Below are 57,671 nucleotides of genomic sequence, written 5' to 3' on the forward strand. Positions count from 1 at the left end.
GATGTTCAAAGTCCGGTGGCGATAGCGAAGAGGTCACACCCGTTCCCATGCCGAACACGGTCGTTAAGCTCTTCTGCGCCGATGGTAGTTGGGGGCTTCCCCCTGTGAGAGTAGGACGTTGCCGGGCAATAAAGTACAATCCGATAGGGTTGTGCTTTTTTTATGTGCACAAAAGGGAGTGCTCAAGGTGCAGACGAGCACTGTTCCGGAAGGGACAGCATCATCTGTGAAAGAGCCGATGGATCGCCGTGAAGAAGGATCAAGAAAAGCAACATGTCCCCTGTGAGACGAATGGTTACTCTTCGTCAAGCAACAAGAGGGAACATCGAAGCGGAGTCTCCAAGAGGATCATCCCCGTAGAAGAGAAAGCAAGAGCCAGGACGTTGCCGGGCGAACAAGTACAATCCGATAGGGTTGTGCTTTTTTTATGTGAGCAAAAGGAAGGCAAATAAAAGCTCTCATTAATAAAATCTCTACGTGAAAATCAAACTGTATCTTTTTCCAATAAACCATGATACGTTATAAACAAACGATATGTTGTCAGCAATGAGGGAGACATTTCATGATTGGGAATTTTTTATTTGCACTATCCATTATTATTATCGGTCTGTTATTTGGAAGAGGATTAAGAGTTTTACTTGATAAAGGAAAAATTGAATCGGCAGCAAAGATGCATTGGATTTTAAAAAATTGTACGATGTCGGCATTGTTGGTTGTGAATCCGTTAATTATATTAGGAGCCTTTTGGTTCGTTGAGATGGATGACATTCGATTAATGTACATCCCAATACTTGGTGCTCTATCGCTTGGAATTGGTGGTGTATTAGCACTGTATGCTGCTAAACTTTTAAAGCTATCGAGAAAAAAGCAAGGAGCGATGTTTGCTTCGGGCACATTTACGAATTTAGGTAGCTTTGGTGCTTTGTTTTGCTTTGTATTTTTAGGAGAAGCGAGCCTTGTTTTTGTGGCGTTGTTTCGCCTGTTTGAGGACTTGATTTATTATGCGGTTGGCTTTCCAGTAGCTCAGTCTTATGGTGATCGTCAAAAAGGAACAAAGCCCCCGTCTGTTTTAAGTAAAGTGATGAGAAATCCTTTTTTTATTGTGACGATTGTTGCCATTGGGATTGGAGGAGCTTTAAATGCTTCGCCCATTGATCGGCCCGAGTTCTATATACATTTAAATAGTTTGCTAGTTCCCATTTTTACGATATTGTTAGTCGTTCCAACAGGGTTTAACTTGCAGGTGACAAAGGTTAAGGGGTTTTTAAAAGAAAGCCTATCGATAGCGAGTATTAAATATGTTATTGTACCGGTTACGGTCACATTCTGTGCCTTTTTGTTCGGGTTAAAGGAGTATTATGAGGGGATTGCATTTAAGACGATATTAATTTTATCGGCGATGCCACCTGGTTTTACTTCGTTAGTACCTCCACAGCTCTTTAACTTAGACAAAGATTTAGCCAATTCAAGCTGGTTTATTAATACGATTTTATTAATCGTTGTATTACCTGTCTTATTTCTCATTGTGATGATTTTGTAGAAACAGTCAGCAGATCATATTCATATTTTATCTAAAGAAAAAGACAGCAATTATATATAAATAGATAACGAATTTAGTTAACATGATTGAAGCAGACAGAGCTTTTATTTATTACGATTATAGTAGTAAATGAAAGGAAGTGTTACCAGTGGATAATGTTCGGATTGGGTTAATTGGAGTCGGTTCAATGGGTTCTGCTCATGCCATGTATTTACATCAAGGTGAAATAAAAGGTGCTGAACTACGGGCTGTTTTGGATGTGAATGAAGCACAACGAAAATGGGCGAGACAGTATTTAATAGGAGTAGAAGTCTTTGCTGATGAGGATGCTTTTTTTTCAAATGATGATATTGATGCGATTTTAATAGCTACTCCTCATTATGACCATCCTCGCTTAGCGAATAAAGCATTTAAGCACGATAAACACGTGCTTTGTGAGAAACCCGCGGGTGTGTATACGAAGCAAGTGAGGGAAATGAATGAACTAAGTCAATCAAAAGGTCTCGTATTTTCAATGATGTATAACCAACGAACGAATCCACTTTACATGAAGGTTCGAGATATGGTCCAGTCAGGTGAGCTAGGTGAAATTAAACGAATGAACTGGATTATAACAAATTGGTATCGTTCGCAAAGCTACTATGACTCGAGTAGCTGGAGGGCGACATGGAAAGGTGAGGGAGGAGGCGTTTTGATTAACCAATGTCCTCATCAGCTTGACTTGTGGCAATGGATGACAGATCTTGTGCCAACAAGGATCCGCGCGTTCTGTCAATTTGGAAAACATCGTGCAATTGAAGTGGAGGACGAGGTAACGGCCTATATCGAACACGAGAACGGAGCAACGGGTGTTTTTGTGACGACAACAGGGGAGGCTCCAGGCACTAATCGACTTGAGGTTGCAGGAGATCGTGGAAAAATAGTTGTTGAGGAATCACGATTATTGTTTTGGCGCTTGCGTATTGCTGAAAGTGAATTTAATCAGCAATATAAAGGGGGATTTGGTAGCCCTGAATGCTGGGAATGTACGGTTCCTGTTGAAGGGGTCGAGCTAGGTCACAAAGGAATTACGCAAAACTTTGTTGATGCGATAGTAACAGGGGAAAACTTAATTGCACCGGGAGTAGAAGGTATTAAAGGCTTAACAATTTCCAATGCGATGCAGCTGTCAACATGGATTGATGATTGGGTGACGTTACCACTTGATGAAGAACACTATTATCAACATTTACAAGATCGCATCAAGCAATCTACTGCTGAAAAGAAAGAGACAATGAACGTACTAGATGTGAAAGGATCTCATTAGAAAAGAGGGAGAGTAATGGACAGACAAGAAGGAATGAATTATGCACCAAAAGGGCAACGGTCTCCTGTCGTAGACGAGAATGAATTTATATTTGCGGCGGTTAGTCTAGATCACGGTCATATTTATGGGATGTGTAATGGACTAGTGGAAGCAGGAGCTACCTTGAAGTGGGTCTATGATCAAGATGAACAAAAGGTTGCAGATTTTTTGAAAGCGTTTCCTTCTGTTCGAGTTGCTTCATCAGAAGAAGAGGTGCTGAATGATTCTGACGTACAGCTCATAGCAGGAGCAGCGATACCGTCATTACGTTGTGCATTAGGTGTGCGAGTAATGGAGCATGGAAAGGATTACTTTACAGATAAGGCTCCTTTTACAACGTTAGAGCAATTAGCGCATGCTAGAGAGGTTGTTGAACGAACAGGTCGGAAGTATATGGTCTATTATAGTGAGCGGCTTCATGTTGAAAGTGCAGTGTATGCCGGACAGTTAATCCAGAATGGCGAAATTGGTAGAGTCATTCAAGTGACAGGCTTCGGTCCCCATCGTTTATCAGCCTTTAATCGACCGGGGTGGTTTTTTAAAAAGAAAGATTATGGTGGCATTCTCTGTGATATAGGTAGCCATCAAATTGAACAATTTTTATATTATGCTGACTGTAAAGATGCTAACGTGTTGCATAGTAAAGTAGCTAATTATCATGCAAAAGATTACCCTGAGCTAGAGGATTATGGTGATGCAACATTACTAGGAGATAATGGAGCAACCAACTACTTTAGAGTCGATTGGCATACACCTGATGGATTAGGGACTTGGGGGGATGGACGTACGTTTATTCTGGGCACAAAAGGATATATAGAATTACGCAAATATACAGATATTGCAAAAAGTAAAGAGACAGATCACCTCTTTTTAGTGAATGATCGAGGAGAAAGCTATTTGTCACTGAAAGGGAAGGTGGGTTTCCCCTTTTTTGGTGAATTGATCGAGGATTGTCTTAATCGTACGGAACATGCTATGACACAAGAACATGCCTTTAAAGCTGCGGAGCTATGTTTGGTCGCTCAACAAAAAGCGATAAAGGTTGAGTAGTGATATGAATGCGAAAGGAGACTACGATGGAATGAACAAACAAATTAGCATAGGCTATTGTCAAAATAATAAAGTAGATATTCCTTTCCATTCACATCCGCAATATGAAATTTTCTATTTTCACGGTGGACGATGCAATTATTTAATTGGTGATCGTATATACGTCCTTAAGCCTGGGGATGTCATTTTAATGAATGGTATGACTCTTCATCGTCCAAAGCTATTTGAGAGTGCGGACTATATCCGTACGACTATTCATTTTGAGCGCCATTATATTGAACAGATTCTTAGTTCTATGAATATGCCAGGTTTACTTGAGCCATTTACCTCATTGCCATCTATTCGTTTTCATTTGAAGGAGAGCGAGAGAGCAGAGGTGGAGGAGCTGCTTCAGAAAATCAATCAATTTTCATGTCAATCTGATTCATTATCTCAATTTCAGGTTGATGTGCACGTATTAGAGTTACTAGCGCTATTGTATCCATTGTGTAAACAATATTTAAGGAAGACTCCTTTGATTAATAGTCAGAAGGAAAATCATGTACAGCGCGTCATTTCATTTATCGAAGAGCATTATATGGAGCACCTTGAATTAGAGCAAATTGAAGATGAGATACATGTCAGTAAATATTATTTAGCGAATTTATTTAAAGATGTCACAGGCATTACGATTTTTAATTATGTGAAGCAGAGAAGGGTGAATCAAGCCAAAATCCAGTTAATGCTTGAGAAGAATATAAGTGTAACAGAGCTCGCCTATCAATTAGGCTTCAAATATCCATCTCATTTCAGCAAAGTATTTAAGCAATTGACAGGTGTAACACCTGAACAGTATAGAAGAAGCATGTTATAGGGCAGAAGGAGTGAGCAACGGTTATGTCAAAGTATTCTGTATTTTCGGTGATGACACCGGAATGGACACCTGAGAAATTGCTAGAAAAATTACACCAGTATGGCTATTCGGCAGTGGAATGGCGCTATAAAAGAATGGGGCCAGAGTTAAGAGTAGAAGCACCAAGTTTTTGGGGAAATAATCTTTGTACGATTACACCAGCAATGTCAGATCAATATTTAGCTGATTTACATGAAAAAGCAACGGAGCTCCAAGTGTCTACGTTAAGCATAAACGCTTATTTAACGTGTGGCGATCTTCAAGAAACAGAAAATGTATTAAAGGTTGCAAAGAAGTTAGGAGCTCAAATGATTCGTTTAGGTGTGCCTTCTTATGATGGTAGTCAGCATTATGATGATTTATTTAAAAAGGCTCGTCTGTATATTCATCAGGCAGAGCAGCTCTGTGAGCAATATGAAGTAAAAGGATTAATTGAAACTCATCATGCAACAATTGCTCCAAGTGCATCAATGGCATGGCGGTTAGTTGATGGATGTCATCCAGATTATATTGGGGTATTGTATGATCCTGGTAATTTAGTTCATGAAGGCTATGAGAATCATAGAATGGCTTTACAGCTTCTGGGACCGTACTTAGCGCATGTTCATGTGAAAAACGCGAAGTGGCAGCGAGAAGATGGGAATATGAAGTGGAACGTCCAGTGGGAGCGTGTGGATCATGGAGTCGTTTGTTGGGAACAGGTTTTGCTTGATTTAGAAGAGGTAGGTTATCGTGGTTATTTAGGTATTGAGGATTTTAGTCGAGCTTTTTCAGCGGAAAAATCGTTGGCGTTTCATGAGGCCTTTTTAAAAGAAGTTGTTCAAAAGAGCGGTTTTTCCCTTTTTGAATGACCTTGCCACAAGACGCTTATCGAACGGAGCCATTGCCACATTATCTCTTCTTTTGAACAGGCTTTAAAAGAAAAGAGAGTGTAGAATAGCAAGGTCATTGGAAAAATATATTTTTCAATGACCTTAATCATACACGATACGTTACACAGCTTACGTTATAGTATAATCACCATTTTTTCCACCGGTTTTAGATAGTAGCTTTGTTTCCTTAATAACAATCGCTTTATCAACTGCTTTACACATGTCGTAAAAGGTCAGTGCAGCAGCTGATACAGCAGTTAGAGCCTCCATTTCAACTCCTGTATTCCCTTTGCATGATACACAAGCGTCAATGATTAACTGATAACCGCTTTCGACTTTTTCATATTGAAAGGTGAAATCTACACCTTGAATGGCAATTGGATGACACATGGGGATTAGATCATGCGTTCTTTTAGCTGCCATAATTCCGGCAATTTGTGCGACTTGAACAGGGTCGCCTTTTTTTAATTGTTGTTGCTCTATCGCATCATATAATTCAGAACTAAATTGTACATAGCAACGAGCTATTGCCGATCGTTTCGTTTCATTTTTCGCTGAAATATCGACCATCTTTGGTCGCCCTTCTTCGTTCCAATGGGAAAACTCACTCATTCTTGTATCGACTCCATTCTGTTTGGGTGTTGATATTAATAAAATCTTGATGGGATTTATGAAATTCGACGCGCTGAACAGGGAACTGTTCAAATAAGAGCTTCATGCTTCTTTTTTGTTCTGATAGTAGCTTTTTTATAACTGGTAAGCAGCTTGCTGGATATAGACTATGTAAGGGATGCTCAAAGTTATTAGCAACAGGTACAATGATGGCTGATTGATCACTTCGATAGGAAAGCAGGTTTTTAATAAAGGTAGATGTAACAAAGGGTGTATCAGCAGGTAACGTAAAATACCAATTTGCCGCTCCTTGTTTCAACATTGCCTGATAGAGTGCATGTAGCGGCCCTTCATATGGAGGGTTTTCAATTAAAACAGATGTACGAGAAAAGGATACGTTGAAATGAGCAGAGAGAGCTTCATTTGTCACGATCGTAATCGATTCAATATCAGCCTTTTGAAAAGCAGTGATCGCATGCTCGTAGAATGGCTTCTCTTTGTAGCACTCAAACATTTTAGGCTTGCCAAAGCGAGATGATTTCCCTCCAGCTAACAGAACTCCTTCTACGTCCATAATACCCCTTCTTTCTTTTTCAAGCGCGTCTCTTTATGCTAAAATAAAGTACAATTCATTTATTATCATAACATTTTGACATTATAAATCATACAAAACCGATAAACAAGAATGGAGTGAGGGGATTGGTTGAGAGGCGAACACCGATTCAAGTAAGGGAAGCTGTAAAAAGAGTAATGGAATTTTCGTTAGAAGCTACGTTTGAACGAGTGAAATTGGAACAGGCGATGGATCGTTTTTTAGCTGAGGATTTAATCGCTACACATGATGTGCCATCCTTCGATCGTTCTCCGTATGATGGCTTTGCGATTCGGTCAGAGGATACGAATCGAGCAACAGTCGAGACACCGGTTTCCTTTGATGTCGTTGGTCATATTGGTGCTGGCTTTGTATATGATGCAGAAGTGAAGACTCAGCAGGCGGTCAGAATCATGACAGGGGCTCCGATTCCGAAGGGGGCAGATGCTGTTATTATGCTAGAGCTTGTGAATGAACGACCAAATGAAACGATTGAAATTAAACGAAAAGTAAAGAAGCATGAGAACATTTCATTTCAAGGTGAGGATACGAAAAAGGGAACCGTACTAGTCGAAAAGGGAACACAAATCAATCCTGGAATCATCGCCTTATTAGCGACGTTTGGTTATAGTGAGGTCGCAGTTGCAAAGCGAGTGAGAATAGGTGTAATGGCAACCGGAAGTGAGCTGTTAGACGTTGATGAAGAGCTCGTACCAGGAAAGATCCGTAATAGTAATACACATATGGTGATGGCTCAGATTGAGCGAGCGGGTGGTGAAGCTGTTTATCTTGGGAAGCTAGATGATGATTTTGATTCCTGTTATGAAGCTGTTAATAACGCCTTACATGAAGTGGACGTGCTCATTACGACTGGCGGAGTTTCTGTTGGAGACTTTGACTTTATTCCAGAAATTTTAAAGAAGATTGAAGCGAATGTACTCTTTAATAAAATTGCCATGAGACCTGGTAGTGTGACGACAGTAGCGCTGTTACGAGAAGGAAAGGTGATTTACGGTTTATCTGGTAATCCATCTGCTTGCTATGTCGGTTTTGAGCTATTTGTTCGACCTATTTTAAGGAAAGCCTTCTATAGTAAGAAGCCTCATTTGCGAAGGGTGACAGCTACGTTAAATGTTGATTTTCCTAAGCCGAATCCATTTATGCGTTTCGTTCGATCGCAGCTAATATTTGACGAAGGAGCATTGTATGTTGAGCCATCAGGGCTCGATAAATCAGGAGTGGTCAGCTCTCTCTCAGGCGCCGATGCCCTTATGCTTCTACCTGGTGGAACGAGAGGGTATGAGCGTGGAATGAAAGTGGATGTTCTATTACTTGACGATCAAGTAGGAAGTGAGTGGCCGTGGGATCAGATTGTCGCGTCTTACAAGTAGTCGGCTTTTCAAATAGCGGAAAGACAACGTTAATGAGAAAAATCCTTGAGAGGTGTAAGGAAGAGCTTGCATGGAATGTAGCAACTATTAAGCACCATGGTCATCGAGGAGAGCGGCTATATGATAGTCGAGAAGCGAAGGATAGTGATCGGCACCTGAAAGCTGGGGCAATCATGACGGTTGTCGAAGGTGGGGGAGACTTAATTCTTCATAAGCAAAACCATGTTGAAAGCTTGGAACAGACGATTAAGCTACTACAGAGCTTAGAGGCAGATTTTATATTAGTGGAAGGGTATAAAAGAGAATGTTATCCGAAGGTCGTCATATTGAAAGGGAATGAAGATCAACATATGTTGAGTCAAATGGAAAATGTGCAAATAATCATTACATGGGGACGACCTTTTGAAGCAGATGTACCTGTGTTTACCATTGGTGAGGAAGAAGAGTATGTATCATTTATTGTGAAACGAATAAGGAGCTTATAATGAAATATTCAATGTTTGAAATTAGCCAAGAACCGTTATCGGTAGAGGAATTAGTAGCAAAGGTCACACGTCGAGAGTGTGGTGCGATTGCGACTTTTATCGGAACTGTTCGAGAATTTACACAAGGGAAGCAGACACTCCAGCTGGAGTATCAGGCGTATGAATCAATGGCCGTGAAAAAATTGCAGCATATTGGTCAAGAAGTGGAGGAAAAGTGGCCTGGAGCAACGGTCGCGATCTCTCATCGAATTGGCTTACTGCAAATTTCCGATATTGCGGTCATTATCGCTGTTTCAACCCCGCATCGTAAAGCAGCATATGAAGCGAATGCATATGCAATGGAAAGAATTAAGGAAATAGTTCCAATTTGGAAGAAGGAGTATTGGCAGGATGGTACGAAATGGGTTGGTGATCAGTCAGGTGAAACGTCCTATCCTTTAGGTGAACCGGATGGTGGAGGTGAGTCTCATGATTAAAGTATTATTGTTTGCACAACTACAAGAGGAGAGCGGTCAGGACGAAATTAGTTTAGAGCTAGCACCGGTCACCATTAAAGAATTAAAGGAACTGCTCATTCGTGATTACTCGATACGTACGTTTGATAACGTCATGGTTGCTGTAAATGAGGAGTTTGCTAATGAGGAAGACGTTGTGAAAAGTGGTGATACCGTTGCTTTTATCCCACCGGTTAGTGGGGGTTAGAAGAGCTGGTCATAATAGAATAAAAGTATTGAGAAAAATGCTTCATTAGGCTAAAGCCTATTGGAGCATTCTTTTTGTTTATTGGAGCTATTCACGATTACGTACGTTACTGATCGAGCATTGAAAAAGGTGTATGTATATACCTTCTTTTGTAATAGTATCGTTCATTCATACTTTTTTAAATATTATATGTTGTTTCTATATGTAGCATGCAAAGGAACCTTTGTTATTCTTTAAGTAAGCGTTATCAACAAAGAGGTGAGATTTAGAAATGTCTATTCGCTGGTTTCGCACCTTACGTAATCAAATATTGGTTGTTTTTGTGATGGCAATGGCGATTGTCATGTCGTTTGTTGCAGTGATGACTTACAATATGGTCGCATCGATGTTAACGAATAATGCAGAAAAGCAAATTCAACAAACAGTTACACAAGCGAGTGGTCGTGTAGATGCTCTCTATCATCAGCTTGATATGCTTACAAATCAAGTTGCAACAAATGCTTACGTTCAAGACCTCTTGTTAGAAGAAGTACATGGACAAACAACTCTGTTTCATCAACGTCAGTCACTCATGCAAGTCGTCGATTCATTCCAAGCATATTCGAACGGGATTGATGCTTTTGAATTATATTTGTCTAATGAACGTCGGTTGTTTCCATTGAATGAAGCTTCTCTTTCAGAACGAATTGACGATAGGTGGATACGAAAAGCAGAAGAGGAAAAAGGACGACTCATTTGGATCGGAAAGGATCGAGATAAGCCTGGTTATTTCCTTGCATTGAGACAAGTGAATTTAATGAATAGGTGGTTTTCGAAAGGAGGATATTTATTAGTTCGTATAAAGCCTACTTATTTTGAAGTGCACGATTCCATGATGGAAAGTGAATGGATGATTGTGGTCGATGAACAATATGAGCCGGTTGCTTCGAACTATCCGGGTCATGAACAAAAGCTTCTTAGTCAAGATGAATCAACGTTTACTGTGCATCAACAAGACTACATAAAAGTTCACCATGAATCAGTTGAAACGGGCTGGCGCACGTATATGTTTACTCCAGTTCAAATGATTACACGTGAAGTATCAGCATTACGACTAGCTCTCATTCTTTCAGCAGGGTTGGGTTTTTTTGTATTTATGTTATTTTCTTATTTGCTAGCAACGTATGTAACGAAACCTCTTATTCGATTAACAAATACGATGCGACAAGGAAAGGATGGTGAATTAAAAACGATTCCTGTTCGTTCAACTACGGTGGAAATGAATGAGTTAAATCAATCGTATAATCAAATGGTTGAGACGATTAATCATTTAATCGAAGCGGTATATGCAAAGGAGATTGTCCGCCACCAATCTGAACTGAAAGCGTTACAGGCACAAATCCATCCCCATTTTCTTTTTAATACACTTGAAGCATTGTATTGGGCATTAGAAGAAAAAGACGAGGAGGAATTAGCTGAGTATGTCATTACATTATCAGAATTGTTCCGTTATACGATCAGTGATCAAAAAAAGGATGACTGGGTCTCATTAAGGGAGGAGCTCGATCATGTTGAACGGTATTTGTATGTGATGCAGGTCCGTTTTGGAGATCGAATCTCTTGGCATATTGATGATCATAATGAGTTTAATCACTGTATGATACCGAAGCTAACGATTCAACCATTAGTTGAAAATGCAATCTTACATGGTATTGGTAATCGAAGTGAAGGTGGGGTGGTTCAAGTGCGAATAGAGCCATCGGATATAGGCAATCGCTTAAGCATCTTCATTATCGATAATGGTATTGGGATGGATCAGAAAACCATTAACGGTGTGTTTCAGCAAGCGTATAGCAGTCAAAAAGGGATGGGGATGACAAATGTGAACAAACGCCTCCAACTATATTATAAAGACATTCATCATCGAGGCTTAGCTGTTAAAAGTGAGCGTGGGGAAGGAACGTGTGTTTATTTTGACATTCCTATGGGAGAGGGTGTTCATGATGAATAGAACGATTTTAGTCGTAGATGATGAGCCAAGAACAAGGGAAGGTATTAGTAAAACGTTGGAGCAATGGGCTCAATATTCGATTGAAGTCATAAGCGCTAGCACGGGTCGAGATGCTATTAAAATAGTAAGTGAGAGGCAAATCGATATATTAATTACTGACATTAGGATGCCAGAGATGACAGGCTTAGAAGTTATTCAGCTTATAGCGGATATGGAAGCAAAACCGATCGTATTAATTATGTCAGCTTATTCAGATTTCTATTATGCTCAAGAAGCCATACGACACGGGGTCATTCATTATTTACTAAAGCCAATTAGAAAAAAAGAGTTAATTGAAGCAGTTGAGCATGCAATTTCTAAGAAAGAAGATCAAGAACAAGGGCAGCGATTAACGAAAGTCATTGATGTACAATTGTTAGAACAAGCGGACTTAAATAACGATCGATATGAGCCGGCGATTGAAAAGGCATTAAAGTATATCGACGATCACCTTAAAGAGAAGGTTAGCTTACAAGATGTTGCGAACGCTGTCCATTTAAACGGAAGTTATTTTAGTACATTATTTAAAGAGGAAGTAGGAATAAATTTTAGTGAATATGTGACAAGAAAAAGAATTCAAAGTGCCAAGCATTTGCTGCTACAGTCCGATATGCCAATTTCACTCATTGCAGAGGAGGTCGGTTATCAAACACAAAAGTATTTCAACAAGATTTTCAAGGAGTACGAAGGTGTTACTCCTGGATATTATCGAAAAACATATAAGTGAATGTCCAAAAGGAAGAATCTTTTTTGGACAGCCTTAAGCAGCCTTTTAAAGTAGATTCTAAAAAAAGTGGAAAATGATACAAACATCGTACCCTTATCCCAATGCTCGTTCCTTGTTACACTCAAGAGGATTAAAAATAGTAAGGGGGATATTCATTTGAAAAAGAAAGCGTATTCACTATGTATCGTATGGTCTGTATTTCTTTTGTTCGTATTAGCGGCTTGTGGAGGCACAGATTCAGATGGAACGTCAGGTGAACAGCAAGGAGCGTCAAATGATGCTAATGATGCGGGTTCAGAAGAGCAAGCAGATGTAACCATTGATTTCATGCATCTTTGGCCTGCCGGTACTTCAGCTGGTCAGAATCGAATTGTCAATGAGATTATTGACCAATATATTGAAGAGAATCCGCATGTAACGATTGAGCAGGAAGTACTTGAGAACGAGCAATACAAAAATAAATTACAAGTTGTATCGTCTTCTAATCAGCTTCCTGATGTAGGGATGACTTGGCCAGCGGGTTTTATGGAGCCTTATGTAAAAGGGGAATTATTTGCTCCGTTAGATGATGTGCTTGATGGTGGACTTCAGGAGTCATTTGTTGCGGGAACACTAGAGGCTTATGAAATGGATGATACGTTTTATGCGTTACCACTTGAGTTGAATATAGCTCCAGTGTATTATAACCAAGCTATTTTTGCTGATTATGATTTAGATGTACCTGAAACATATGATGATTTTCTCCATATTGTTGATACGTTAGTTGAGAATGGAGTTGCTCCTATCGCACTTGGGAATAGAGACCGTTGGACGGGATCGCTTTGGTATATGTATTTAGCTGATCGTTACGGTGGTCCTGATGCGCTGAATTCAGCGATTGATCGTAGTGGAACATTTGAAACTCAGGAATTAATTGATGCTGCTGAAAGTATAGTTGATCTAGTCGAAAGAGATGCTTTTAATCGAGGCTTTAATGGGTTAAATAATGATGAAGCAAAGGCTGAATTTCTAAATGAAACAGCGGCTATGTACTTGATGGGCTCATGGGAATTACCGAACTTCACGACAAATGATGAAATTCCCCAAGAGTTTAGAGATCAGGTCGGATTCTTTAAATTCCCTACTATTGATGGAGGAGCAGGTGACATAGACAGCTGGGTAGGTGGACCTGGTGTCGGCTTCTTTGTTGCAGAGAATTCAGATGTGAAAGAAGAAGCAAAGGATTTCATTCGCTTCTTCGTTGAGAAGTGGGGTGAACAAGCAGTGACAGGAGCGGGTGTAATTCCTGCCACTCAGGTTGATACTGATGCTATTGACTTACCAGATCTTTATATTGATGTCTTAAGTGAATTGAATCAAGCTACGAATATTACGTTATTTGCAGATGTACAAATGAGCGCTGGTGTAGCTGAGACTCACTTAAATATGATTCAATCTCTCTTTGGTCAAGAAGTATCACCAGAAGATTTTGCAAAAACACATGAAGAGGCACTAGCAGATGAAGAATAATGAGTGAATGAAGAAGGAGAGGTCTCCATTTCAAAATGTGAGACACCTCCTTTCTTAAAAGAAAACAGCTTTTAAGAAAAGACCGCTACTGCGGTTTTTTTTACAGAATCAGATTTTATAAGGTCAATCAAAGTGGGATGAAACGGAACCTCAATCCGTTATTTGGGAGATACACGCTATTTATACGTACTAAGTGGAACGTCATTCCGCTAAAACGTAAAAAGAAGAGCAAAGCGAAGCACAAATGGTCAAATAGCGGAACGAGGATCCGGAAGGGCAATCCCAAAAGACATGATGACGGAAATAACGGAATGAGGTTCATTAAGTAGAGTATATGTGAATGCATAGAAGCGCTTCAGCTTTGTTCGTTACACGCTGATTTGAAAAGGAAACCAAATTCAGATCAACTAAGACGATAGTAACGACTAAACAGATGCAATTAATAATTATGGAAAGGAGATGGGTGAAAATGAACAGAGTTATGTCAGATAAAAAAGTGATTGCTTTATACGTTCTCCCCGCATTCATTCTTTTGCTAGTCGTTGTATATATTCCTATCATTATGACAGGCTATTATGGATTAATGGATTGGGATGGTATAGGACAAATGACGTTTATTGGCTTGGAAAATTATATACAGCTTATGAGCGATAATCAGTTTTGGCAAAGCGCTTGGCATTCTTTTTTACTTGCTTTGTTTTCTGTCTTGAGCTTGGGACTGTATTTACTTGTTTCAGTTGTTCTATCCGGGAAGGTTAAAGGCGCTCAATTATTTCGTAAAATTTATTTAATTCCAATGCTATTGTCATCGGTCGCTATTGCTCAGCTATGGATGCGAGTGTACCATCCTTCAAATGGAATTATGAATCGATTTTTGATGTCCATCGGTGTGGAGCAGCCACCGCTTTGGTTATCAGATACGAGTATTGTGTTATATGCCATCTTTATTCCGATTTTATGGCAGTACGCAGGGTTTTACATATTGATTTATTACGCCGCATTAAAAAATATACCCGATTCTCTAGTTGAGGCGGCGCGAATTGATGGAGCATCTCCATGGCAAATTGCTTACAAAATTAAAGTGCCGCTCATAGCGGGAGTGATAAAAGTCACGGTTGTGCTAGCGGTTGTAGGTTCTTTAAAATACTTTGATTTAATTTATGTGATGACGGACGGTGGACCTAATGGAGCAAGTGAAGTGATGGCTTCTTATATGTATAAGCTAGCCTTTCGAACAAATGATTTTGGATACGGAAGTGCAGCTGGCTTTCTATTACTTCTTATTTGTCTAATTGTTACATGGCTCATTAGAAAGCTAACTGAATCAAAGGATTCCATTCAATATTAATGAAAGGAGGATGGTAACGATGAATGCATCCACACAATTGAAAGCTACTCGTTCTTCTATTAAAAAGGAAACGAAATCGATGCTTTCAAAACTAAGCTTGATCGTATTGTATGTGATTTTAATTACTGTAGCAATCCTACAAATTCTTCCGTTAATATGGTTACTCTTATTTTCTCTTAAAGATAATCAGGAGATCTTCCAGCTTGCCCCATTTGCGATTCCTTCTGACCCGAAGTGGGAAAACTATGTGAAGGTATGGACAGAGGGCAATATAAGTCTTTATTTTTTTAATAGTGTTTGGATTACAGTGATGGCGGTTGTTTTAACAGTTTTACTAGCAAGCTTTGTAACATATGCGATTACGCGTATGAGGTGGAAGCTTAGTAAACTCGTATTAGGCTTATTTATGGTTGGTTTAATGATTCCTGTGCATTCAACGCTTATTCCGTTATTTAGCTTCTATACAGATATAGGATTGATGAATCATCCTATGTCGATTGTTGTAACGTATACAGCCTTTAATTTACCTCTAACGATTATGATTCTACTAGGTTTCTATCAAACACTTCCACGTGAAGTGGAGGAGGCGGCTGTGATGGATGGGTGCTCTGTGCATCGGATCTTCTTCCAAATTATATTACCAATGACAACACCGGTGCTTGCAACGACAGCGATTATTAATATGATCTACAATTGGAATGAATTTGTTTTTGTCAACACGTTTATTAGCTCTGATCGTTATAAGACGCTGACAGTAGGTATTCAAAACTTTATAGGGCAATATACAACTGATTGGGGAGCCATTGGTGCAACCTTAATGATTAGTATTATTCCTATTTTACTCGCTTTTTTCTTTTTAAGTAATCGTATTGTTGAAGGGATTACATCGGGTTCTGTAAAAGGGTGAGTTAGAGCCAAAGCAAAGCGTTCTTCTTTAGCTCTCTTTAGAGCTCCGAAGTACGATAGTGGTAGTGGGAAGAGACAGATCAGGGATACATGCGGTTCCTCGTTCTGCTATTTGGGCTTTTTTGACACATTTTTCATCGTTACGGATTCTCATTCCACTATTTCTGCTTTTTTAACTCATTTTGCACTTGTTTGCTTGATCAGAGGAATGAGGATTCCCTGTGCGTTTTTTTAGTTGCTTCGAGGGTCTTTTGCTCAATGCTTTCTTTTCATGTCTTCTAAAGAACACTTTCTATACATTGGCTCAATCGTCCTCTTTATGCTAGGATTTAATAGTAGCTTAGCTCATTGATATAAGGGGATGTTGAGATGAAGGATAAACAGTTTGATACGAGGGCGGTTCATTTTCAATCTAAGGAGCCGGCACGAAATACGAGTAAAGCAAAGCCGATCTATCAAACATCAGCTTTTGTATTTAAAGATTTAGATGATATGGAAAGTTTCTATGAAGGAGAAAAGGAGTATTTGTATTCTCGTTACAGTAATCCAAATACAGATGATTTAGGACAGGGAATCGCTTTATTAGAGAATGCAGAGGATGGAGTAGCGACTTCTTCAGGGATGGCCGCTATCCTAGCGGGAGTGCTAGCAGTAGCAAAGCATGGTGATCACATTCTAGCTTCGGAGGATTTGTATGGTGGAACGTATCAGCTGTTTGCAGATGAAGTGGCATCTCTTGGTATAGAGGTAGAATTTGTTTCTTTTGAGGAACTAGCTAACGTGAAGGGAGCCATTAAATCGAATACGGTTCTTCTTTACACCGAGTCAGTAACTAATCCTTTGTTGCGCGTTGAGGACGTAGAAGGGGTTATTCAATTAGGTAAAGATTCTGATGTTAAGGTGATGATTGACAATACATTTGCAACACCGTATTTGTTACAGCCCTATGTGTTAGGAGCGGATTTGGTTATTCATAGTGCTACGAAATATATTGGGGGTCATAGTGATGTGACCGCAGGCGTATTAGTAGGACATGAAAGCTTACTTGCTAAAGCTCGTTCGAAAATAGTTACAATGGGTTGCAATTTAAGCCCATTTGAAGCATGGTTAGCTTGTCGGGGGTTAAAAACGTTAAGTATTCGTATGGATAAGCAGAGTAGAAATGCCCAAGCGTTAGCACATGCATTGGAAGAAGATCCTAATGTTCAACGAGTCTATTATCCAGACTTTGTTTCAGAAAAAGGAAACGGTGCAATGGTAAGTGTTGATTTAGCCGATCATGTCGATGTAGAAGTCTTTTTTAAATCATTAGATTGGATTAAGATTGCTCCTACTCTTGCAGGTGTGGAAACAACGGTTTCGTATCCGTTAAGAACGTCACATCGGACGATTCCTAAAGAGCTGCAACAGGAGCTAGGGATTGGCAAACAGCTTGTGCGTATTTCAGTTGGAATTGAAGATGAGAAGGATATCGTTGAGACGTTTAAGAAGGCAATAAGATTAGGCTAGAGAGGTTGTATATAATAACTTTTAGGCAAAAAAAGAATGTATAAAATAGAATAAATGGGTCCATCCTTATAAGGAAATCGTCATTTGCAGGATAGTTACATATAGTCTAAGCCTGCGCGAACCAACGGCAAGCTCCCCCACTTGTCGAAGGTTCTTCTTTTTTTGAATCTAATTTTAAAAAACAGTTGCTATTGGATTTTATTCATGATACAATTGATCTTGCCTGTTAATAAAGAAGTCTGGTGGCGATAGCGAAGAGGTCACACCCGTTCCCATGCCGAACACGGTCGTTAAGCTCTTCTGCGCCGATGGTAGTTGGGGGCTTCCCCCTGTGAGAGTAGGACGTTGCCAGTCTTCTTATTTTAACTCGACGCATGATAGCGTCAAAGCATTTCCATATACTATGAAAACGTCGCGGGGTGGAGCAGTCTGGTAGCTCGTCGGGCTCATAACCCGAAGGTCGATGGTTCAAATCCATCCCCCGCAATACCGAAAAAAAGCCGAAACGTATATGTTTCGGCTTTTTTTTAAGAATTTGAATGTTCATTAAGAAGGATGTAGGCGAACTCGAGGGTGGCGTCTAAGAAAAGCTGCAATTCCGTTTTTCTAATACCTGAATGAGGAGTGGTATCATGAAGGATGAGTTTGAATTTATTAAATCAATTACTCCACGACAGACTGACCAGCCCTCCCTTGTTAAAGGCATAGGGGACGATGCAGCTGTTTATCGTGGTTCAGAACAATATGATGAGGTAGTTTGCGTTGATACGATGGTAGAAGGCATACATTTCCGCCGAGATACATTGACTCCGTTTCAAATAGGAAAGAAAGCCTTAGCCATTAATGTGAGTGATGTAGCAGCGATGGGAGCACAGCCTATTTATTATATCGTTTCAGTTGCAGCGTCTTCAGACTGGAAGCAAGAGGAGCTAGAAGACGTGTATAAAGGAATGCTTGAGTTAGCTCAAGTATACAAAATGGATTTAATTGGTGGAGATACGGTATCAACACCTGATACACTTGTCTTAACAGTTACGGTTATTGGGCGAGTTGAACGTAACCGCGCGGTCTATCGACATATGGCTAAGCCGGGAGATGTTGTGTTCATCACTGGTCATGCCGGTCGGTCAGCAGCCGGTTTAGATTTGTTGTTTGAAAAAGGTGTAAATGGATCATTCTCTTTAGCAGAGCAAAAGCTCGTAAGGGCGCATCAAGAACCTCAGCCTCACGTAAAGGCTGGTCGGATACTATGTCATGCAGGCTTGCGAGTATCATTAAATGATGTAAGTGACGGAGTAGCAAGCGAGGCAAATGAATTAGCTGAAGCGAGCAATGTAAAAATACATATTGACAAGTCTTGTATTCCGATTGATGAAGCGATGTCTAGCTATTCACGAGAACAGCAATTAGAGTATATGTTTTTCGGAGGGGAAGATTTTGTTCTAATTGGAACTACTAAGGAAGAGGACTTCAACAAGGTTGAGGAGTTATTTAAAGAGGAAGGGCTATTCATAACGAAAATCGGACATGTTCTAACAGGGAAAGGTGTCTATTTGAAAGAAGAAAATCAATTAACGAAGCTTGAAAAAAAAGGTTACAACCATTTTCAAAAGCGTGGGTGAAGTTTAATGGAGACATGGTCAATACGAACGATGGCACCAGAAGAAACGATGGTATTTGCAAAAAAGCTTGGGGATCTTGTCCAACAAGGTGATGTTATTACACTTGAAGGGGATTTAGGAGCTGGTAAAACGAGCTTTACAAAAGGCCTGGCTAGAGGCTTAGGAGTTAAAAGAGTGGTCAATAGCCCAACTTTTACGATCATGAAGCAATATAGAGGACGAGTCCCGCTGTATCATATGGATGCATATCGTCTTGAAAATGAATATGAAGATCTTGGGTTTGAGGAATATTTTTATGGAGATGGTGTGACCGTTATTGAGTGGCCTTCGATGATTATTGCACAATTACCACAAGATCGATTAAAGATCACGATTGAATATAAAGATGAAAATGAACGACTTATTACGATCGAAGCAACAGGCTCACGATCGAGTGAGCTAAGTAAGGAGTTAGCGGTATGACAAAGATTTTAGCGATTGATACATCCTCTTATGTGATGGGCGTGGCTGTGACAGAAGATCAATCGATTCGTGGAGAATTGATTACGAATATAAAGAAAAATCACTCATTGCGACTTATGCCGGCTATATCTAAATTGATGAAAGACGTAGACATGCAACCTAGTGAGCTTGAGCGAATTGTTGTGGCCAATGGACCTGGATCGTATACAGGTGTACGAATTGGTGTGACAACAGCGAAAACACTTGCGTGGTCATTGAAAATACCGATTGTCGGGGTTTCTAGTATTGCTTTAATGGCACAAGCGGGACGCTATTTCAATGGAGATATTGTTCCATTAGTTGATGCAAGAAGAGGACAAGTATATACGGGCTTATATTCGTTTGAAAAAGAAGTGATTACGACAGTTAAAGAGGATCGACTAGTGATGCTAGATAGGTGGCTAGAAGAATTGGCACAGCGAGAAAAGCCCACCTTGATTGTCGGTCAAGATGCAAAGCTTCATCGAGAAATGATCTGTGCAGCGTTAAGGGATCATGCGTTATTCTCTCCTGCCACGTTAGCGGTTCCGAGGCCTTCCGAATTAGCGTTCATTGGTAGGGATCTAGAAGTGAGTCAAAATGTACATCAATTCGTTCCTAACTATATTCAGCTAGCTGAAGCAGAGGCAAAATGGTTACAAGCTCAGTCAGAAAAGAGCGATTCAAAATGATTGAACAAGAAGAAAAGGAAGAAAAATATACATTTCGATTTATGACCATTGAGGATATTGATGAGGTTGTGCGTGTAGAACGTAATGCGTTTGCTGCACCTTGGGATCCAAGTGTGTTTATGCAAGAGCTTACGTCGAATCAATTTGCTCATTATATTGTATATGAAGAGAATGGACATATTTTTGGTTATTGTGGAATGTGGGTGGTTATGGAGGAAGCACAAATTACGAATGTCGGTATTCATTCGAGTCACCGTGGACAAGGGCATGGAGAAAGATTAATGCGCTATGTGCTCGCCTTTTTACGCCATCTCGGTGTCGTCAAGATTTCCTTGGAAGTAAGAGTGTCCAATGAAGTTGCTCAACATCTATATAAGAAGGTTGGCTTCCGAAAAGGCGGCATTCGAAAAAAATATTATGCGGATAATCAGGAAGACGCATTAGTCATGTGGGTGGAATTAGATGATGAATGATGAGTTAATATTAGCGATAGAAACAAGCTGTGATGAAACTTCTGCTGCTGTCGTACGAAATGGACGTCATGTGCTAAGTAATATCGTGTCTTCTCAGGTGGAAAGCCATAAGAGGTTTGGCGGAGTCGTTCCTGAGATAGCGTCAAGGCATCATGTCGAACAAATAACGATCATTGTAGAAGAGGCTTTGAATGAGGCTGATGTATCATTTGCTGACTTAGATGCAGTAGCAGTAACGGAAGGTCCAGGTTTAGTAGGGGCATTACTAATTGGTGTGCATGCAGCGAAAGCAATAGCCTTTGCTTACGATCTGCCTTTAATTGGTGTCCATCATATTGCTGGACATATTTATGCGAATCAATTAATCATGGAGTCTTTTCATTTTCCTGCAATCGCACTTGTCGTTTCAGGTGGACATACTGAGCTTGTTTTTTTAAAGGAGCACGGAGCGTTTGAGGTTATTGGAGAAACACGGGATGACGCTGTAGGTGAAGCATATGATAAAGTAGCTCGTACCATTGGATTACCTTACCCTGGTGGACCGCATATCGACCGGTTAGCAGCGGAAGGTGAGCCAACCATTTCCTTACCACGTGCGTGGTTAGAGCCTGATTCTTATGATTTTAGTTTTAGCGGTTTAAAATCAGCGGTCATTAATACGGTTCACAATTATAAGCAACGTAATGAACAGCTTCCAATTAACGATTTAGCAGCAAGCTTTCAGGCTAGTGTGATTGACGTATTAGTTCAGAAGACAAAGAGAGCGGCGAGTGAGTATGGAGTGAAGCAAATCGTATTAGCAGGTGGAGTTGCTGCTAATAAAGGCTTAAGAACAGCGTTGAAAGATTCGTTTGCTGAATGGGATGTAGAAGTTAGCATTCCTCCATTACATCTATGTACAGATAATGCAGCGATGATTGGGGCCGCTGCAAGCTTAAAGCTACGAACAAAGCAATTTTCAGGATATGATTTGAATGGAAACCCAGCTATTGATTTAGAGCAATGGTAACGATAGATCGTCGTATAAGAAAACACTTATTGGAGAATATACTCCTAATAAGTGTTTTTTTGTATTTATAAGGGATAACTTACCCACATAGATTGTGGATAGTGTGGAAAAGGGTGAAAAAGCTTCATTTAATCACTTTTTGATTGTGGCTAACCCTTTGTGGGTAAAAATGTGGATAATGTGTATAAGTTATTTCAATCAAGCTTTTATACGGTTTTTCCTGTGTATAAACCTGTGTGTAGTGTGGATATATCGAGTGTATAAGTAGAGGTTGGTGAATATGTGGAAAAAAGTGATCATTTTATTTTTATTAACGTTTTTAAGTGTCCAGCCACTAACAGGTTATTCACATTCTACTGATGATTCTCTTGACGTTGTCGTCATTGTTGTGCCAGCACTCTCTTTTTTGGAAACACCATTGTTGTTTCAAAGTGAGAATTCTATTTGGAAAGATGCTGCATTTGCAGCAATGAATGTTCGACCAGATGGCCCGTACTCGTATTTAAATAATATGGTGACAATTGGGTCAGGGGGAAAAGCTGTAGGGGTTCAAGAGTGGAATAGTTACGAAGATCGTGAATACATAAACGGAATTAGAAGTCGTGATTGGATGGAACAGCTAACAGGGAAGGTATGCTCTGATTGTATCATTCAGCCATTATTTCATCGTCTTGTAGACAAAAATAAACAAACAACTTATAAAGCCGTACCTGGACGGTTTGGACAGTTGTTAATTAACAATCAAATCGGTCATCGAGTTTATGGTCATAGTGATACAAATGATGAAAAGATTCGTTATGCGTCATTGCTAACGATGAATGAAGAGGGATATACAGAAGGGGACATATTACTCGCGATTAAGGATGATCAGCAATTCCCTTATAGTATGAAGATGGATAGAAAGTTCCTTATCGATAGGTTATCCACAACAAATGCACAGCGTACATTTTCTGTGATTGAATGGGGAGATTTTCATCGGCTTTTTTCTTTGAAGCCTTTTATGGAGAAAGAGCATTTCAACAATCAGTTGTCTATTTTGCTACACGAATTAACTCTGTTTGTTGAACAAATAACAGCGGAGAGTGATGTTTGGCTGATTGCTCCAATGATGCACCAAGAAGCATATGAATTGAGATATCAGTTAGCACCAGTGTTTTACTGGTCATCTGATCATGCTGGAGGTACATTAACGTCACAGACAACGAGACGTCATGGCCTCGTATCAAGTATCGATTTCATTCCAACTTGGCTGAAATCATTTGAGGTGGACGTTGATTCTTATTGGACAGGTCAACCTATGCAAGTGGTCGATCCATCTGTCCATGCTAAAACGATTCATGATCGTGTCGATGATATGGTGCTCATCTATAAAATGAGAGCATCGGTCGTCTCGTTCTACGTCACAGTTTTAGTTATTTCGTTACTCATAGCTGCCCTTTTTGGTTGGTTTAATCCCCATCAGCGACCTGTTTGGAGAAAATGGAACCGAATTTGTTTGCTGGCAGCTTTAATGTCACCATTTTGGTTTTTATCGCTTGCACCATTAGTTGGTTCGATCGGAATCATTGGTTTTGTTTTTGGATTAATTATAGCAACGTTTCTATCTGGCTTTTTCTTCGAACGGTTTGACCGTTACCCAATCGCAATCATCGGTGGTTTAACAGCAGTCGTCATTACGCTTGATCTTTTTGCAGGCTCATGGTTCATGCAGCGATCATTTTTAGGATATGATCCGATCATTGGTGCTAGATATTATGGAATTGGCAATGAATTTGTAGGTGTTTATATGATTGCGATTCTAATGATGATTAGCCCCTTTATGTATAAGAAGGGACTCCTTTCAACCGTTAGTCTTGGGCTACTGTCGTTATTTGTATTTATCGTATTAGGTAAAAGTTCACTTGGAACGAATGCTGGAGCTGCTCTAGCTTCGGCAGTAGTATTTGGGTTTCTATTTGTTAAATGGCTTCATCTTCGTATAAGGAAAAAATCACTCATTCTTATTATGTTGTTTGCTGTTTTGTTGATGCTCGGTTTGTTTAGTTTACAGTTCGGCGAACAGACCCACATAGGTATGGCCTATGAACGTCTTATCGCTGGTGATGTGACCTATATTACTGATACGGTCATACGGAAGTTAAAAATGAACGTTAAGTTAATTCGACATTCTAATTGGACACAGCTATTTGTAACGAGCTATGCTCTTGTGGCTATTATTTTATGGAAAGAGAGAATACAGCTACGAGACAAAAGGAAGCAGCTCTTTCTGCAATCGGGTGTGGTAGCATCCTTTGCATTGTGTGTCTTTAATGATTCAGGTGTAGTAGCAGCAGCTATTTCGATGTTCTCTGTTGTTTCAACTCATTATTATTGGTTGGCTAAATGTAAAGAGCGAAAGGAGGTAGGTACATTTCAATCGGCTAAATCGACTTTGCCTATTGAGGATAAAACTTGAGAGGTGGGGGTTAAGAGTCTTGATGGAAATGGTTCACACGTTGCATGCCTGATACGGGTTGGTTCGGCGTATCAGGTATGCAACAGCTACAAATTTACGAATCTTGAAGCTGCTCCCATTCGTCCATGAGTTTCTCTAGCTCTTCATTTCCTTGATCGATTTGTTCTTGAATGTGTTGAGCCTTCTCATGATCGGTATACACATCTGGATCACACAATGCCTCTTCATGATCTGCTAATGATTGTTCAATTGCTTCAATTTGCTCTTCAATATCAGCAATGCGACGATTTCGTTGGCGTTCTAGCTTCTTCTTTTCTTTGTCAATTTCATAGGATTGTTTATCATTTTGAACGTTTGTCGGTACATCTGTGACTTGATCTTGCTGTTTCAAGAGCTCTCGTTGTTTCGTTTCTTCCTTCTTCTCAACATAATAATCATAATCACCGAGGTAATCAGTTATTTGACCTTGGTCTAGCTCGACCATCCGAGTAGCAAGTCGATTAAGAAAGTAGCGATCATGTGAAACGAATAAAAGCGTTCCTGGATAATCGATAAGGGCATTTTCAAGCACTTCCTTAGCGTCGAGGTCGAGATGGTTCGTTGGCTCATCCAGAATGAGGAAGTTTGCCTTTTGCATCATGAGCTTTGCTAATGCTAATCTAGCTTTTTCTCCACCACTCAACGTTGAGACCGGCTTCAGAACATCATCGCCACTAAATAAGAAGTTACCTAAAACAGTCCGTATTTCCTTCTCAGGAAGAAGGTGATGCTCGTCCCATAGTTCATGCAGAACAAGCTTATTGGACTTTAAATTGGCTTGCTCTTGGTCGTAATAGCCCGCTCGAACATTGCTTCCAAGATGTATCGTTCCTTGCTCTGTTGGCAGCTTGTTCATAATCGCCTTTAATAATGTCGACTTTCCAGCGCCGTTCGGTCCAATTAACGCGACGCTCTCTCCACGGTTGATGGCAAGGTTCAATTGACTGAAAATCGTGCTTTCATCGTATGAAATATGCAATTGGTTAACTCGAAGTACTTCATTCCCACTTTGACGTTCGATATTAAAGGAAAAAGAAGCTGACTTCTCTGAACCAGCTGGCCGATCAAGCTTGTCCATACGCTGTAGCTGTTTTCTTCTGCTTTGCGCTCTCTTTGTTGTTGAGGCACGAGCGATATTACGTTGAATAAATTCCTCTAGCTTGGAAATCTCACCTTGCTGCTTTTCGAATTGCTTCAGCTCTAGCTCGTATTGTTTAGCTTTTTCATCTAAATAGGCACTATAGTTTCCGGTGTATTTCTTTGTTAACGTCCTTGAAATTTCAACGACCTGAGTAACGATTCGGTCTAGGAAATACCGATCGTGGGAAACGATTAGAATAGCCCCTTTATAGCCTGCTAAATAATGTTCTAACCATGTGAGTGTTTCAATATCTAGATGGTTCGTTGGCTCATCTAAAATGAGGAGATCAGGCTTCGTTAATAGTAGTTTTGCTAGAGCTAATCTTGTTTTTTGTCCACCGGATAAATTCGAAATTTTTGTTGCGTAATCGAAGTCGGCAAAGTTCATGCCTGCTAGTACACTGCGAATATCAGCTTCGTATTGAAAGCCACCTTGGTCTTTAAATTGAAGCTGTTTTTCATCGTAATCTTTAAGGAGTTTCTCGTATTTTGTGTTATTGGCTAGTATGGATGGATTGGCCATTTGTTCTTCCATTGACCTTATATGGCGCTCCATTTCTTGTAATGGTTCAAAAACCGCAAGCATTTCATCCCAAATAGACAGGTTTGATTCTAAGCCAGTATCCTGAGCCAAATAACCAATATCAATTCCTTTTGGCATCATTAAATCGCCACTGTCATAAGAAAGCTGTCCGGCTATAATTTTTAGTAACGTTGATTTACCCGCACCATTACGTCCGACAAGCCCAACGCGGTCACCAGTTTGAATTTCTAGCTTTATAGATGATAAAATCGGTTCAACGCCGAATGATTTTGAAAGGTTGTTACATTGTAAAATGATCATTTGGATATTCCTTCTCTCATCTCATCATAGTTACTTGTTCTCTCACTTTTAGTGTAACGTAGAATGCATCTTTCAACAACTTGTTGAACAACGAAGTAAACGAATGACAAGTAATTGTGAATTAGTGTACAATAGCTAAGAAATGATTAGTTAAATTTAGAGAAGGGGGAGGCATTGAATGAATACGGATCATACAAAAATTCCACAAGCAACAGCTAAACGTCTCCCACTTTATTACCGCTTTCTTGAGAATTTACAAGCTTCGGGGAAGCAGCGAGTGTCGTCTACGGAATTAAGTGAAGCTGTGAAAGTAGACTCTGCAACCATTCGTCGGGACTTTTCTTATTTCGGTGCTCTTGGAAAAAAGGGATATGGATACAATGTAAACTATTTGTTGTCCTTTTTCCGAAAAACGTTAGATCAGGACGAATTAACGAAGGTCATTTTAGTAGGAGTCGGAAACCTTGGTACGGCTTTTTTGCAATATAACTTCTCTAAGAATAATAATACACAAATTGTGATGGCCTATGATGTGGATAAATCGAAAATTGGCACAGAGGTAGGCGGTGTTACGATACGCCATTTCGATGATATGAAGCATATAGATCCAAATGAAGTATCGGTTGCCATTTTAACGGTTCCGGTTGCAGTAGCGCAAAGAATCGCTGATGAGCTTGTTGAGATTGGCATTAAGGGAATTTTAAATTTTACTCCAGCGCGATTGGATGTGCCAGACACGGTACGAGTGCACCACATTGATCTTTCTGTAGAATTACAAGCATTGGTTTATTTTTTGAAGCATTATCCTGTATAATAGGATGGACAAGGAGGTGTACCTATGGGATTAGGTGCAGGTAGTATTGCATTAATTGCTATTGTCGCTTTAATCATTTTCGGTCCGAAGAAGTTACCTGAGCTTGGAAAAGCAGCGGGAAACACGTTACGTGAATTTAAGAATGCAACAAAAGGGCTTGCAGATGAAGATGAAGATAAGAAGAACAACAATAATGACAAAGCCTAGTAGGAAGGGTATATAGATGAATCGAAGAGACATGTCGGTAATGGATCATATTGTGGAGCTAAGACGTAGAATAGTCATTACGCTCGTATTCTTCACAATCGCTCTCATTGCCGGCTTCTTTTTAGCTACTCCGTTAATCACATATTTACAAAGTACACCGACAGCACAAGATTTGCCCATGAATGCGTTTAAAATGACCGATCCTATTCGTATTTTTATGACGTTTGCCTTTGCAGGTGCACTGATTTTAACGTTTCCGGTCATTTTGTATCAGTTGTGGGCGTTTATTAAGCCAGGTTTACATGAGAACGAACAGAAGGCGACGCTCGCATATATTCCATTTGCGTTTTTTTTATTACTTACAGGTATTTCGTTTGCCTACTTTGTGTTGTTTCCTTTTTTAGTACAGTTTATGAGCAACTTATCGGAGAGACTAGGAATTACGGAACAGTATGGTATTAATGAGTATTTTTCTTTTTTATTTCAAGTAACATTACCATTTGGCGCATTATTTCAACTGCCAGTCGTTGTGATGTTCTTTACACGACTTGGGTTGTTAACACCAGACTTTCTGAAGCAAGTTAGAAAGTTTGCCTATTTTCTATTACTAATCGTAGCTGGATTTATTACGCCGCCAGAATTCATTTCACATTTGATGGTGACGTTACCACTGCTGTTATTGTATGAATTCAGTATTTGGATTTCGAAAATTACGTATCGTAAGGTGTTAAAGGCTGAGAAGGAAAGAGAACAGGCAGAGGAAGAGAATAAGGAAACCGTATAATTAAGAGCCTGGACTAAAAGTTAAAGAAAAAAAGAATAAGAGAGGGCACAGAAAAAGACAAATCAACTTTTTCTGTGCCTTTTATTTGACAAGCGAGCGCTTCACTCGTTGCGCATCTTGCTATGAGAAACCCACTCATTGCAAGGCTTTCAAAATCGGGCAACAGCTACGCACATTACTTAAAGGTCACTGAAAAAGTGCGATTTTCACTTTTTCAGTGGCCTCCATATCCGTGGTGTGGGGGAAAGGTGAATTATAGGCTGCATACGGATTTCTCATTCCTCTATATCCACTTTTCTTACTCATTTTGGCCTTATTTTACTAGATTAGCGGAATAGGAATTCCCTTTACTCCTTAAGCAACGAGTATTTCGTCTTTTAGCAGAATGAGGATTACCAAATGGCTCTCTGTGGAGCTCCGATGCTAGAATGATGACAGGCTGCATGCAATTCCTCGTTCCTTTATTCTGGCTTTTGAGGGACAAGAGCGGCACGACATGAGCAACAGAACATCAATAAGTTTGTGAAAAATTGAACAAAGTTTGAACAATGCTCAGAATCTATAGCCAATGGTATGACAATGAACTATACTGTAAGTGTAAAGAGAATGTGAAACACTTCACAATTACATGTGAAATATTGAGCATAATAAAGGGAGGAATCTAACATGTTTGGTCAATTTTTAAGAGAAAACAAAATTGCTGCTGGAATTATGGTGTTCTTACGATTATATTTAGGGTGGTCTTGGTTATCTGCAGGATGGGGTAAGGTGACTGGTGATTTTCATGCAGGAGGGTATTTACAAGGGTCTGTTGCTAACCCGGTTATGAGTGGTGAGGAAGTCGTTTATCCTACTTATGTCGCTTTCTTAGAAGGCTTTGCGATTCCGAACGCGGATGTATTTAGCGTTGTTGTTGCTTGGGGCGAGTTGTTAGTCGGATTAGGGTTAATAGTAGGGGTACTTACTTCTGCAGCAGCTTTCTTCGGAGTCGTGATGAATATGTCTTTCTTGTTTGCAGGAACTGTATCTACTAATCCATTGATGATAGTAGTGGCGATCTTTATTCTGGCTGCTGGTGCGAATGCTGGGAGATACGGAGGAGACCGTTGGGTGTTACCGTACTTGAGAAACGTTTTTCGTTTTCGTAAAAATGACTTAGGCCAAGGTAAGCAACCTTTACAAGAGGTGTTAGAAAGATAAGAGAAGAGGCGACGAATTCAACTGAATTTGTCGCCTAATTTTTAGTTGAATCAGGAGTTTATGTGTATCATCTTTTAAAGATAAGTCAAAGGGAGTGTATGAGAAGGAGGCATCGAGTGCTTTCGTTACACGCATTACTGAAAGCCCCCACTAAATGCTCAAGCCTCTATTAACGGTTTAGCAGGACTAAACATTATTCATTTATCATCCTTATCCTTTTTGTTTTGATCTTGGATTTGTTTAATGACTTTACGTAAGCGGAAAAAGCGAAAAGCAATCATAAAGTCAATCGTCGCAAATCCGATAATTAAGTAAGACCAGAAGTTCCAACCTGATGTATTGACGTATTGAATCGCAAATAAAACGAGTAATACACCAATTATAAAATAAACGACGGCCATAGTCATAGGTGAAGCTCTCATAATAATCCCCCAATAAATTGTAATACTTGTTGCTGTACTTCTTCAAATTCATTAATCATATCGCCAATCTGGTCTGCAAAGATAACTTGGACGAGAGCGACAAATAAGTTGATGGCCACATGTGCAATGATTGGTACGATAATTCGTTTCGTTTTGACATAAAGGAAAGCAAATGTAAGCCCCATTGCGGTGTAGACTAATAAATTTTGAAAATCACCATGCATTGCGGCGAAAATAAGAGAACTTAAAATTCCCGCAATCCAAAAGTTAAATCGTTTGTATAAGGATCCGAAAATAACGAGACGAAAAACAATTTCTTCTATAATAGGTCCAATGATAGCAACAACGATTATAAATAGTGGAAAGGCTTGTGCAAATTCAACGATGATTTCTGTGTTTTCTGATCCAGGCTCAAATCCTAGAATCACCATTTGAACAAAGGCAGCAGCATATTGTGCAGCAAATGCCATGAATATTCCGATAATAGACCAAATGAGAGCATCCCCTCGGCTTGCTCGATCTCTAACTAAATGTCTGTCCTGCATATCTTTTCGGAGTAATAGCAGCATAATAACCAATCCGATTGAGAAGGCTATTACATTCCACATTCCGAAAATACGTTCGATTTCCACGCCAAACCAATATAAAATATATTGTCCCGGTAAAATTGAAAATTGAATAATTAAAAATGTAATAATGATCCACCAATAACGTCGATTCACTGTGTTTGTCTCCTTTTTATCATGTTCCACTTTCATTGTGTTATGTAGGCATTTGTTAACAACTTTTCTTATTGTATCATATGAGTGAATGAAGTATGTATTAGGAAGATATGAAAAATTGATGAATGTCTATAAAGTCGGATAGAGTAAGGAAAGTTGGGGATAATAGAAGCCGATGTGTAAACATAAAAACATGTTGAGATATACTTAAAATAATAGCTGAAAATGACGAAAAATTTTTTATGTGAAATACTTGCAAAATGAATTAGATATGATTATTATAATAAATGTGTTAGCACTCGATGATGATGAGTGCTAATAAATATAAGAATAAGAATTTTGAAGGAGGGTGTTTTCCTTGTTAAAACCATTAGGTGATCGTATTGTTATTGAATTAGTTGAATCTGAGGAAAAAACGGCGAGTGGGATTGTACTTCCCGATTCTGCAAAGGAAAAGCCTCAAGAGGGAAAAGTCGTTGCTGTTGGGACGGGGCGTGTAACAGATAATGGCGAAAGAATTGAGCTTGAAGTAAGCACAGGAGATGCCATTATCTTCTCGAAATATGCAGGCACAGAAGTGAAGTATGAAGGGAAAGAATACCTTATCTTAAGAGAAAGTGACGTTCTTGCAATTATCGGTTAACGAAAAGAACTACATATAATATATTAGGAGGTTGAAATCATGGCAAAAGATATTAAGTTTAGTGAAGACGCGCGTCGTGCAATGCTTAGAGGTGTTGACGCATTAGCGGATGCAGTGAAAGTAACACTTGGACCAAAGGGACGTAACGTTGTTCTTGAGAAAAAATTTGGATCTCCACTCATTACAAATGACGGTGTAACGATTGCCAAGGAAGTTGAGCTTGAGGATGCATTTGAGAACATGGGTGCCAAGCTTGTAGCAGAAGTAGCTAGTAAGACGAATGATATTGCTGGGGACGGTACAACAACAGCAACAGTTCTTGCACAATCAATGATTCGTGAAGGTCTTAAAAATGTCACATCTGGTGCAAACCCAATGGTCATTCGCAAAGGAATTGAGAAAGCAACGAATGCTGCTGTAGAGGAGCTTAAGAATATTTCTAAGCCAATCGAAGGTAAGCAATCCATTGCACAAGTTGCAGCGATTTCATCTGCTGATGATACAGTTGGTGACATCATTGCTGAGGCGATGGAACGTGTAGGCAACGATGGAGTAATTACAATTGAGGAGTCTAAAGGATTCTCAACAGAGCTTGAGGTAGTAGAAGGTATGCAATTTGATCGTGGGTATGCATCACCTTATATGGTAACAGATTCTGATAAGATGGAAGCTGTTCTTGAAAATCCATATATTTTAATTACGGATAAAAAAATCACAAACATCCAAGAAGTTCTTCCGGTACTAGAGCAAGTTGTACAACAAGGAAAACCAATCTTAATCATTGCTGAGGATGTTGAAGGTGAAGCACTTGCAACGTTAGTAGTGAATAAGCTTCGTGGTACATTTAACGCAGTAGCTGTCAAAGCACCAGGCTTCGGAGATCGTCGTAAAGCGATGCTTGAAGACATTGCTGCGCTAACAGGTGGAGAAGTGATTACAGAAGATCTAGGTTTAGATCTAAAATCAGCAACGATTGAGCAATTAGGTCGTGCTGGTAAAGTAGTTGTAACAAAAGAAAACACAACGATTGTTGAAGGATCTGGTGATACAGCTGAAATTGGTGCTCGTGTCAACCAAATCAAAGCACAAATCGAAGAGACAACGTCTGAATTCGATAAAGAAAAGCTTCAAGAGCGCTTAGCTAAATTAGCTGGCGGTGTAGCCGTTCTTAAAGTCGGTGCTGCAACGGAAACAGAAATGAAGGAACGTAAGCTTCGTATTGAAGATGCTCTTAACTCAACTCGTGCTGCGGTTGAAGAAGGAATCGTAGCTGGTGGTGGTACAGCGCTAATTAATGTATTGAAAGCTGTTCAAGCGGTAGACGCTGAAGGCGACGAAGCGACAGGTGTTAACATCGTCCTACGTGCTCTTGAAGAGCCAGTTCGCCAAATTGCTCACAATGCAGGACTAGAAGGCTCTGTTATCGTTGAGAAGCTAAAAGGCGAGCCTGTCGGTAGCGGATTTAACGCAGCGACTGGTGAGTGGGTAAACATGGTTGAGGTTGGTATCGTTGACCCAACGAAGGTAACTCGTTCAGCACTACAACACGCTGCTTCCGTTTCTGCTATGTTCTTAACGACAGAAGCTGTTATCGCTGATAAGCCTGAAGAAGAAGGCGCTGGCGGCGGCGGCATGCCTGACATGGGCGGCATGGGCGGTATGGGTGGAATGGGCGGCATGATGTGATAGCTCCCAAAACCCTTGATTTATAAGGTTTTATGAGTGTTTTGATAATGAAATGCTAACATAATGTAAATAAAAGAGGCTTCTCATTAAATATCCTAATTTATGAGAAGTCTCTTTTTTGATAAACCATATCGATTCAGTTTAACTTTCTAATAACAGTTGACGGCACTTCTTAAACTTCTTTCAATTTCCGCAAATAATGGATTATTTCTCTCTGGAAAAGTATAATTTCAGATTATAAGCAACAATTTGCATTCTCTTATACGCATAGCGAATAAACCTACCTGTAGCTAGCACAAAGCAGTAATAATAAACCTGTTGTTACGTCCACTGTAGTTGCCCCTAGATAATCTTCTATATAATATCATCTTAGAAGTTTTGATGTTTACATATTCACTGTTATTAATAGGGTATAACTAAATTGATTATATTGATTGACTGGAATTACAAAAAAAAATTAATATAAATTAGTAAAAGAAGTTACTTAAGGATGTGGATATAAATGAATAAGGGGAATCTACAATGTTCTTGCTGTGCTGGGAGTAGAGCTGATTTTGATAGCCCAATAAAAACGGAAAAACAAAGTGAGAAAATAGAACAAAGCGAACAGATTAAATATAAGGAAAAGATGATTCACCTTCCTGGAGGGGAATTTTTAATGGGTACCGAAGACAATGAAGGATTTCCTGCAGATGGAGAAGGGCCGATAAGAAAAGTAACAGTGGCCCCATATTATATAGACGCTTATACTGTAACCAATCAAGAATTTAGTGCTTTTGTTAAAGATACAGGCTATGTAACAGAGTCAGAAAATTTTGGGTGGTCTTTTGTTTTTCACAAATTTATCCCCCGGAACTTAACAGAAAGGGCAAAACAATTGCCGCAAACGCCATGGTGGTTTGCAGTAGAAGAAGCTTACTGGTATCAGCCAGAGGGCCCTGGCTCAAACATAGACGATCGTATGGATCATCCTGTAATTCAGGTAAGTTGGAATGATGCTGTAGCTTTTTGTAAGTGGGCTGGGAAGCGTCTTCCAACAGAAACTGAATGGGAGTATGCTGCAAGAGGAGGCCACGAGCAGAAGCTATATCCTTGGGGAGATGAACTTACTCCGAATGGTGAGCATTATTGTAATATTTGGCAAGGCGATTTTCCAAGAGAGAATACGGCAGATGATGGCTATGTGAGTACAGCACCTGCAAAATCATTTCCAGCTAACGGATATGGGTTATATAATGTTTCAGGTAATGTCTGGGAATGGTGTGCGGACTGGTTTACTAGTACACCGGATTTATCTCAGTTTGTGAATCCTGTTGGACCGAATACGGGTCAAACTAAAGTAATGCGTGGTGGTTCCTATCTTTGCCATAAATCTTATTGTAATCGATACCGAGTGGCAGCACGTAGTTCAAATACGGCCGATAGTGCTACAGGTAATTTAGGATTTCGTTGTGTGATCGATGCGTAAGCTCTTTGTTAACTTGAAAAAATGAAGGTGCAGTTCAGCTACTGAGGTGCACCTTCTTTTATCCATGTGAACATATCACGAGTAACAGCAAGGTTTAAAACATAATTTTTTGTACTATTATTAAGTTGAAAAAATAAGGAAATCACCGAGATATAGTAACTAGAAACAAAATATTAAAAATAAGTAGGTGATTCTAGTTGAAGATAGAAGAATTAATTAATGATAATCACTCAACCTTTAGTGAGGGTGAAAAAGTCTTGGCAAAGTTTATATTAAATAATAAAGATGATATCTATGATTTAGGAATAAATGAACTTGCTAAAAAAAGCTTAAGTTCTAAATCTTCTGTATTACGATTTGCTCAGAAGTTAGGATTCTCTGGATATACGGAAATGAAAAATTTTATGAAGTGGGAAAATCAAACAACCGAAAATCCTATTACACAAGAAGATTTCGGGAAAATGCTAATCAGCAATGTAGAGCAAACCGTAAATCAATTGAATAAAATGGATTTTTCAAAAGTTTGCGAAGTTATTGAGAGAAGTTCAAATGTGTATATAACTGGCACTGGTCTCATGCAGCAAAGTTTGGCTCAAGAAATGCAAAGGATGTTTTTAGGAATCGGAAAGAATATGCAAACTTTTCCCATGGACATAAGTACAAATATTTATCAATTGGTAACGGAGAGAATTTCAGAAGAAGATATGCTTATTGTATTTTCAGGTTCAGGAAACAATCCAACTCTTAAGGAAGCACTTAGTATTCCTTTAATTAAGAACGTAAACATCCTTGCAATAACCGGATCCCATCACAATTGGTTGATGAATAATGCGACATTTGGTATTGCAGTAAATGTTAATAATGATTCAACAATGATTAGGAATTGGTTTGCTTCGTCAAGTGCATTTCACAGTGTTATTGAAATCCTTGCCTATAATTATTTTGAATACAAAAATAAATCGTTAAAGAATAAGTGATTTAGAACTTTACTGACTAAACGTTAGGGCTATTGCACGCTATTGTAATAGCCCTTTTTTTAATGGATTTTGTCTTAAATTAAAAAGAGATGTTTATTCCCATGTCATGAAACCGTTTCCCATAATCCGTTCAAGTCCTTCTTTTACACCGGTTATTACAATATAATTCACTGTAATACAACACAGACACGCTTATGGAAGGAGATGAAGTAATGAAAGCGATTCAAGTCATGTTCGATACTTTAAAACGAAATTATTTAAATGCATATGAAACCTCGGATGTAATCACACCTAACTTTGACCGACTAAAAAGAAAAACGGTTCAATTCGATAATTTCTTTGCTGGAAGCTTACCTTGTATGCCAGCAAGAAGAGATTTGCACACTGGCCGTTACAATTTCTTGCATCGAGGTTGGGGGCCAATAGAACCATTTGATGATTCGATGCCTGAAATTTTGAAACAAAATGGCATCTACACACATCTTGTTACCGATCATAAACATTATTGGAGAGATGGAGGTGCTACTTATCATACGCGCTATTCCTCATATGAATTGATTCGTGGCCAAGAAGGGGACAACTGGAAGGCAAAAGTGAATAAGAATATGGACATAGAAGGGTTAGAGAACCTTCCTGATTTTGCAAAGAAACGTAAGGTCGGTAGTATGGCTCAAGACTTTGTTAATAGAAGTTACATGAAAAATGAGGAAGACCACACCTTATATAGAACTGTCGAAGCGGGTTTAGAATTTTTAAGAGAGAATCAAGATGCTGATCAATGGTTTTTACAAATAGAATGCTTTGATCCACATGAGCCATTTTTTGTACAAGAAGAGTACTTGAAAATGTATGGTATCTCAAAAGACGATTTCAATGGATGGTTATTATATTCACACGATGATTTTACACCTGAAAAGTCTGAAGTGGTTAAAGGATATTATAAAGCGCTCGTTACCATGTGTGATGCCTATTTAGGTAAAGTATTAGACTTTATGGACGAGACTAACATGTGGGAAGATACGATGCTAATTGTCAATACGGATCATGGATTGCTTTTAGGCGAACATGAATGGTGGGGAAAAAACATTATGCCTGTGTACAACGAAGTCGCCCATCTACCATTCTTCATATGGAACCCACAGTTAGGAGTTCAAAATGAATCTAGAGATCAGTTAGCCCAAAATATTGACGTACCAGCTACCATATTAGAATTTTATGATTTGGATATTCCGGAGAATATGCTAGGAAAGCCATTAAGTTCGGTTATTGAATCTGAAGAAGAGGTTCACGATGCTGGTCTATTTGGTACCTTTGGTAGCAATATCAATATTGTTTCCGGCGACTATATCTATATGAGAGGACCAATGCCAGGAAAAGAAGAGTATCTTCATGAGTACACCTTAATGCCAATGCGAATGAATAGACTCTTTACATCAGATGAGCTCAAGGGTGCTCAATTGGATAATTCTTTTGCATTTACAAAAGGAATCAGTACATTAAAGATGCAAATAACCGACTGGATGGCTAAAAGTTATCAACGTTTTGGTAATAAATTATTTAATTATAAAGAGGATCCAAACCAAGAAAATCCACTTCAAGACGCGACTAAAGAGTTTGAAATGATAACAAAGTTAAAGCAAGTAATGAAAGAAAATGAAGCTCCAGATTCACTGTATTGCTACTATGGATTAGATCAAATTAATAGCATTGAGGATTTAATAGAAGAACAGAAAATTTCAGATAAGAAACAAGAAATTGTTTCTGAAAACATTAAATTCTCCAATCACAGTGCAAAAGAAGGGTATCTTGCAGCGGTGTTTTCTATTAAAGATAAAGCAAAAGTAGAATTGTTGAAATCAGATCTTCAAAAAACTAGTGAATTGGATGCAGTTTCAGCTCAGCATCTAAAGAATTGGATAAAGGAACATATAGACAAGCAGGAGCAACCTTTGATCTTCTATCAGTTAAATCTGGCTCTTAGAGTTGACTAATAGTAGAAGATGATTACCTGATTGACGAAGATCGTGATAACGAAGGAATGAAACAGGCAACGGTTTTAAAAAAAGTTCATTTGATTGGTATAAGAAAGTGCTTGAAACAAATGGAGGCTGGGACAAAAGTGGTTTAACTAAAAGAAAAGCCGAACAATGATAGATGGTGGACGTAAACCGCTCCTGAAATATACTTCGCTTTCCGCGGGAAGCCGGTGAGCCTCCTCGTGCTTCGCACTGCGGGGTCTCACCCTTGGCTTTTCATCCCGCAGGAGTCTACGTATATTTCATCCGCTACGTTCATCTTTTGTTCGGGTTTCCAGATAGACACTTTAGTTATGTCCCAGCCTCAGTAAACCATAGATCTCAATTAGGTTATTAAACGGTAATGGGAAAGCGTTTGCAAAATGTGGGTTGCCCATAATCATACCATTTGTGGTTGGACTATCTTTGGTTTAAAAAATAAATAAGAGAAAGAAGGTTTAGAGATGAAATATGAACAATTGGCAAAAGACATTATAAAAAATGTCGGCGGAAAAGAAAATGTTATCAGTGTTGTTCATTGTGTTACACGTTTGCGTTTTAAGTTGAAAGACGAAAGTAAGGCAAATACAGATGTATTAAAAGATATGGATGGTGTCGTTACTGTTATGAAGAGCGGTGGCCAGTATCAAGTGGTCATTGGAAACCATGTGCCTGATGTCTTTAAAGCAGTACTAGATGTTGGTGGGTTTGAAGCTCAGTCAGCAAAAGATGAAGAGAATGGCGAACCACAAAGTTTATTCAATAAATTTATTGATATTATCTCTGGGATATTCGCCCCAATTTTAGGAGTATTAGCCGCCACCGGGATGATTAAAGGATTTAACGCCCTGTTTCTTGCATTAGGCTGGTATCAAAATTCAAGTGGGACATATCAAATTTTACAAGCTGTAGGCGATGGTTTCTTCTACTTCCTCCCTATTTTTCTAGGTTATACAGCGATGAAAAAATTTGGTGGAAATCAATTTGTTGGGATGGCAATAGGTGCTGCTTTAGTTTACCCAGCATTAAGTACTCTAACGGCTGGAGATCCACTTTACACATTGTTTGAAGGAAACATGTTTCAATCGCCAGTTCATATTACATTCCTTGAAATACCAGTTATTCTAATGACTTATTCATCATCAGTTATTCCAATTATCATTGCTACTTATTTTGCTGCAAAGGTAGAAAAATGGCTTACAAAAGTAATACCGGATGTAGTCAAGTCGTTTTTAGTTCCGTTTTTCACTTTATTAATCATTGTTCCACTAACATTTATTGTAATAGGTCCACTTGCTACATGGTTAGGAATGATTATGGGGAACAGTTCTATGTGGGTATTTGATTTTAGTCCTGTTTTAGCTGGTTTTATACTTGGTGGATTGTGGCAAGTATTTGTTATGTTTGGACTTCATTGGGGACTTGTTCCAATTGGACTTAATAACTTAAGCGTATTTGGTTCAGATCCTTTATTAGCCTATATATCTGCTACATCTCTGGCAACAACTGGTGTTGTACTTGGAGTAATGGTAAAAGCAAAACAGCAAAAGTATAAAACATTGAGTATCCCAGCGGCTATTTCCAGTATATTTGGAGTCTCAGAGCCAGCAATTTACGGGATTACATTACCGTTAAAACGACCATTCATTATCACCCTTATTACCTCTGCTATTGGTGGGGCAATTATGGCATTAATGGACACTAGAGTATATATGTTAGGTGGACTTGGAATTTTTGGAATTCCATCTAAAATTGGACCTGAAGGTATTGACATAGGTTTTTGGGGTGGAATCATCGCAATGGTTTCAAATTTAGTATTGGGCTTTATTCTTACTTATTTCTTTGGCTTTAAAAAAGGACAGAATGTTGAGGATTCAAATAACGACAAAGAAAACAATAAGAATGTCACACAGAACAAGAATGAGGACATATCAAGCCCTCTTAAAGGAAATGTGATGTTACTGTCAGAAGTGAAAGATGAGGCTTTTTCGATTGGGGCACTTGGGAAAGGACTTGCCATTGATCCAACTGAAGGAAAGTTAGTTTCACCCGTTTCAGGGACCGTTTCTGCACTATTCCCAACGAATCATGCGGTTGGAATAACAACTGATAATGGTACTGAAATCTTAATACACATTGGATTGGATACAGTACAGTTAGAAGGGAAGTTCTTTCATTCCTATGTTCAGCAAGGAGATAGGGTTGAAATAGGCCAACAACTTATCGACTTTGATATTGATCAAATCAAACAAGCAGGATATTCTGTAGTTACTCCTGTCCTTATAACAAATAGTGACAACTATAGTGAACTTATTCCTACAAGAACGGAAAAAATAGAAACTGGTGATAGCCTGCTAAAAGCAGTAAGTAAATAGTTAATGAAGTTAGCACTATTTATGGGCCCCTCTATACTTACCGTTTTTAATGGGTGCTTATGTTGAATAAGAAATGACGAAAAAACAACAGATCCATATACTGCGCCGTACACATATCCTGTTGAAAATTAGGAGAGACGATCACGTTTAAGCAGTGGTCGTCTTTTTGTCGTAGTAGACACATACTGAGTAGCTATTTTCTTTATTTTGGAGCACTTATATCCATTTCATGATTGTGTTCTCTTATCTAGCTAGCTTTAATCGCTTTGCTACCAATTTCACTTCTCTAATTAACGTTAAATTAAACGAATAGGAATAAACTAGTTATACCTTATCAATATCATCTTGAGGAGAAGTACCAAAGAAATCTCTGTATCTTCGGTAAAATGTCGAATATTCCTTAAAGCCACATTGCACGCTTGCCTCAGAAGCAGGAACACCGTCGTAAAGCAAATGTCTAGCACTGATCAATCGTTTAGTCGTTATATATTTCCAAACGGTTGTATTAGTCGCTTTTTTGAATAAGATATTTAACTGAGATTTGCTGATATGAAATTGCTTGCAAATACTTTCGATACTTATATTTTCAAATAGATGTTCATTTATGTAGGTAATCACTTCGGTCATTTGCGAACTTTGAGATGTAAATAACAATTGTGGATGTTCATGATGAAAGCTTTTATTCAATTCATTTAAGATTGTAAGAAGATTCGTTATAATAGCCACTCTTTTTTGGTAGTCATTATTTTTAACGTCGAGTATATTATTAAGGCACGAACGAACTAATTGATTAGAAAAAGTTCCGGGTGGATAGTAATTATTAATTCCCAAAGCCCGGTTGTCAAAAGGAGCAAGTAATATTTTATTTGGATCAAAGTGATCTAAAAACTGTGGGAAAAAATGAAGTACAATTCGTTCATATGGAAGATTACGATCCATCTTTACATAATGAGCTTCATTTGAACGCATGAGCATAATACTATTAGGATTTAGAAAGTATGTATTCCCTTCTACTGTAAAAGTCCCTTTTCCTGATAATAGATAATAAAACTCATAAATCTCATGAGCGTGCATTCCATATTTTTGGGGATGTGGTGGCATGTCACAGTTTTTATGAAAAAATAGCTGATGATCTTTATAATAATCTTGAAAATTCATACAAAACCTCTTTTGTTAGAGTCAAATAATGATTACACCTAGTATAGGATGACATGAGACTAGATGCAATATATTTTCAATTATATGCAATTTTAATGTAAATAGTATTTAATTATAATGGGTTTATCACTAGTAATGATGAATTTTAGGTTTTGCACTATAGTGAAGAAGGGAATGAAAAGTATGGAGGGTAAAACATTAATTTGTAGTCGTGAACAAAAGATAAACATCTATTTAGCACAGAATGAACTTCCAGCTGTGAGAATTGCTGCTCATAATCTTACAAAAGATATCAATCAAGTATGTGGAGGTATGGCAGAAGTTTCAGATAGAGAAGGTAAAGTGGCTATAGGGACCATTGCGAATAATAAAGCAATGGAAAAACGACTCAAAGATAAGGAAATAGATACGGAATGCCTACTGGATGGTGAAGGAAACTACAGGTGGGAAGGGTACCTCATCCAAGAGAAGGATGGGATTTTATACATTATAGGAACAGATAGAAGAGGAACTATCTTTGGCATATATGAATTCTCAAAAATGATAGGTGTTTCACCATGGCATTTCTTTGCGGATGTTCCTGTTAAAAAGCTTGATTCTATTGTAATAGATAAAGAATTTAAAACATCATCCTATCCATCAGTACAATATAGAGGGATCTTCTTGAACGATGAGGAGCAGCTTGAAGCATGGGCAAAAGAACATACAAATGATCATACAATAGGTCCTGAAACATATGTTCATATATTTGAACTGCTATTAAGATTAAAAGCAAATTATATATGGCCGGCTATGCATGTGAATTACTTTAATGAGGACCCGGAAAATGGACGATTAGCAGAAGAAATGGGAATTGTTGTCGGGACGTCACACTGTGACATGCTTCTTCGTAGTAATCAAAATGAATGGGAACCATGGCTTAAGAAAAAAGGATATGAAGGGATAAGTTACGATTACTCTATTCCAGGAAGACACCGTGAAATATTGAAAGAATACTGGCGTGAAAGCGTGGAACAGAACAAAGATTATGAAGTATGTTATACGGTCGGAATGAGAGGCGTACATGATTACGGGTTTAAGACGGATGCGATTGATCATAATCCAAATCTTAATATGGAAGAAAAAGAGCAGGAAAAGGTAAAGCTTCTAGGTAATATCATCAAGGATCAAAGAAAGATTTTAGGGGAAGTATTAGGAAAAGAGAATGCCGAAACATCGTTACAGACATTTATCCCCTATAAGGAAGTTCTTCCTTTATATGACGCAGGTTTAGAGTTGCCGGATGATGTTACGCTTATCTGGGTCGATGATAATTTTGGTTATATGAGAAGATACCCTGATGCAAAAGAGCGGAAACGTTCAGGTGGCCATGGGGTATATTTCCATAGTTCTTATTGGGCGCATCCTGGTATGAGTTATTTGTACATCAACTCGATACCACTGGCGCATACTGGAAACGAAATGAAGAAGTGCTACGAAAATGGAATTCGGAAATTATGGGTTCTTAATGTCGGTGCCCTTAAGCCACTTGAACAGGATATTGAGTACTTTTTGACTTATGGTTGGGAAGCAGGAAATGAAAGCGCTGTAACGAAAGATACACGATTGTTTACTGAGAAGTGGATTGATTTTAATTTCACAGGTAATTACGGAAAGAAAGCAGCGAGTTTATATAAACGTTTTACCCAGATAACAAACGTATGTAAGATTGAACACCTGGCTGGAGACAAATTTTCACAAACCATTTATGGAGATGAAGCGGGTTTAAGAGTGAATCAGTTAAAAGAAATATACGATGAAGCGAATGAATTATATTTCGACCTGCCTCAAAATGAGCGGGACTCCTTCTTTCAACTTTTTCTAATGAAGATTCATGCATCTTATTATGCGAATGCAGAGTTTTATTATGCAGATCGAAGCCATCTCAGTTATGAACAAGGAAAAATGCAGTCAGCAGACACGTATATAGAAAAGTCTAGAAAGGTGATGGAGTATAGAAGATGTATGCTTCATTTCTATAATAAAATAATGTCCGGTGGAAAGTGGGATAAAATCCTGACACCAGAAAGCTTTTCACCACCGCCAACCGCGATGTATCCAGCAGGTACCCCTGCATTAAAAATTGAACAACCTGGATCAAATATTATTGTATGGGGTGAGCGCACACCTGAAACGAATCAAAAGATTACATTTGATTCCTATGGTACGAGTGTAAAATGGTTTGAGATTTTTAACACTGGAGCAGAGCGTTTTGATTTTACTGTGGATCTAAGTTCATGCAATGACTGGGTCGAAGTCTCAGAGGATGTAGGTACGGTCATCGATGAAAAAAGAATTCTAGTTAAATTAAAAGAAAAGTGTGGTAACGAAGAGAAAAAGGGCAAAATTGTGATAAAAACATCACTTGATGATAAGTATCAGATTGATGTATTTGCACAAAAAAGGGAGGATATTCCGGAGCACTTCCAAGGATATGTTGAAGCTGACGGTTTTGTTTCTATGAAGGCTGACCATTTTACTTCTGAAAGTCATTCAAATGATAATCAATGGCAAATCATTAAGGATATAGGAAGAATGGATGGAAGTGTGATAGAAGCTGCCGGTGGTGGTTATCCTGACGAGATTGATGTAAAGAATCATGCTTCCGTAACGTATCCATTTCTACTAAAAAGTAAAGGGCATTTTTTACTGGAAATTCATCGCTTTTTAACTTTGGATGCAACTGGAAAAATTCGTTTTGCTGTATCAATAGATGATTTGGAGCCTATAATCATTGAAACTGAAACGAATGATGAATGGCGTGGGAACTGGAGAAATGCTGTATTGAATAATGGTGAAAAGCTTTATGTGTCATTACCATTTTTGAATAGTGGCGTTCATAAATTAACTATTCATATGATCGATCGGTATGTAACGATCAGTAAATTTGTTATGTATACAGATAAGGATATGACGCGTTTATCTCCAGAGAATTTGGATCAGAATAGCTCAATTTTACAGTCGCAGGTATGTAACCTCGGACCGGTTGAAAGTTATTTTATAGGTAATAGCCAAGTAGAGAGAAATAGTCATTTCAAAACGATTCCAGAATGTACCGTATCAGATATGGAAAAATTATGTACGAATATATATAGTATGAAAGCGGGTACTGCACCGTTACCAAACCTTGTATATGCAGGAATTGATTTTTGGAATTATGATAGGTTATATATGTTGAACGAAGAATATCCGCAATTTCAAAAGGGTGCTTCTAGATATATTCCTGACCCACTTGGATATAAAAATGTTATTCCTGAATTTGGATCTGGATATTTTATTGAAAATAATGGTGTTATCGCAATTGAAGCAGAATATGCTCTTGAACAATCAAATTATGCTTATACACAAAAAAGCTCTGGTCATGAAGAGATTGAATGGACACATACACAAGCTGAGACAAACGGATCTAGCGGAATGGCTATGTATATCAGAAAGAGTGGGTTAAGCTGGTTGAATGCGTTGGATGCCCCTTCCCTTCATTACAAGATAAAAGTGACGGATCTAGGAACATATCGTGTATGGATGTTGATTAAATTTGATGAAAATTTTTCAGATTCTTGTTACATTGGTTTAGATGGGACCGTTCAGCCTTATGACGAGCAGTTCTCCAAGGGAAGGTTATACACCTATAGTACAAAACAAATTTGGTTTTGGACACTTTTGTCTGAGCTAGATATTGATGAAGGTATTCATGATTTTGCCATATATGCTGGTAAGTCTGGTCTAAGAATTGATAGAATATATCTGACAAAAGGTGATGAAAATGCACCGAATGATGCATCTTGGAAGGACTCAGAGAGAGTTAGTCAATAAGATTATACATGTTAGCAAAGGTTTGTTTGCTTAGCTTTAACGTAGAAAGAGCTGAACGATTTTTATACTTTCATCAGATATCCTAGTAAGTCAGCTTTTTGGCTTACTAGGATATTTAATATATGTATGTGAATCGTACATTTTATGTTCTTTCCATTTATTATTACAGAGCATGTGGTGCACCCTGGAATTCAGGTCCAGTATCAGCAGCATAGAAGAAATCTTATGTGAATGGCAGGGGAAATAATAAGTTATTATTGTTGAACCAAAAGAAAAAGCAGGAGTAACCTAACCAAAATTTATAACAATAATTTTTAAACAGTATCTACTTGTTTTTACATTCTTTATATTCGAAATATTTGCTATTATTTTATTGAAAGCGTTTCCTATAAAAGGGTAGGAGTTAAATAAAATGAAAGAATAGAGAATCTTTCTATTCATATGAGCAAAAAGCACTTTAAATAGTATAAAAATAATGATAAAATGACCATAGTCACAAAATGACTATGGTCATTTTATATTGGAGTGTGTAAAATGTTAAGACATGAACGAAAAAAAGAACTAAAAGAGAAGATATTTTTAACGTCCATTAAACTGTTTAAGGAGTATGGATACGACAATGTCACCGTTGATAAAATTGTGTCAACTTGTGGAATTGCGAAGGGTACGTTCTTTAGGTATTTCCCGAAAAAAGAACATGTGTTAGTACATTTAGGCCAAACACAAAACGACTTGATTATGGAAGTAATCCAAAAGAAACATGAGAAAAATCTAAAGGAAAGGTTAAAGCTCATTTTTGATGAAATGTTCACAGTTTATGAGGAACATGGGGAGTTATTACAATTAACCTTGTCTGAAGCCATTCGAGCAGCTTTAAAGGAGGAATCATCTAATATATTGAAGTTTCATGAGGTTCTAACATCTGTCATTGATGAATCAATACAAAAAGGCTTGTTTCAGAGTGATACTGAGCCCAAGCATATTGCTTCTGTGTTGGTAGGAATATACTTCAATTCACTTATGACATGGTCGATCGCGGGAACAAATGAAGATTTAAAAGAGATCTTTCATACACAATTTGAAATCGTATGGAAAGGAATTGCACCACAATAAACCAACAGGTTATAAAGAGGGGACGAGGGTATCATGTCATTTTTAGTCTATTCTTCTGTAGCAGCGTTAACGTTTATTAGTTTGATCCATTTTTATTGGTTATTTGGTGGAAGGCGAGGTCTAACTGCGGTATTACCCGAGAAAAAAGAAGGCGCGGCATTGTTTACTCCTAGGTTAATAGAAACATTCATTGTAGCCTTTGGATTATTGCTTGTTGGATTCATGTTACTCGTTCAATTTGGGGCAACTCCTTTTCTTCAACCTAATGTCCTGTCGAAAGTATTCTGTATAATATTTACCTTTGTGTTCTTTTTAAGAGCAATTGGTGATTTTAAATACTTGGGATTTACAAAAAAAATGAAGGATTCTGTTTTCGCAAAGTATGATACAAGATACTATAGCCCTCTTTGTTTGTATCTAGCGATTACGCTTTTATTCGTGTGGTTGTAGGATTTTATCACGTTAGTGAAATGGGGTAAATCATGAATAATAAAGTACTTATTATTGGAGCTGGGATTAGCGGTTTAGCAAGTGCCCTTATGCTCGAAAGAATTGGATATGCACCAGTTATCTTTGAAAAGTCAGATCGTTTTCGTAATGAAGGTGGGGGTCTAACCTTATGGTCTAATGGAACGGATGCCCTTCATTTTATGGATTTACTAGAAGAAACGTATCAAAACAGCAAAATCATGAAGGAATCAGCCCTTTTAACATCCTCAGGAAAAACATTAGCGACAATCCTCTTAGAAGAGCTTGCAACTACGTATGGGACTCATACTGTTGGTATTTTACGAACGAAACTTCACCATTTACTAGCTAATAACTTGGAGAATACAGAAATGAAATTAGGCTATAAGCTAGTAGAACTACAAGAAAATAACGAAGAAGTTACCGCCCGCTTTGAAAATGGTCATGAAGAAACAGGGGCATTTTTAGTAGGAGCAGATGGGATTCATTCATCAGTCAGAAATCACTTATTTCCTAATAGTGTCTTACGCTTTAGTGGATATGAAGCTTGGAGAGGTACGGCCCCATATACGAAATCTGGTTTTACGTTTGAAGCTTGGGGGAAAGGGCTGAGGTTTGGGTTTGTTCCTGTATCAAGTTCGATTGTCTATTGGTTTGCGACAAGAAATACATCAGAAAACCTTTTGAAAGTGGATGTATCTAAAGAAGAGCTAGCTCATATGTATAGACGATTTGCCGAACCCGTATCAACCGTAATTAAAGCAACTCCGGAAAAGGACATCACGAGAAAGGCTATTTATGACCTAAAACCTTTACAGAATTGGTCAAAAGGCAGAATGGTACTCATAGGTGATGCAGCACACGCTACGACACCTAATTTAGGACAGGGAGCATGTTTGGCATTGGAGGATTCTGTCATCCTAGCAAAAAAGCTAGAGCAAAGCACCTCCATTTCTGAAGCCATAAAGAACTTTGAAAAAAAGCGGATAAAAAGGGCTAAGTTCATTGTAAACAGTTCGTGGGTGTACGGTAAGGTTACACAAATAGAAAATACATTAATGAGTCATGCGAGAAACATGCTTGTTAAAAACGGATATTCGATTCAAAAAAACAGTAATATGATGTATAGAATTATCGGTCATAAAGTCTAATTGGAGAGAATTTTAGATGATTTCTACGTTCAACCAGAACACCAGAGATTGAAAGTAAGAAGGTTCTCGGAGCAAAATGGCTACTGCCATGGCCCGAAATGCTACAAGAGTATGGTTATGTGAAAAGTGGGAACTAGATTTTCATCTAGATGCTACAGCATTAATTTAACAAATGGTTGATATACCGGACTCTTTTTGCACGTAGTTAAAGATACACCATAGAGGTAGCATGATGTAATAAGCCACTCCCCAATAGGTCTTGCAGTGTCATAGGACATGAGCAAGGCCTGTTTTTGTTGACTAGATTGACTATAAAAAAGGCTTTATGGAGTAAAAAAATGGCTTCTAGTAAGAGTGAATAAGAACAATACAATAGGGTGAATTCTTCTTATAGGTATTACTCTGGATTTTTGGGAGAACTCTTATACCAAAGTTTTGTATAATCAACCCAGCCTAATGCATTCAGTTGGATATTCTCCAAGTGCTTTTCATGGATGGCAAATTGCTGCAATCGGTATAAATAAATTAGATGATGTGACTGACTTAATTGTTCCTCTATTTGCTGAAAAGCTTCAAGACAATCAAGTATATTTTTCTTTTCGAGAAAAGCGTCATCCAATTGTTGAATCACTTGATCTGACAAGTGATGAGAAGCAAGACTTTGGCTTCCCCTTAAGGAAGAGAGATATGTGTAGATCATGCTTTCATCTGCCAGTTGTTCGCCGAGAAGTAAATCAGATTGTTCATGAAGTGGCCGTTCATATAGTTCTTCGTATGGATATATGTGTAGGCTACAACGAATCCTTAAATCAATTAGCTTTTTGTGTCGTTCGTGACAAGCTTCTTTGCTTTGTTAGCATTAATAGCCTTTCCGTTTGTATGGCTATGTGTGCCTCTAAAAGTTACTGATAAAAATGAGCAGCAACGAAACCAAAAAAATACAAACTGGTTTACATAATGAAGGCTCTTGTTATGAGAACGTTTAAAATTTTTATTTTTAGGAAATATCTCCTTAACGAGATAAAAGAGAGGAGTCCTTCGTTTATATGTCAGCAGAGGTTGTAGGATTTAGTTTTATTATTCTAGGCATTTTACTTATTATCGCCAAATGGATTCGCCTAGCTGTACCGTTTCTTCAATCTATCTTCCTCCCAAGCTCGATTCTTGCAGGACTCATTGGTCTATTGCTTGGTCCTGAAGTCCTTGGTCAGTTTGATTTAGGGTTATTTGAGGGAGAGGGAGTTTTTCCTGAATCGATGATTGAGGTGTGGAGTGTTTTACCTGAGCTGCTAATTAGTGTGATCTTTGCTTCCTTATTTCTAGGGAAGACCATCCCAAATATAAAGAAAATTTGGGGCACTGCTGGTCCTCAAATAACGTTTGCTCATTTTCTTTCATGGGGTCAGTATGTGGTTGGGATTACTTTAGCTTTAGTGGTTTTAACTCCGATATTTGGGATGAATCCAGCTGCCGGAGCTTTGCTTGAAATTAGCTTTGTTGGTGGACATGGAACAGCTGCGGGATTATCGGGTACATTTAGCGGGGTTGGTTTCGAGGAAGGAAGAGACTTAGCAATTGGCTTAGCGACTGTTGGAGTACTGACGGGTGTTTTACTAGGGATTATTTTGATTAATTGGGCTGCTCGAAAAGGGAAAACAGAAATTTTAAATAGTCCAGATGACATTTCAGATGAACAAAAGAAAGGACTGATCAAGAAAGAAGATCAACAAGAAATGTCTGCTGGAAACCAGACAACCCGATCTGAAGTGATTGAAACAATGACTGTGCACTTTGCTTATATTGGTTTAGCTATTGCCATTGGGTATATGCTTTTAGAAGGGTTTATATTGATTGAGGAAGCTTTATGGGCTGAGAGTATCGAACTTTTTGTACATCTGCCTTTATTTCCGTTAGCAATGGTTGGTGCAGTCATTGTACAGATTATATTAAATAAATTTATTAAAAAATCGATATTGGATCGAGATCTTGTTACACGTATCCAAGGATTTGCTCTCGATTTACTTATTGTATCAGCTATCGCAACCTTATCATTGGCAGTCATCGGTGAGCATCTGGTTCCTTTCTTCATTATGGCAATTGCTGCAATAGGGTGGAACGTAATTGCTTTTATTTTTATAGCACCTCAAATTATGCCTAATTATTGGTTTGAACGGGCCATTGGAGATTTAGGTCAGGCCATGGGAATGAGCGCTGCTGGTCTATTGTTAATTAATTTGGCAGATCCTAAAGCGGAGAGCCCAGCAAAAGAAGGGTTTAGTTATAAACAATTGATGCTAGATTTCATAGTAGGCGGAGGAATTGTAACAGCTGCTTCGGTGCCACTTATTGTAGCATTTGGTCCAGTCCTTACCCTTATTTTTGCTTTTGTCATTATGACTGGATGGCTTATTTTAGGTCTATTGTATTTTGGAAAGAAATCTACAAATTAGCTTGTTGTAAGCAAAAAATATAACAATCTAATCATGGTTCCTATTACATTTTTCTAGAAATTCGACGATTAAAGTTGAAACTGTTCGGGAATATGTCAAACTAGGAGGGATTAAGAATGAACACATATAAACTTACATTTTATTTTAATGGTGGAGAAAATTTCGTTTTCGAAGTTGAAACTGGGTATGAACTACATCAACAAGTGGATAAAATTCAGAATGCTAAATGGTTCGATGCGAAAAGTGAGTATGTAAATATGGATAATGTGACGCGATTTGTCATTGAAGAACGCTGAAGCTGTGACAAAAGTGTTTTAATAAATGAGAAACCGAACAAATAAACAGCGGTGCACATAAACAGCTCCTGAAATATTCTTCGCTTTCCGCGGGAAGCTAATGAGCCTCCTCGTGTTACGCACAGCGGGTTTTCACCTTTACTTTTCAGTGGCCTCGCGTATCATCCTGCAGGAGTCTACGCATATTTCAGACGTTATGTTCTCTAGATGTTCGGATTATCAGCTAATCACTTTTGTTATGTTCAGCCTCATTTGAAGAGCGCAGAAATCCACGGTTAACTAATTACTAATTTAACACAATGAAATGGTATTGCAGAAAAGCGCTGACAACTTTACTTGTTTATGCGTTTTTCTTTTTGTTTAGAGGTAGATGAAGTGTATTCTTTTAAAATGAGTAAGAAGGTAGCATATCACTTACCCACTTTTCTTGATTATGTAACTAGTTAGAAGGTTCTATTTAGAGAGAGTAAACGATCGTTAGTCGGTGCTATTTAGCCTATTTTCTAAAAAAAAGTTTCGTTGCGCTCCTTCGCGGGCATTAAATAAGTACAAGACAAATAGCATTAAAATGTTAATGAAAGGTGTGAAGGAGTTATGTTATGGACAGTATTAATTGTGATATTTGTATTATGGATACTTGGATTCTCCTTTGAAGTTGGAGGAGGACTAATCCACTTACTTTTAGTGGTCGCATTAGTCGTCTTTATCATTCAACTCTTAACAGGCAGAAGAGCCTAAATGTAGCAAGCGTTCTAATTTAGGACGCTTGCTTTTTTCAATGATTTAATTTAATTTCTTGGGCCATAATAAGAGCAATAGAAAGGGTTCAAGGAGTGAGTATAATGAGGAAGTTTCTATTTATTTTAATTGCGTGCTTTATCTTATCTACATATTTAACGATGGAAGGGGCTGCTAGTGAAGTGACGTATCCTAATCAACAATTACTAATAGGTGTGGAGGAACTAGCAGAGAGACTGAACGATCCAAACCTTATGATTATCGATACACGGAATGAAGGTTATGGAAAAGGGCATATCCCCGGTGCGTTTTCATTTGACACGAAAAAGTTAGTTGATTCAACACATCCGGTCGAGGGTTATTTAATTAGAGAAAAACCTTTTGAAGAACTAATGAAGACATTAGGCGTTAGAAATGAAGTTGAATTAGTGATTTATGATGCTGGAGTAGATACAGCTGCCACTAGACTTTTTTATGCATTGGAGCTTTACGGTCATAATAATGTAAGAGTGTTAAATGGTGGATATGCAGCATGGGAAGCATTCGAAGGGGAGCAATCTACAACGGGTCCCGAAGTGAAAACAAGTCATTTTAAAGCAAAGACTTCTCCGCAAATAGAAGTAGAAAAAGAGTATGTCAAATCAGGCATAGATAACCCAAATAAGATTATTTTGGATGTTCGCTCTAGAGAAGAGTACAAAGGAGAGGATGTTCGTACTAAAAGGGGTGGACATATCCCAACAGCTGTAAATATAGAGTGGAAAGAAGTTTTAACAGACGGGGTGCCCTTTTTCAAAGTGGCTGATGATATTGAACGGATGCTTCAACAAGCAGGTGTCACAAAAGATAAGCAAGTTATTATCTATTGTCAAAAAGCCAATCGGGCATCTCATATGTACTTTACATTAAGGCTTATGGGATTTGATCATCTAAGAATGTATGAGGGATCTTGGCAAGAATGGGGAAATGATCTGCATACACCAATTACAAATCCTAATGAAGAATAAAGCATCACAGCAGCTCTAATTAAACTTTAGAGTTGCTTTTGTTTTTGACAAAATAATTGTTATATAAAATGAAATGTTTAATGTAGTTGTGCTGGTGTCATTAACGGGAGGTTTTCATAAGTTGATCATACTTGTGGTACCTTCTTTTTTTGTCTCAATTTATCATTATTCACAACGATTACTAGAATATTCTGAGCTATTCACAAATATATGCTAAAATATGACAGTAACCCTTTTCTAGTAAAGGAGGTCATTATATGTTTAAAAGCTCAATCGAATGGTTAAAAGGTGCAACATGGTGGGAAGCTTCGATTATTATTTTAGTATTAAATATCATCATACTCGTAATGTGTGTGCTAATTGGTAATAGGATGGTTCGTTGGTTCATGAAACGTCCTGTTGCAGAAATAGTTACGAAACGCCCATATGAGTTTGTGTTAGCGAGTATATCGGTTTTGTTGAATTCAGCTGTGACAATGATAGGTTATTACTTATGGAAAAAAGATATCATTGTTTTAAGCGCAAGCTTTGGCTGGCATTCTTGGCTTGATATTCTTATTTTATTGCTGATTATGGATTTTGCGATGTATGTCTTTCATCGAGTCGCTCATGTTAAATGGTTGTATCCTTATATTCATCGGACGCATCATCGTTTTGAAGATCCTCGGCCGATTACTTTATTTGCCTTAAATCCATTAGAAAACTTAGGCTTTGGTCTACTGTGGATTATCGTGCTATGTATATATCCAGCTTCATGGGTTGGGATTACAGGCTATTTATTCTTTAATATCGTCTATGGGTTGATTGCACATTTAGGAGTAGAACCGTTTCCGAACTCATGGGTTAAACATCCAGTTATGAAATGGATATCGACAAGCACGTATCATACACAGCATCATCAGCAAGAGCACTATAATTTTGGTTTTTACACGATTATATGGGATCGACTATTTGGTACAATATCTCCGCGCTATCCGTCTCATTTTGCAAGAAAGCTCCCACAAGGAAGAGATTGATAGTGTTATTCAATTAAAAGCTTCACATTAAATGATTAGATGTACGACAGGCTTTTTTTTTGTAGTTGCCACGATGCGGCGCTTCGACCTCGCTGGGATGGGGGGCATGCTTTCCGCAGGAGGGAGTTGAAAAAGACTTTCTAGTAACACAAAGAAGAGTAATGGCTCCACTCATTACAAAGCTTTCAAAATCGGGCAACGGCTACGCACATTTTGAATAGAGGAAAAAAAGGGAATGCCCCCTTATCTTTAACCATCTGTAATCAGGAGACATCAGACTGTTTCTTTCTATAATATAACTGAAAAACGACAGGAGTGAACAGGCAAATGTCAAAAAGGTTGGAATAAGCGGATGCAAAATGGAGATGGTTTGGATTGAAAAGTTCGTTCCATCTAGTTCGGAAATGAGATCAATCTATGAATTTTGACTTTATCTATGATTTGGTTTGAGAATTTTTCCTCAAAGGCGTTTCGTCTACGGTCTGCAGTATATATAAACTTGTTGACTGTTTTACACATCCACTTCTTTACAGACATAACTTCAATGTTGGATTATATTATACTGAAAAAATAAATTAGGACTTTATTCCTTTATGAGAAGCGTTCATTCAGAGGCTAATCATCAATTTTCAATAAATAAAAGGGCTATTAGACAGATTACCACAAAAAAATTAAGCGTTTTCTTTCAAATTTTTCGCACGTGTCGGCAAGAGAAGGTGATATTTTAGAGACATTTTTCATATATTTCATAGGTAAAAAGGAACAAAAAAATGTTGATTTTAGTATAAGTAGACTTGAGAATCAGTCCTAATTATCGATTTTTAGAAAAGTCTACCAGTTTCGTTGACTTTGTATATTGCCAGTAATACCATAATATAGGCTAAGGAAAAGGAAAAACATGACTTAAACTTAGCGGATTCCCAATTTTGAAAAAAGGAGATGAGTATTCATGGCAGGCCAAATTCGTATGACTCCTGATCAGCTGCAAGCAAAGGCTAAGCGTTACGGTCAGAGCTCTCAGCAAATCGATCAAATTTTAAGAGATTTATCGAACTTACAAGAAGAGTTAAGAGGTGAGTGGGAAGGACGTGCATTTGAGCGCTTCGACGATCAGTTTAGAGAGTTAAGTCCACGTGTGCAAGATTTCTCTCATTTAATGCTAGAAATTCAAGAACAACTTACTAAAACGGCTGAAGCTGTTTCGCAGCAGGATGAAGCTCTTTCTCAAAATTTCGGTCTTAGATAAGACGGCTAACGAGATAAGTAGCTTTAAAGATTGTACTTACCTTTGTATGAGCTACATGACTAAATGTTGTGTAGCTCATACTTATTAAGTGCGAAAGTAACTGAAAATCAGGATGGATTGATGAAGAGTATTTTTTAGAAAAACAGTGTAGAATATTGTATTTTTTGCCATTATAGAATTATTTTCCATATAGAAATGTCTGAATAAATACGAAGAAGCTGCAGGAGAGGAATATATGATGAAAAGAATAGAGCTACGGTTAATAGCATTCTTACTATTAGTACTTGCACTAGCTGCTGGTTTGTCTTACTTGGCTTTAAATCAAGTAACACAGACTAATAACGTAGATGCTGGACATAGGATGACGATTGCGTTAGTCAATGAAGATGAAGGTGCGATATTTAATAATGAGCAATTGGCTTTTGGAGATGCTTTTGTTCGTAGTGTCGATCATGACTCAAACCATGACTGGTTTGTCGTCAGCCGGGGAGTAGCGGAGAGCGGCTTGGAACGACAAACGTATGACATGATGATTGTAATTCCGAATGATTTCTCTGAAAAAGCACTCTCTATGGATTCTATTTCCCCAGAGCCCGTTACATTAAATTATAAAATCAATGCATCAGAAAATGATGAAATTAGAGCAGAGGCTGAAAGAGCAGCAAGCGACATATTAAATGACTTTAATCGACGTGTTATTGATGTGTACTTTGCTAGTGTGATTACTAACTTGCACGAGGCACAGGATCAAGTTGGCTATATTGTGAACGAGCAAGCGAAATATACAGCTACATATAATACGGCTATTCAAAGTCCATTGTCTAATTATACGAATCAGTTTAATACGGTGAAGGATTTTACAGACGTATCACGAGGTAGCTTTAGTAGTTTAGAGGATACGTTGGAATCATTCACTGATCGTTTGGCAGAAGAGATGGAATTAAGTCAAAGCTTTGTATCGAATGTGAATGATGTAACGGGTTTAACAGAGTCGAATCAAGCGTTGTCGCAAGGATTTTATGATTCTCTGAACCAATTTAATGCCACGATTAATGATGCAGATGCACAAAGGCAGTTAGATCAGCTTGTTCGTGCGAACGAGAGGATTTTTAATCAATTTCAACTCCAAGAAGAGAGTACAACCATTATTTCTGATGCCGCTCTTTTGCGAGATTATTTTGAACGAGCCAATCAGCAAGTAAGTAGCTTAGAAAAAAGTTTAAAAGAAACCCTTGAGTCGAATATGAAAAGAACGGTTTCGGATCGTTTAACTGGTATCTTCTCGAACGCTTTCGAAAATGAGTTGACGAGCTTGAACTCATTATTTAGACGGCCTGATCGAAATATGAACCGTACAATTGAAGAGCACATTAAACAATTACCATCATTAAGTATACGAGATATAGATGACTCTGGTCTATCCGAACAGATGATATTGGAATTAACGAATGTCATTGCAACAGCAAGAAAGTACAATCGCGAACGTCCAGATTTTGAGTTTTCGCCAGATGATTTAGATAACAGCCATATTTTATCGACGCAAATTCAAGAAATCAAAAATCGGTTAGCTGAAACCGGAGTGATCATGACCAACTCTGTTGAATTACCAGCTAACGAAAAGACAGGACAAATTTTCACGTTGTCCATTCCGAATGAGTATGAGTTAAAGCGATTATGGTTAACATTACCAGGATCAGATGAAGTCAATTACACAGAAGTGTATCAAGAAAATGGTGAAGTGAAATTACCCGCTAATGATGAAGGTGTCTTCACTGTAAGAATCAAGCTTCAATTGAAGGATGCTAATAGTGAGATTGATGTGTTTCAACCAGCAACTTGGAGTTGGGATATGCTTCAAGAAAACATTACTGATGTTGATCTTGTAGATGAAGAGGCTGGGTATGAGGTATCTGTTGCTCCATTACTTGCAAATACAGTAACAGAGGGAACAGATGAAGAGGAACCAGAAGTCGATGAAGAGAATGGCAACCGTGAGGAAGAAGAGGATTCGGATCAAGAAGGACGAGAAGAAGAACAGCCTGATGAAGACATAGAAGAGGACAGAGACTCCGAGGATCAGGAAGAATCTGAAGACTCCGATGAGTCTGATCATCAAGATGGAGATAGCGATGAAGGTAATGACGAAGGTAATGAGGAAGAGCCTGAACCGATTATCGAAAAGGTAACAGTGATCAATAACTATATTCATCATCGCGTCATGTCACCGATATTAGATGATGGTACACAAGCGCTCATTCATGCTGTTGAGCATACAATTAGTGATTATCAGAAATTATCAGCTCTATTAGAGATTTACTTTGGTCTTGATATGAGTTCACCAGAATTAAGAGATTCATTTTCAGGGAATCGTTTATCTGACTTAGCAACAGAGTCTTCTCTCTATTATCTCTTTAATGTTCAAGAGTTAGATGAATTAATGACAAATTATGTTGTTGAACGAGTAACAGCTGGTGTTACAGCGGAAATTAGAGAGCCGATTGAACAGCTATATGAGCAAGTAAGGATCTATCATGATCGTTCAAATCGTGCTGAAGACCGCATGGATCAGCTTGTTGAGAAAATTGTTTCAACGACAGAGCAGGCGCAGATCATGAATCAAAGTCTTTCTGAAGTGTTAGAGGAAGTCATCGCATGGCGTGAACGAAGCTTGGCGTTAATTGATGAACAGTCTGATGTGCAGGCTGCGGATAATGAAGAGCAACAGGCGATTCTAGCATTAAGTAACGATTTCATGCCGCTGCTAGCAACGAGTGAGTCTCTTTCTGAACAAGCTCAAAGTAATTTCTATACGGCAGAGACCGTTTATCAAACCTTTGAAGAAATTGATAATCAAGCGACGTTGATTCAAGAAAGTGGAAATGAACTAATTAGTCAGGCTGAGGAGCTCTCTGCTAGTATGACGAATAAATTAGTAGAGGATGAAGAGTTTGCTGAGAACTTTACGGAAGTACTGGCCAACAGTCGAATTGGTGAGAGACAGAATGAGGACCTTTTAGATTTCTTATCAAGTCCTGTTCAAACAAAAAATGATGGAGTCATCGTCTCAGGTGATACATTTACTCCTTATTTTATCGTGTTAACTATCTTTATAGTAGCTCTCTTTACTGCGTATGTGATCTCAACGATCCACCAGCGCCGTTTAGAAAAGGATGAATTTGAAGGGGAACGAACCATTTTCTCACAAAATACACCTATTACGATTATTTCAGCAGGTATTGGAATAATTGAAGGTGCAACGATTGGTCTCATTTCTGGATTCAGCTTAGGGATCGAAGGGTCTCAATTAATGTTATGGACCCTATTAATAACGACTCTTGTCTTAACGATATTACTTATTTCTACTTATTTGTTACGACAATTGAAGATGTTTGGGATGTTCTTGTTACTTGCCGTATTTGGTATGTATTTATTCTTCACAAGAGCACTAGGCTCAGTATCAAGTGGAGGGTTACGCACGTATTCACCATTGCAATATGTTGAAAATGTTCTAGTTCGAGCCTTCGGTGAATCGATTAACTATCAAACGACATTCTTTGTATTGATTGTACTTTGCTTAATAGGTGTTCTGCTTAATCTGTT

Annotated in this window: 49 protein-coding genes, 1 tRNA gene, 2 rRNA genes and 1 pseudogene (1 of these 53 running past the window's edge); 47 read left to right on the forward strand and 6 right to left on the reverse strand. The window is 38.4% G+C overall.

What is annotated here, in order from left to right; translation table 11 throughout:
* The first annotated feature begins 11 nt into the window (after positions 1-11).
* The 6 genes from rrf (MW695_RS18885) to MW695_RS18910 all read left to right on the forward strand — a co-directional run bounded on the left by rrf (MW695_RS18885) (position 12) and on the right by MW695_RS18910 (position 5,678).
* Positions 12-127: ribosomal RNA gene (gene rrf / locus MW695_RS18885) — 5S ribosomal RNA — on the forward strand.
* 435 nt (positions 128-562) lie between these two features.
* On the forward strand, positions 563-1,540 hold the full coding sequence (locus MW695_RS18890; protein WP_247107057.1) for an AEC family transporter: 978 nt from the start codon (positions 563-565) through the stop codon (positions 1,538-1,540).
* A 148-nt stretch (positions 1,541-1,688) separates the two neighbouring features.
* On the forward strand, positions 1,689-2,846 hold the full coding sequence (locus MW695_RS18895; protein ID WP_247107058.1) for a Gfo/Idh/MocA family protein: 1,158 nt from the start codon (positions 1,689-1,691) through the stop codon (positions 2,844-2,846).
* 15 nt (positions 2,847-2,861) lie between these two features.
* Complete coding sequence (locus MW695_RS18900) at positions 2,862-3,935, forward strand: Gfo/Idh/MocA family protein (protein ID WP_247107059.1); 1,074 nt, start codon at positions 2,862-2,864, stop codon at positions 3,933-3,935.
* A gap of 31 nt (positions 3,936-3,966) precedes the next feature.
* Positions 3,967-4,788, forward strand: a complete 822-nt coding sequence (locus MW695_RS18905) for a helix-turn-helix domain-containing protein (RefSeq protein ID WP_247107060.1) — start codon at positions 3,967-3,969, stop codon at positions 4,786-4,788.
* 23 nt (positions 4,789-4,811) lie between these two features.
* Positions 4,812-5,678, forward strand: coding sequence for a sugar phosphate isomerase/epimerase family protein (locus MW695_RS18910; RefSeq protein ID WP_247107061.1), 867 nt, complete (start codon positions 4,812-4,814; stop codon positions 5,676-5,678).
* 150 nt (positions 5,679-5,828) lie between these two features.
* On the opposite strand, the gene moaC is transcribed toward MW695_RS18910, so the two are convergent.
* Both moaC and mobA read right to left on the reverse strand, forming a co-directional pair.
* Positions 5,829-6,311 carry a cyclic pyranopterin monophosphate synthase MoaC gene (moaC, locus tag MW695_RS18915; RefSeq protein WP_247107062.1) on the reverse strand — a complete coding sequence of 161 codons (483 nt, stop codon included), beginning with the start codon at positions 6,309-6,311 and terminating at the stop codon, positions 5,829-5,831.
* Positions 6,304-6,885, reverse strand: a complete 582-nt coding sequence (mobA, locus tag MW695_RS18920) for a molybdenum cofactor guanylyltransferase (protein ID WP_247107063.1) — start codon at positions 6,883-6,885, stop codon at positions 6,304-6,306. The genes moaC and mobA overlap by 8 nt, the downstream gene beginning before the upstream one ends.
* 125 nt (positions 6,886-7,010) lie before the next feature.
* Here mobA and MW695_RS18925 point away from each other — a divergent pair, with 125 nt between their 5' ends.
* The 18 genes from MW695_RS18925 to MW695_RS19010 all read left to right on the forward strand — a co-directional run bounded on the left by MW695_RS18925 (position 7,011) and on the right by MW695_RS19010 (position 24,240).
* Complete coding sequence (locus tag MW695_RS18925; protein WP_247107064.1) at positions 7,011-8,294, forward strand: molybdopterin molybdotransferase MoeA; 1,284 nt, start codon at positions 7,011-7,013, stop codon at positions 8,292-8,294.
* Positions 8,264-8,779, forward strand: a complete 516-nt coding sequence (gene mobB / locus MW695_RS18930; RefSeq protein ID WP_247107065.1) for a molybdopterin-guanine dinucleotide biosynthesis protein B — start codon at positions 8,264-8,266, stop codon at positions 8,777-8,779. Before MW695_RS18925 ends, mobB begins: the two co-directional genes overlap by 31 nt.
* On the forward strand, positions 8,779-9,255 hold the full coding sequence (locus MW695_RS18935; RefSeq protein WP_247107066.1) for a molybdenum cofactor biosynthesis protein MoaE: 477 nt from the start codon (positions 8,779-8,781) through the stop codon (positions 9,253-9,255). Before mobB ends, MW695_RS18935 begins: the two co-directional genes overlap by 1 nt.
* Positions 9,248-9,481, forward strand: coding sequence for a molybdopterin converting factor subunit 1 (moaD, locus tag MW695_RS18940; RefSeq protein ID WP_247107067.1), 234 nt, complete (start codon positions 9,248-9,250; stop codon positions 9,479-9,481). Before MW695_RS18935 ends, moaD begins: the two co-directional genes overlap by 8 nt.
* Positions 9,482-9,752: 271 nt before the next feature.
* Positions 9,753-11,471 (forward strand): sensor histidine kinase, encoded by a 1,719-nt coding sequence (locus MW695_RS18945; protein WP_247107068.1) that lies wholly within the window; start codon positions 9,753-9,755, stop codon positions 11,469-11,471.
* Positions 11,464-12,237, forward strand: coding sequence for a response regulator transcription factor (locus tag MW695_RS18950; RefSeq protein ID WP_306421241.1), 774 nt, complete (start codon positions 11,464-11,466; stop codon positions 12,235-12,237). Before MW695_RS18945 ends, MW695_RS18950 begins: the two co-directional genes overlap by 8 nt.
* Positions 12,238-12,393: 156 nt before the next feature.
* On the forward strand, positions 12,394-13,746 hold the full coding sequence (locus MW695_RS18955) for an extracellular solute-binding protein (protein WP_247107070.1): 1,353 nt from the start codon (positions 12,394-12,396) through the stop codon (positions 13,744-13,746).
* Positions 13,747-14,215: 469 nt separating this feature from the next.
* Positions 14,216-15,094: a carbohydrate ABC transporter permease gene (locus tag MW695_RS18960; protein ID WP_247107071.1), complete on the forward strand. Its 879-nt coding sequence runs from the start codon at positions 14,216-14,218 to the stop codon at positions 15,092-15,094.
* Positions 15,095-15,173: 79 nt separating this feature from the next.
* On the forward strand, positions 15,174-16,001 hold the full coding sequence (locus MW695_RS18965) for a carbohydrate ABC transporter permease (protein WP_247107143.1): 828 nt from the start codon (positions 15,174-15,176) through the stop codon (positions 15,999-16,001).
* A 368-nt stretch (positions 16,002-16,369) separates the two neighbouring features.
* Positions 16,370-17,509 (forward strand): trans-sulfuration enzyme family protein, encoded by a 1,140-nt coding sequence (locus MW695_RS18970; protein ID WP_247107072.1) that lies wholly within the window; start codon positions 16,370-16,372, stop codon positions 17,507-17,509.
* Positions 17,510-17,747: 238 nt separating this feature from the next.
* Positions 17,748-17,863, forward strand: a 5S ribosomal RNA gene (rrf, locus tag MW695_RS18975).
* Positions 17,864-17,922: 59 nt separating this feature from the next.
* A tRNA-Met gene (locus MW695_RS18980) sits at positions 17,923-17,996 on the forward strand.
* Positions 17,997-18,141: 145 nt separating this feature from the next.
* Positions 18,142-19,131 (forward strand): thiamine-phosphate kinase, encoded by a 990-nt coding sequence (thiL, locus tag MW695_RS18985; protein ID WP_247107073.1) that lies wholly within the window; start codon positions 18,142-18,144, stop codon positions 19,129-19,131.
* A gap of 6 nt (positions 19,132-19,137) precedes the next feature.
* Positions 19,138-19,593: a tRNA (adenosine(37)-N6)-threonylcarbamoyltransferase complex ATPase subunit type 1 TsaE gene (gene tsaE, locus MW695_RS18990; protein ID WP_247107074.1), complete on the forward strand. Its 456-nt coding sequence runs from the start codon at positions 19,138-19,140 to the stop codon at positions 19,591-19,593.
* Positions 19,590-20,303 carry a tRNA (adenosine(37)-N6)-threonylcarbamoyltransferase complex dimerization subunit type 1 TsaB gene (gene tsaB, locus MW695_RS18995; RefSeq protein ID WP_247107075.1) on the forward strand — a complete coding sequence of 238 codons (714 nt, stop codon included), beginning with the start codon at positions 19,590-19,592 and terminating at the stop codon, positions 20,301-20,303. The genes tsaE and tsaB overlap by 4 nt, the downstream gene beginning before the upstream one ends.
* Positions 20,300-20,776: a ribosomal protein S18-alanine N-acetyltransferase gene (gene rimI / locus MW695_RS19000; protein WP_247107076.1), complete on the forward strand. Its 477-nt coding sequence runs from the start codon at positions 20,300-20,302 to the stop codon at positions 20,774-20,776. Before tsaB ends, rimI begins: the two co-directional genes overlap by 4 nt.
* Positions 20,766-21,785: a tRNA (adenosine(37)-N6)-threonylcarbamoyltransferase complex transferase subunit TsaD gene (gene tsaD / locus MW695_RS19005; RefSeq protein ID WP_247107077.1), complete on the forward strand. Its 1,020-nt coding sequence runs from the start codon at positions 20,766-20,768 to the stop codon at positions 21,783-21,785. The genes rimI and tsaD overlap by 11 nt, the downstream gene beginning before the upstream one ends.
* A 274-nt stretch (positions 21,786-22,059) precedes the next feature.
* Positions 22,060-24,240, forward strand: a complete 2,181-nt coding sequence (locus tag MW695_RS19010; protein ID WP_247107078.1) for an MFS transporter — start codon at positions 22,060-22,062, stop codon at positions 24,238-24,240.
* A gap of 94 nt (positions 24,241-24,334) precedes the next feature.
* Here MW695_RS19010 and MW695_RS19015 read toward each other — a convergent pair whose 3' ends face one another.
* Positions 24,335-26,263 carry an ABC-F family ATP-binding cassette domain-containing protein gene (locus MW695_RS19015; protein ID WP_247107079.1) on the reverse strand — a complete coding sequence of 643 codons (1,929 nt, stop codon included), beginning with the start codon at positions 26,261-26,263 and terminating at the stop codon, positions 24,335-24,337.
* A 178-nt stretch (positions 26,264-26,441) separates the two neighbouring features.
* On the opposite strand from MW695_RS19015, the gene MW695_RS19020 reads away from it, so the two are divergent.
* The 4 genes from MW695_RS19020 to MW695_RS19035 all read left to right on the forward strand — a co-directional run bounded on the left by MW695_RS19020 (position 26,442) and on the right by MW695_RS19035 (position 29,268).
* Positions 26,442-27,077 carry a redox-sensing transcriptional repressor Rex gene (locus tag MW695_RS19020; RefSeq protein WP_247107080.1) on the forward strand — a complete coding sequence of 212 codons (636 nt, stop codon included), beginning with the start codon at positions 26,442-26,444 and terminating at the stop codon, positions 27,075-27,077.
* Positions 27,078-27,101: 24 nt separating this feature from the next.
* Complete coding sequence (locus tag MW695_RS19025) at positions 27,102-27,284, forward strand: twin-arginine translocase TatA/TatE family subunit (RefSeq protein ID WP_035346782.1); 183 nt, start codon at positions 27,102-27,104, stop codon at positions 27,282-27,284.
* A gap of 16 nt (positions 27,285-27,300) precedes the next feature.
* The gene (gene tatC, locus MW695_RS19030; protein WP_247107081.1) at positions 27,301-28,068 is read left to right on the forward strand and encodes a twin-arginine translocase subunit TatC; all 768 of its coding nucleotides are present in this window, start codon (positions 27,301-27,303) and stop codon (positions 28,066-28,068) included.
* A 666-nt stretch (positions 28,069-28,734) separates the two neighbouring features.
* Positions 28,735-29,268 (forward strand): DoxX family protein, encoded by a 534-nt coding sequence (locus MW695_RS19035; protein WP_247107082.1) that lies wholly within the window; start codon positions 28,735-28,737, stop codon positions 29,266-29,268.
* Between the two features lie 197 nt (positions 29,269-29,465).
* Here MW695_RS19035 and MW695_RS19040 read toward each other — a convergent pair whose 3' ends face one another.
* The gene (locus MW695_RS19040; protein ID WP_247107083.1) at positions 29,466-29,690 is read right to left on the reverse strand and encodes a YdiK family protein; all 225 of its coding nucleotides are present in this window, start codon (positions 29,688-29,690) and stop codon (positions 29,466-29,468) included.
* Positions 29,687-30,412 carry a CPBP family intramembrane glutamic endopeptidase gene (locus MW695_RS19045; RefSeq protein WP_247107084.1) on the reverse strand — a complete coding sequence of 242 codons (726 nt, stop codon included), beginning with the start codon at positions 30,410-30,412 and terminating at the stop codon, positions 29,687-29,689. The genes MW695_RS19040 and MW695_RS19045 overlap by 4 nt, the downstream gene beginning before the upstream one ends.
* A gap of 358 nt (positions 30,413-30,770) precedes the next feature.
* Here MW695_RS19045 and groES point away from each other — a divergent pair, with 358 nt between their 5' ends.
* The 7 genes and pseudogenes from groES (at position 30,771) to MW695_RS19075 (ending at position 39,576) form a co-directional block, all read left to right on the forward strand.
* Positions 30,771-31,055, forward strand: coding sequence for a co-chaperone GroES (gene groES, locus MW695_RS19050; RefSeq protein ID WP_035346788.1), 285 nt, complete (start codon positions 30,771-30,773; stop codon positions 31,053-31,055).
* Positions 31,056-31,094: 39 nt separating this feature from the next.
* Positions 31,095-32,741, forward strand: coding sequence for a chaperonin GroEL (gene groL, locus MW695_RS19055; protein WP_247107085.1), 1,647 nt, complete (start codon positions 31,095-31,097; stop codon positions 32,739-32,741).
* Positions 32,742-33,243: 502 nt separating this feature from the next.
* Positions 33,244-34,209: a formylglycine-generating enzyme family protein gene (locus MW695_RS19060; protein ID WP_247107086.1), complete on the forward strand. Its 966-nt coding sequence runs from the start codon at positions 33,244-33,246 to the stop codon at positions 34,207-34,209.
* Positions 34,210-34,406: 197 nt separating this feature from the next.
* The gene (locus MW695_RS19065; RefSeq protein WP_247107087.1) at positions 34,407-35,186 is read left to right on the forward strand and encodes a MurR/RpiR family transcriptional regulator; all 780 of its coding nucleotides are present in this window, start codon (positions 34,407-34,409) and stop codon (positions 35,184-35,186) included.
* A 212-nt stretch (positions 35,187-35,398) separates the two neighbouring features.
* A complete protein-coding gene (locus tag MW695_RS19070; protein ID WP_247107088.1) occupies positions 35,399-37,177 on the forward strand; it encodes a sulfatase in 1,779 nt (592 codons plus the stop codon).
* A 29-nt stretch (positions 37,178-37,206) separates the two neighbouring features.
* Positions 37,207-37,337: pseudogene (locus tag MW695_RS23245) on the forward strand (hypothetical protein); the annotation flags it as partial.
* A 328-nt stretch (positions 37,338-37,665) separates the two neighbouring features.
* Entirely contained in the window at positions 37,666-39,576 is a 1,911-nt protein-coding gene (locus MW695_RS19075) for a beta-glucoside-specific PTS transporter subunit IIABC (RefSeq protein WP_247107089.1), read from the forward strand.
* A 324-nt stretch (positions 39,577-39,900) separates the two neighbouring features.
* Here MW695_RS19075 and MW695_RS19080 read toward each other — a convergent pair whose 3' ends face one another.
* The gene (locus tag MW695_RS19080; RefSeq protein ID WP_247107090.1) at positions 39,901-40,734 is read right to left on the reverse strand and encodes an AraC family transcriptional regulator; all 834 of its coding nucleotides are present in this window, start codon (positions 40,732-40,734) and stop codon (positions 39,901-39,903) included.
* Between the two features lie 183 nt (positions 40,735-40,917).
* Here MW695_RS19080 and MW695_RS19085 point away from each other — a divergent pair, with 183 nt between their 5' ends.
* The 12 genes from MW695_RS19085 to esaA all read left to right on the forward strand — a co-directional run.
* Positions 40,918-44,586, forward strand: coding sequence for a glycosyl hydrolase 115 family protein (locus tag MW695_RS19085; RefSeq protein WP_247107091.1), 3,669 nt, complete (start codon positions 40,918-40,920; stop codon positions 44,584-44,586).
* Between the two features lie 534 nt (positions 44,587-45,120).
* Positions 45,121-45,699, forward strand: a complete 579-nt coding sequence (locus MW695_RS19090; RefSeq protein ID WP_247107092.1) for a TetR/AcrR family transcriptional regulator — start codon at positions 45,121-45,123, stop codon at positions 45,697-45,699.
* A 33-nt stretch (positions 45,700-45,732) separates the two neighbouring features.
* Positions 45,733-46,149: a DUF3995 domain-containing protein gene (locus tag MW695_RS19095; protein WP_247107093.1), complete on the forward strand. Its 417-nt coding sequence runs from the start codon at positions 45,733-45,735 to the stop codon at positions 46,147-46,149.
* Positions 46,150-46,181: 32 nt separating this feature from the next.
* Positions 46,182-47,318: an FAD-dependent monooxygenase gene (locus tag MW695_RS19100; RefSeq protein WP_247107094.1), complete on the forward strand. Its 1,137-nt coding sequence runs from the start codon at positions 46,182-46,184 to the stop codon at positions 47,316-47,318.
* Positions 47,319-47,774: 456 nt separating this feature from the next.
* On the forward strand, positions 47,775-48,227 hold the full coding sequence (locus MW695_RS19105; RefSeq protein WP_247107095.1) for a hypothetical protein: 453 nt from the start codon (positions 47,775-47,777) through the stop codon (positions 48,225-48,227).
* 137 nt (positions 48,228-48,364) lie between these two features.
* Positions 48,365-49,768 carry a sodium/glutamate symporter gene (locus MW695_RS19110; RefSeq protein WP_247107096.1) on the forward strand — a complete coding sequence of 468 codons (1,404 nt, stop codon included), beginning with the start codon at positions 48,365-48,367 and terminating at the stop codon, positions 49,766-49,768.
* Positions 49,769-49,884: 116 nt separating this feature from the next.
* On the forward strand, positions 49,885-50,064 hold the full coding sequence (locus tag MW695_RS19115) for a hypothetical protein (RefSeq protein ID WP_247107097.1): 180 nt from the start codon (positions 49,885-49,887) through the stop codon (positions 50,062-50,064).
* Between the two features lie 594 nt (positions 50,065-50,658).
* Entirely contained in the window at positions 50,659-50,802 is a 144-nt protein-coding gene (locus tag MW695_RS19120) for a lmo0937 family membrane protein (protein ID WP_247107098.1), read from the forward strand.
* A 104-nt stretch (positions 50,803-50,906) separates the two neighbouring features.
* Positions 50,907-51,809: a sulfurtransferase gene (locus MW695_RS19125; protein ID WP_247107099.1), complete on the forward strand. Its 903-nt coding sequence runs from the start codon at positions 50,907-50,909 to the stop codon at positions 51,807-51,809.
* Positions 51,810-52,066: 257 nt separating this feature from the next.
* Positions 52,067-52,825 carry a sterol desaturase family protein gene (locus MW695_RS19130; RefSeq protein ID WP_247107100.1) on the forward strand — a complete coding sequence of 253 codons (759 nt, stop codon included), beginning with the start codon at positions 52,067-52,069 and terminating at the stop codon, positions 52,823-52,825.
* Between the two features lie 949 nt (positions 52,826-53,774).
* Positions 53,775-54,071 (forward strand): WXG100 family type VII secretion target, encoded by a 297-nt coding sequence (locus MW695_RS19135; protein ID WP_247107101.1) that lies wholly within the window; start codon positions 53,775-53,777, stop codon positions 54,069-54,071.
* Positions 54,072-54,306: 235 nt separating this feature from the next.
* Positions 54,307-57,671: the 5' portion of a type VII secretion protein EsaA gene (esaA, locus tag MW695_RS19140; protein ID WP_247107102.1), read on the forward strand. 64 nt of this gene lie beyond the right edge of the window; only the first 3,365 of its 3,429 coding nucleotides appear in the window; its start codon is at positions 54,307-54,309; its stop codon lies off the right edge, out of view.

Source organism: Halalkalibacter sp. APA_J-10(15), assembly GCF_023017105.1.
Taxonomy (GTDB): domain Bacteria; phylum Bacillota; class Bacilli; order Bacillales; family Bacillaceae_D; genus Halalkalibacter.

What these genes read in the sequence shown, in the direction of transcription:
- MW695_RS18890 (WP_247107057.1), top strand. Translation starts at nt 563, where the DNA reads ATGATTGGGAATTTTTTATTTGCACTATCCATTATTATTATCGGTCTG.
- MW695_RS18900 (WP_247107059.1), top strand. Translation starts at nt 2,862, where the DNA reads ATGGACAGACAAGAAGGAATGAATTATGCACCAAAAGGGCAACGGTCT.
- MW695_RS18905 (WP_247107060.1), top strand. Translation starts at nt 3,967, where the DNA reads ATGAACAAACAAATTAGCATAGGCTATTGTCAAAATAATAAAGTAGAT.
- MW695_RS18910 (WP_247107061.1), top strand. Translation starts at nt 4,812, where the DNA reads ATGTCAAAGTATTCTGTATTTTCGGTGATGACACCGGAATGGACACCT.
- moaC (WP_247107062.1), bottom strand. Translation starts at nt 6,311, where the DNA reads ATGAGTGAGTTTTCCCATTGGAACGAAGAAGGGCGACCAAAGATGGTC.
- mobA (WP_247107063.1), bottom strand. Translation starts at nt 6,885, where the DNA reads ATGGACGTAGAAGGAGTTCTGTTAGCTGGAGGGAAATCATCTCGCTTT.
- MW695_RS18935 (WP_247107066.1), top strand. Translation starts at nt 8,779, where the DNA reads ATGAAATATTCAATGTTTGAAATTAGCCAAGAACCGTTATCGGTAGAG.
- moaD (WP_247107067.1), top strand. Translation starts at nt 9,248, where the DNA reads ATGATTAAAGTATTATTGTTTGCACAACTACAAGAGGAGAGCGGTCAG.
- MW695_RS18945 (WP_247107068.1), top strand. Translation starts at nt 9,753, where the DNA reads ATGTCTATTCGCTGGTTTCGCACCTTACGTAATCAAATATTGGTTGTT.
- MW695_RS18950 (WP_306421241.1), top strand. Translation starts at nt 11,464, where the DNA reads ATGAATAGAACGATTTTAGTCGTAGATGATGAGCCAAGAACAAGGGAA.
- MW695_RS18960 (WP_247107071.1), top strand. Translation starts at nt 14,216, where the DNA reads ATGAACAGAGTTATGTCAGATAAAAAAGTGATTGCTTTATACGTTCTC.
- MW695_RS18965 (WP_247107143.1), top strand. Translation starts at nt 15,174, where the DNA reads ATGCTTTCAAAACTAAGCTTGATCGTATTGTATGTGATTTTAATTACT.
- MW695_RS18970 (WP_247107072.1), top strand. Translation starts at nt 16,370, where the DNA reads ATGAAGGATAAACAGTTTGATACGAGGGCGGTTCATTTTCAATCTAAG.
- thiL (WP_247107073.1), top strand. Translation starts at nt 18,142, where the DNA reads ATGAAGGATGAGTTTGAATTTATTAAATCAATTACTCCACGACAGACT.
- tsaE (WP_247107074.1), top strand. Translation starts at nt 19,138, where the DNA reads ATGGAGACATGGTCAATACGAACGATGGCACCAGAAGAAACGATGGTA.
- tsaB (WP_247107075.1), top strand. Translation starts at nt 19,590, where the DNA reads ATGACAAAGATTTTAGCGATTGATACATCCTCTTATGTGATGGGCGTG.
- rimI (WP_247107076.1), top strand. Translation starts at nt 20,300, where the DNA reads ATGATTGAACAAGAAGAAAAGGAAGAAAAATATACATTTCGATTTATG.
- tsaD (WP_247107077.1), top strand. Translation starts at nt 20,766, where the DNA reads ATGATGAATGATGAGTTAATATTAGCGATAGAAACAAGCTGTGATGAA.
- MW695_RS19015 (WP_247107079.1), bottom strand. Translation starts at nt 26,263, where the DNA reads ATGATCATTTTACAATGTAACAACCTTTCAAAATCATTCGGCGTTGAA.
- MW695_RS19020 (WP_247107080.1), top strand. Translation starts at nt 26,442, where the DNA reads ATGAATACGGATCATACAAAAATTCCACAAGCAACAGCTAAACGTCTC.
- MW695_RS19025 (WP_035346782.1), top strand. Translation starts at nt 27,102, where the DNA reads ATGGGATTAGGTGCAGGTAGTATTGCATTAATTGCTATTGTCGCTTTA.
- tatC (WP_247107081.1), top strand. Translation starts at nt 27,301, where the DNA reads ATGAATCGAAGAGACATGTCGGTAATGGATCATATTGTGGAGCTAAGA.
- MW695_RS19035 (WP_247107082.1), top strand. Translation starts at nt 28,735, where the DNA reads ATGTTTGGTCAATTTTTAAGAGAAAACAAAATTGCTGCTGGAATTATG.
- MW695_RS19040 (WP_247107083.1), bottom strand. Translation starts at nt 29,690, where the DNA reads ATGAGAGCTTCACCTATGACTATGGCCGTCGTTTATTTTATAATTGGT.
- groL (WP_247107085.1), top strand. Translation starts at nt 31,095, where the DNA reads ATGGCAAAAGATATTAAGTTTAGTGAAGACGCGCGTCGTGCAATGCTT.
- MW695_RS19060 (WP_247107086.1), top strand. Translation starts at nt 33,244, where the DNA reads ATGAATAAGGGGAATCTACAATGTTCTTGCTGTGCTGGGAGTAGAGCT.
- MW695_RS19070 (WP_247107088.1), top strand. Translation starts at nt 35,399, where the DNA reads ATGAAAGCGATTCAAGTCATGTTCGATACTTTAAAACGAAATTATTTA.
- MW695_RS19075 (WP_247107089.1), top strand. Translation starts at nt 37,666, where the DNA reads ATGAAATATGAACAATTGGCAAAAGACATTATAAAAAATGTCGGCGGA.
- MW695_RS19080 (WP_247107090.1), bottom strand. Translation starts at nt 40,734, where the DNA reads ATGAATTTTCAAGATTATTATAAAGATCATCAGCTATTTTTTCATAAA.
- MW695_RS19085 (WP_247107091.1), top strand. Translation starts at nt 40,918, where the DNA reads ATGGAGGGTAAAACATTAATTTGTAGTCGTGAACAAAAGATAAACATC.
- MW695_RS19090 (WP_247107092.1), top strand. Translation starts at nt 45,121, where the DNA reads ATGTTAAGACATGAACGAAAAAAAGAACTAAAAGAGAAGATATTTTTA.
- MW695_RS19095 (WP_247107093.1), top strand. Translation starts at nt 45,733, where the DNA reads ATGTCATTTTTAGTCTATTCTTCTGTAGCAGCGTTAACGTTTATTAGT.
- MW695_RS19100 (WP_247107094.1), top strand. Translation starts at nt 46,182, where the DNA reads ATGAATAATAAAGTACTTATTATTGGAGCTGGGATTAGCGGTTTAGCA.
- MW695_RS19105 (WP_247107095.1), top strand. Translation starts at nt 47,775, where the DNA reads ATGCATTCAGTTGGATATTCTCCAAGTGCTTTTCATGGATGGCAAATT.
- MW695_RS19110 (WP_247107096.1), top strand. Translation starts at nt 48,365, where the DNA reads ATGTCAGCAGAGGTTGTAGGATTTAGTTTTATTATTCTAGGCATTTTA.
- MW695_RS19115 (WP_247107097.1), top strand. Translation starts at nt 49,885, where the DNA reads ATGAACACATATAAACTTACATTTTATTTTAATGGTGGAGAAAATTTC.
- MW695_RS19120 (WP_247107098.1), top strand. Translation starts at nt 50,659, where the DNA reads ATGTTATGGACAGTATTAATTGTGATATTTGTATTATGGATACTTGGA.
- MW695_RS19125 (WP_247107099.1), top strand. Translation starts at nt 50,907, where the DNA reads ATGAGGAAGTTTCTATTTATTTTAATTGCGTGCTTTATCTTATCTACA.
- MW695_RS19130 (WP_247107100.1), top strand. Translation starts at nt 52,067, where the DNA reads ATGTTTAAAAGCTCAATCGAATGGTTAAAAGGTGCAACATGGTGGGAA.
- MW695_RS19135 (WP_247107101.1), top strand. Translation starts at nt 53,775, where the DNA reads ATGGCAGGCCAAATTCGTATGACTCCTGATCAGCTGCAAGCAAAGGCT.